This window comes from Sphingopyxis sp. Root1497 (assembly GCF_001427085.1).
Lineage (GTDB): Bacteria > Pseudomonadota > Alphaproteobacteria > Sphingomonadales > Sphingomonadaceae > Sphingopyxis.
In genome coordinates this window covers 547551-600747 of sequence record NZ_LMGF01000004.1, presented here as the reverse complement: position 1 = coordinate 600747, position 53197 = coordinate 547551, and the positions used below count along the sequence as shown (strand labels likewise).

The 53197-nt window shown below is 65.5% G+C and carries 60 protein-coding genes (1 of these 60 running past the window's edge); 34 read left to right on the top strand and 26 right to left on the bottom strand.

The window, feature by feature from the left end:
* The 4 genes from ASD67_RS14375 to ASD67_RS23115 all read right to left on the bottom strand — a co-directional run.
* Nucleotides 1-260, bottom strand: the 5' end (the start) of a protein-coding gene (locus ASD67_RS14375) for a DUF2975 domain-containing protein (RefSeq protein ID WP_082545059.1). It extends 268 nt beyond the left edge of the window; 260 of the gene's 528 nt are visible here — the first part of the coding sequence; the start codon lies at nucleotides 258-260; its stop codon lies off the left edge, out of view.
* 89 nt (nucleotides 261-349) lie between these two features.
* On the bottom strand, nucleotides 350-670 hold the full coding sequence (locus ASD67_RS14370) for a DUF2218 domain-containing protein (protein WP_056348371.1): 321 nt from the start codon (nucleotides 668-670) through the stop codon (nucleotides 350-352).
* 12 nt (nucleotides 671-682) lie between these two features.
* Entirely contained in the window at nucleotides 683-1249 is a 567-nt protein-coding gene (locus ASD67_RS14365; protein ID WP_056348583.1) for a PadR family transcriptional regulator, read from the bottom strand.
* Between the two features lie 161 nt (nucleotides 1250-1410).
* Nucleotides 1411-1614, bottom strand: a complete 204-nt coding sequence (locus ASD67_RS23115; RefSeq protein WP_156377715.1) for a hypothetical protein — start codon at nucleotides 1612-1614, stop codon at nucleotides 1411-1413.
* Between the two features lie 443 nt (nucleotides 1615-2057).
* Here ASD67_RS23115 and rplJ point away from each other — a divergent pair, with 443 nt between their 5' ends.
* Nucleotides 2058-2573 (top strand): 50S ribosomal protein L10, encoded by a 516-nt coding sequence (rplJ, locus tag ASD67_RS14355; protein ID WP_056348365.1) that lies wholly within the window; start codon nucleotides 2058-2060, stop codon nucleotides 2571-2573.
* Nucleotides 2574-2631: 58 nt separating this feature from the next.
* Nucleotides 2632-3003, top strand: a complete 372-nt coding sequence (gene rplL, locus ASD67_RS14350; RefSeq protein ID WP_056348362.1) for a 50S ribosomal protein L7/L12 — start codon at nucleotides 2632-2634, stop codon at nucleotides 3001-3003.
* A 102-nt stretch (nucleotides 3004-3105) separates the two neighbouring features.
* Here the strand turns inward: rplL and ASD67_RS14345 are convergent, their stop codons facing one another.
* Together ASD67_RS14345 and ASD67_RS14340 are read right to left on the bottom strand one after the other, a co-directional pair.
* On the bottom strand, nucleotides 3106-4044 hold the full coding sequence (locus ASD67_RS14345) for a hypothetical protein (RefSeq protein WP_056348359.1): 939 nt from the start codon (nucleotides 4042-4044) through the stop codon (nucleotides 3106-3108).
* A gap of 233 nt (nucleotides 4045-4277) precedes the next feature.
* Nucleotides 4278-5801, bottom strand: a complete 1524-nt coding sequence (locus ASD67_RS14340; RefSeq protein WP_056348356.1) for a hypothetical protein — start codon at nucleotides 5799-5801, stop codon at nucleotides 4278-4280.
* A 135-nt stretch (nucleotides 5802-5936) separates the two neighbouring features.
* Here ASD67_RS14340 and ASD67_RS14335 point away from each other — a divergent pair, with 135 nt between their 5' ends.
* Together ASD67_RS14335 and ASD67_RS14330 are read left to right on the top strand one after the other, a co-directional pair.
* A complete protein-coding gene (locus ASD67_RS14335; protein ID WP_056348353.1) occupies nucleotides 5937-6965 on the top strand; it encodes a D-alanine--D-alanine ligase family protein in 1029 nt (342 codons plus the stop codon).
* Nucleotides 6962-7849, top strand: coding sequence for an NTP transferase domain-containing protein (locus tag ASD67_RS14330; RefSeq protein ID WP_082545058.1), 888 nt, complete (start codon nucleotides 6962-6964; stop codon nucleotides 7847-7849). Before ASD67_RS14335 ends, ASD67_RS14330 begins: the two co-directional genes overlap by 4 nt.
* Here ASD67_RS14330 and ASD67_RS14325 read toward each other — a convergent pair.
* Entirely contained in the window at nucleotides 7784-8113 is a 330-nt protein-coding gene (locus tag ASD67_RS14325; protein ID WP_056348351.1) for a beta/gamma crystallin-related protein, read from the bottom strand. The genes ASD67_RS14330 and ASD67_RS14325 overlap by 66 nt on opposite strands.
* 100 nt (nucleotides 8114-8213) lie before the next feature.
* Nucleotides 8214-9656: an 8'-apo-carotenoid 13,14-cleaving dioxygenase gene (locus ASD67_RS14320; protein ID WP_056348348.1), complete on the bottom strand. Its 1443-nt coding sequence runs from the start codon at nucleotides 9654-9656 to the stop codon at nucleotides 8214-8216.
* Nucleotides 9657-9741: 85 nt separating this feature from the next.
* On the opposite strand from ASD67_RS14320, the gene ASD67_RS14315 reads away from it, so the two are divergent.
* The 4 genes from ASD67_RS14315 to ASD67_RS14300 all read left to right on the top strand — a co-directional run bounded on the left by ASD67_RS14315 (nucleotide 9742) and on the right by ASD67_RS14300 (nucleotide 13337).
* Nucleotides 9742-10350 (top strand): TetR/AcrR family transcriptional regulator, encoded by a 609-nt coding sequence (locus tag ASD67_RS14315; RefSeq protein WP_056348344.1) that lies wholly within the window; start codon nucleotides 9742-9744, stop codon nucleotides 10348-10350.
* 92 nt (nucleotides 10351-10442) lie between these two features.
* Nucleotides 10443-12230 carry a sensor domain-containing diguanylate cyclase gene (locus tag ASD67_RS14310; protein ID WP_056348340.1) on the top strand — a complete coding sequence of 596 codons (1788 nt, stop codon included), beginning with the start codon at nucleotides 10443-10445 and terminating at the stop codon, nucleotides 12228-12230.
* 71 nt (nucleotides 12231-12301) lie between these two features.
* Nucleotides 12302-12544, top strand: coding sequence for a hypothetical protein (locus ASD67_RS14305; RefSeq protein ID WP_056348338.1), 243 nt, complete (start codon nucleotides 12302-12304; stop codon nucleotides 12542-12544).
* 124 nt (nucleotides 12545-12668) lie between these two features.
* Nucleotides 12669-13337, top strand: a complete 669-nt coding sequence (locus tag ASD67_RS14300) for a DUF4197 domain-containing protein (RefSeq protein WP_056348334.1) — start codon at nucleotides 12669-12671, stop codon at nucleotides 13335-13337.
* A gap of 158 nt (nucleotides 13338-13495) precedes the next feature.
* Here ASD67_RS14300 and ASD67_RS14295 read toward each other — a convergent pair whose 3' ends face one another.
* Nucleotides 13496-15853 carry a TonB-dependent receptor gene (locus ASD67_RS14295; protein WP_082545056.1) on the bottom strand — a complete coding sequence of 786 codons (2358 nt, stop codon included), beginning with the start codon at nucleotides 15851-15853 and terminating at the stop codon, nucleotides 13496-13498.
* Nucleotides 15854-15995: 142 nt separating this feature from the next.
* Between ASD67_RS14295 and ASD67_RS14290 the strand changes: the two genes are divergently transcribed.
* From ASD67_RS14290 to ASD67_RS14275, 4 genes are all read left to right on the top strand, one after another.
* Nucleotides 15996-16676 carry a TetR/AcrR family transcriptional regulator gene (locus ASD67_RS14290; RefSeq protein WP_056348328.1) on the top strand — a complete coding sequence of 227 codons (681 nt, stop codon included), beginning with the start codon at nucleotides 15996-15998 and terminating at the stop codon, nucleotides 16674-16676.
* Nucleotides 16677-16900: 224 nt separating this feature from the next.
* Nucleotides 16901-21079, top strand: a complete 4179-nt coding sequence (gene rpoB / locus ASD67_RS14285; RefSeq protein ID WP_056348324.1) for a DNA-directed RNA polymerase subunit beta — start codon at nucleotides 16901-16903, stop codon at nucleotides 21077-21079.
* Nucleotides 21080-21134: 55 nt separating this feature from the next.
* On the top strand, nucleotides 21135-25421 hold the full coding sequence (gene rpoC / locus ASD67_RS14280; RefSeq protein ID WP_056348321.1) for a DNA-directed RNA polymerase subunit beta': 4287 nt from the start codon (nucleotides 21135-21137) through the stop codon (nucleotides 25419-25421).
* A gap of 136 nt (nucleotides 25422-25557) precedes the next feature.
* Nucleotides 25558-26271, top strand: a complete 714-nt coding sequence (locus ASD67_RS14275) for a hypothetical protein (protein WP_056348318.1) — start codon at nucleotides 25558-25560, stop codon at nucleotides 26269-26271.
* A gap of 97 nt (nucleotides 26272-26368) precedes the next feature.
* On the opposite strand, the gene ASD67_RS14270 is transcribed toward ASD67_RS14275, so the two are convergent.
* Complete coding sequence (locus ASD67_RS14270; RefSeq protein ID WP_056348315.1) at nucleotides 26369-26548, bottom strand: PspC domain-containing protein; 180 nt, start codon at nucleotides 26546-26548, stop codon at nucleotides 26369-26371.
* Nucleotides 26549-26608: 60 nt separating this feature from the next.
* On the bottom strand, nucleotides 26609-26740 hold the full coding sequence (locus ASD67_RS23875; RefSeq protein WP_262407985.1) for a hypothetical protein: 132 nt from the start codon (nucleotides 26738-26740) through the stop codon (nucleotides 26609-26611).
* A gap of 345 nt (nucleotides 26741-27085) precedes the next feature.
* Between ASD67_RS23875 and recF the strand changes: the two genes are divergently transcribed.
* The gene (recF, locus tag ASD67_RS14265) at nucleotides 27086-28195 is read left to right on the top strand and encodes a DNA replication/repair protein RecF (RefSeq protein ID WP_056348311.1); all 1110 of its coding nucleotides are present in this window, start codon (nucleotides 27086-27088) and stop codon (nucleotides 28193-28195) included.
* Between the two features lie 54 nt (nucleotides 28196-28249).
* On the top strand, nucleotides 28250-29011 hold the full coding sequence (locus ASD67_RS14260) for a hypothetical protein (RefSeq protein ID WP_056348308.1): 762 nt from the start codon (nucleotides 28250-28252) through the stop codon (nucleotides 29009-29011).
* A gap of 6 nt (nucleotides 29012-29017) precedes the next feature.
* Here ASD67_RS14260 and ASD67_RS14255 read toward each other — a convergent pair whose 3' ends face one another.
* Nucleotides 29018-29224, bottom strand: a complete 207-nt coding sequence (locus tag ASD67_RS14255; RefSeq protein WP_082545055.1) for a hypothetical protein — start codon at nucleotides 29222-29224, stop codon at nucleotides 29018-29020.
* 157 nt (nucleotides 29225-29381) lie between these two features.
* Nucleotides 29382-29837: a helix-turn-helix domain-containing protein gene (locus ASD67_RS23725; protein WP_235535684.1), complete on the bottom strand. Its 456-nt coding sequence runs from the start codon at nucleotides 29835-29837 to the stop codon at nucleotides 29382-29384.
* Between the two features lie 102 nt (nucleotides 29838-29939).
* Between ASD67_RS23725 and ASD67_RS14245 the strand changes: the two genes are divergently transcribed.
* Nucleotides 29940-30137 carry a hypothetical protein gene (locus ASD67_RS14245; protein WP_056348306.1) on the top strand — a complete coding sequence of 66 codons (198 nt, stop codon included), beginning with the start codon at nucleotides 29940-29942 and terminating at the stop codon, nucleotides 30135-30137.
* Nucleotides 30138-30185: 48 nt separating this feature from the next.
* On the opposite strand, the gene ASD67_RS14240 is transcribed toward ASD67_RS14245, so the two are convergent.
* Nucleotides 30186-30530, bottom strand: coding sequence for an arsenate reductase family protein (locus ASD67_RS14240; protein WP_056348303.1), 345 nt, complete (start codon nucleotides 30528-30530; stop codon nucleotides 30186-30188).
* A 177-nt stretch (nucleotides 30531-30707) separates the two neighbouring features.
* On the opposite strand from ASD67_RS14240, the gene ASD67_RS14235 reads away from it, so the two are divergent.
* Nucleotides 30708-31442 carry a murein L,D-transpeptidase catalytic domain family protein gene (locus ASD67_RS14235; protein WP_235535683.1) on the top strand — a complete coding sequence of 245 codons (735 nt, stop codon included), beginning with the start codon at nucleotides 30708-30710 and terminating at the stop codon, nucleotides 31440-31442.
* 134 nt (nucleotides 31443-31576) lie between these two features.
* Here the strand turns inward: ASD67_RS14235 and ASD67_RS14230 are convergent, their stop codons facing one another.
* The 4 genes from ASD67_RS14230 to ASD67_RS14215 form a co-directional block, all read right to left on the bottom strand.
* On the bottom strand, nucleotides 31577-32902 hold the full coding sequence (locus tag ASD67_RS14230) for a L,D-transpeptidase family protein (protein WP_056348299.1): 1326 nt from the start codon (nucleotides 32900-32902) through the stop codon (nucleotides 31577-31579).
* A gap of 98 nt (nucleotides 32903-33000) precedes the next feature.
* Nucleotides 33001-34362 (bottom strand): acetyl-CoA carboxylase biotin carboxylase subunit, encoded by a 1362-nt coding sequence (accC, locus tag ASD67_RS14225; protein ID WP_056348297.1) that lies wholly within the window; start codon nucleotides 34360-34362, stop codon nucleotides 33001-33003.
* An 8-nt stretch (nucleotides 34363-34370) separates the two neighbouring features.
* Nucleotides 34371-34850, bottom strand: coding sequence for an acetyl-CoA carboxylase biotin carboxyl carrier protein (gene accB / locus ASD67_RS14220; protein WP_056348293.1), 480 nt, complete (start codon nucleotides 34848-34850; stop codon nucleotides 34371-34373).
* Between the two features lie 76 nt (nucleotides 34851-34926).
* Nucleotides 34927-35367: a type II 3-dehydroquinate dehydratase gene (locus tag ASD67_RS14215; protein WP_056348291.1), complete on the bottom strand. Its 441-nt coding sequence runs from the start codon at nucleotides 35365-35367 to the stop codon at nucleotides 34927-34929.
* 81 nt (nucleotides 35368-35448) lie between these two features.
* Between ASD67_RS14215 and thiS the strand changes: the two genes are divergently transcribed.
* From thiS to ASD67_RS14200, 3 genes are read left to right on the top strand one after another with little or no spacing between them, the layout of a single operon-like run.
* Nucleotides 35449-35649: a sulfur carrier protein ThiS gene (gene thiS / locus ASD67_RS14210; RefSeq protein WP_056348288.1), complete on the top strand. Its 201-nt coding sequence runs from the start codon at nucleotides 35449-35451 to the stop codon at nucleotides 35647-35649.
* Entirely contained in the window at nucleotides 35642-36424 is a 783-nt protein-coding gene (locus ASD67_RS14205; RefSeq protein WP_056348286.1) for a thiazole synthase, read from the top strand. The genes thiS and ASD67_RS14205 overlap by 8 nt, the downstream gene beginning before the upstream one ends.
* Before the next feature lie 40 nt (nucleotides 36425-36464).
* The gene (locus tag ASD67_RS14200; RefSeq protein ID WP_056348282.1) at nucleotides 36465-37061 is read left to right on the top strand and encodes a nucleotidyltransferase family protein; all 597 of its coding nucleotides are present in this window, start codon (nucleotides 36465-36467) and stop codon (nucleotides 37059-37061) included.
* Here the strand turns inward: ASD67_RS14200 and ASD67_RS14195 are convergent.
* Nucleotides 37045-38433 (bottom strand): DUF1254 domain-containing protein, encoded by a 1389-nt coding sequence (locus ASD67_RS14195; protein ID WP_056348280.1) that lies wholly within the window; start codon nucleotides 38431-38433, stop codon nucleotides 37045-37047. The two genes, ASD67_RS14200 and ASD67_RS14195, sit on opposite strands and share 17 nt — an antisense overlap.
* 125 nt (nucleotides 38434-38558) lie before the next feature.
* On the opposite strand from ASD67_RS14195, the gene ASD67_RS14190 reads away from it, so the two are divergent.
* Nucleotides 38559-39275: a Crp/Fnr family transcriptional regulator gene (locus ASD67_RS14190; protein WP_056348277.1), complete on the top strand. Its 717-nt coding sequence runs from the start codon at nucleotides 38559-38561 to the stop codon at nucleotides 39273-39275.
* Nucleotides 39276-39411: 136 nt separating this feature from the next.
* Entirely contained in the window at nucleotides 39412-39594 is a 183-nt protein-coding gene (locus ASD67_RS14185; protein WP_056348273.1) for a CsbD family protein, read from the top strand.
* Between the two features lie 80 nt (nucleotides 39595-39674).
* On the opposite strand, the gene ASD67_RS14180 is transcribed toward ASD67_RS14185, so the two are convergent.
* The 4 genes from ASD67_RS14180 to ASD67_RS14165 all read right to left on the bottom strand — a co-directional run bounded on the left by ASD67_RS14180 (nucleotide 39675) and on the right by ASD67_RS14165 (nucleotide 42249).
* Nucleotides 39675-40418: a hypothetical protein gene (locus ASD67_RS14180; protein ID WP_056348269.1), complete on the bottom strand. Its 744-nt coding sequence runs from the start codon at nucleotides 40416-40418 to the stop codon at nucleotides 39675-39677.
* Between the two features lie 86 nt (nucleotides 40419-40504).
* On the bottom strand, nucleotides 40505-40945 hold the full coding sequence (locus ASD67_RS14175; protein WP_056348262.1) for a DUF1330 domain-containing protein: 441 nt from the start codon (nucleotides 40943-40945) through the stop codon (nucleotides 40505-40507).
* Nucleotides 40942-41493 carry a GNAT family N-acetyltransferase gene (locus ASD67_RS14170; RefSeq protein ID WP_056348259.1) on the bottom strand — a complete coding sequence of 184 codons (552 nt, stop codon included), beginning with the start codon at nucleotides 41491-41493 and terminating at the stop codon, nucleotides 40942-40944. Before ASD67_RS14170 ends, ASD67_RS14175 begins: the two co-directional genes overlap by 4 nt.
* Before the next feature lie 351 nt (nucleotides 41494-41844).
* Entirely contained in the window at nucleotides 41845-42249 is a 405-nt protein-coding gene (locus tag ASD67_RS14165; RefSeq protein WP_056348255.1) for a glycine zipper 2TM domain-containing protein, read from the bottom strand.
* A gap of 170 nt (nucleotides 42250-42419) precedes the next feature.
* Here ASD67_RS14165 and ASD67_RS14160 point away from each other — a divergent pair, with 170 nt between their 5' ends.
* A complete protein-coding gene (locus tag ASD67_RS14160; RefSeq protein ID WP_443028040.1) occupies nucleotides 42420-42650 on the top strand; it encodes a hypothetical protein in 231 nt (76 codons plus the stop codon).
* Between the two features lie 25 nt (nucleotides 42651-42675).
* The gene (gene rarD, locus ASD67_RS14155) at nucleotides 42676-43593 is read left to right on the top strand and encodes an EamA family transporter RarD (protein WP_056348252.1); all 918 of its coding nucleotides are present in this window, start codon (nucleotides 42676-42678) and stop codon (nucleotides 43591-43593) included.
* On the opposite strand, the gene pyrC is transcribed toward rarD, so the two are convergent.
* On the bottom strand, nucleotides 43590-44612 hold the full coding sequence (pyrC, locus tag ASD67_RS14150; RefSeq protein WP_056348249.1) for a dihydroorotase: 1023 nt from the start codon (nucleotides 44610-44612) through the stop codon (nucleotides 43590-43592). The two genes, rarD and pyrC, sit on opposite strands and share 4 nt — an antisense overlap.
* A 62-nt stretch (nucleotides 44613-44674) precedes the next feature.
* Between pyrC and ygfZ the strand changes: the two genes are divergently transcribed.
* The 6 genes from ygfZ (at nucleotide 44675) to ASD67_RS14120 (ending at nucleotide 48761) form a co-directional block, all read left to right on the top strand.
* Nucleotides 44675-45400 carry a CAF17-like 4Fe-4S cluster assembly/insertion protein YgfZ gene (gene ygfZ / locus ASD67_RS14145; RefSeq protein WP_056348246.1) on the top strand — a complete coding sequence of 242 codons (726 nt, stop codon included), beginning with the start codon at nucleotides 44675-44677 and terminating at the stop codon, nucleotides 45398-45400.
* Nucleotides 45401-45432: 32 nt separating this feature from the next.
* On the top strand, nucleotides 45433-46476 hold the full coding sequence (locus ASD67_RS14140; RefSeq protein ID WP_056348243.1) for a hypothetical protein: 1044 nt from the start codon (nucleotides 45433-45435) through the stop codon (nucleotides 46474-46476).
* 46 nt (nucleotides 46477-46522) lie between these two features.
* Complete coding sequence (locus ASD67_RS14135) at nucleotides 46523-47083, top strand: retropepsin-like aspartic protease family protein (protein ID WP_056348569.1); 561 nt, start codon at nucleotides 46523-46525, stop codon at nucleotides 47081-47083.
* 118 nt (nucleotides 47084-47201) lie between these two features.
* Nucleotides 47202-47522 (top strand): DMT family transporter, encoded by a 321-nt coding sequence (locus ASD67_RS14130; RefSeq protein WP_056348239.1) that lies wholly within the window; start codon nucleotides 47202-47204, stop codon nucleotides 47520-47522.
* 109 nt (nucleotides 47523-47631) lie between these two features.
* Nucleotides 47632-48045, top strand: coding sequence for an NADH-quinone oxidoreductase subunit A (gene ndhC, locus ASD67_RS14125; RefSeq protein ID WP_056348237.1), 414 nt, complete (start codon nucleotides 47632-47634; stop codon nucleotides 48043-48045).
* A gap of 47 nt (nucleotides 48046-48092) precedes the next feature.
* Entirely contained in the window at nucleotides 48093-48761 is a 669-nt protein-coding gene (locus ASD67_RS14120) for an MBL fold metallo-hydrolase (RefSeq protein WP_056348234.1), read from the top strand.
* A 31-nt stretch (nucleotides 48762-48792) separates the two neighbouring features.
* On the opposite strand, the gene ASD67_RS14115 is transcribed toward ASD67_RS14120, so the two are convergent.
* Nucleotides 48793-49233 carry an MAPEG family protein gene (locus tag ASD67_RS14115; RefSeq protein WP_056348230.1) on the bottom strand — a complete coding sequence of 147 codons (441 nt, stop codon included), beginning with the start codon at nucleotides 49231-49233 and terminating at the stop codon, nucleotides 48793-48795.
* 312 nt (nucleotides 49234-49545) lie between these two features.
* Between ASD67_RS14115 and rpmF the strand changes: the two genes are divergently transcribed.
* The 5 genes from rpmF (at nucleotide 49546) to ASD67_RS14090 (ending at nucleotide 52558) form a co-directional block, all read left to right on the top strand.
* Nucleotides 49546-49725, top strand: a complete 180-nt coding sequence (gene rpmF, locus ASD67_RS14110) for a 50S ribosomal protein L32 (protein ID WP_056348227.1) — start codon at nucleotides 49546-49548, stop codon at nucleotides 49723-49725.
* Nucleotides 49726-49747: 22 nt separating this feature from the next.
* Entirely contained in the window at nucleotides 49748-50782 is a 1035-nt protein-coding gene (gene plsX / locus ASD67_RS14105) for a phosphate acyltransferase PlsX (RefSeq protein WP_056348224.1), read from the top strand.
* Nucleotides 50779-51744, top strand: coding sequence for a beta-ketoacyl-ACP synthase III (locus ASD67_RS14100; RefSeq protein WP_056348221.1), 966 nt, complete (start codon nucleotides 50779-50781; stop codon nucleotides 51742-51744). The genes plsX and ASD67_RS14100 overlap by 4 nt, the downstream gene beginning before the upstream one ends.
* Before the next feature lie 146 nt (nucleotides 51745-51890).
* Nucleotides 51891-52184 (top strand): integration host factor subunit alpha, encoded by a 294-nt coding sequence (locus tag ASD67_RS14095; RefSeq protein ID WP_056348219.1) that lies wholly within the window; start codon nucleotides 51891-51893, stop codon nucleotides 52182-52184.
* Nucleotides 52185-52186: 2 nt separating this feature from the next.
* Nucleotides 52187-52558: a MerR family transcriptional regulator gene (locus ASD67_RS14090; protein ID WP_056348216.1), complete on the top strand. Its 372-nt coding sequence runs from the start codon at nucleotides 52187-52189 to the stop codon at nucleotides 52556-52558.
* Here ASD67_RS14090 and ASD67_RS14085 read toward each other — a convergent pair.
* Nucleotides 52555-53100 (bottom strand): SixA phosphatase family protein, encoded by a 546-nt coding sequence (locus ASD67_RS14085; RefSeq protein WP_056348213.1) that lies wholly within the window; start codon nucleotides 53098-53100, stop codon nucleotides 52555-52557. The two genes, ASD67_RS14090 and ASD67_RS14085, sit on opposite strands and share 4 nt — an antisense overlap.
* Between the last annotated feature and the right edge of the window lie 97 nt (nucleotides 53101-53197).

The following is a 53197-nucleotide window of genomic DNA, read 5'->3' as shown; positions in this document are numbered from 1 at the left end:
GCCTGCAACTGGCGCAGCACATAGACGGCGACCGCCAGGATCGCCGCCAGCACGGCCATCATCCAGAGCAGTTGCGACTGGATGATGCCGGGGTCGACAAAGACCTTGCTGTTCTTCAGCTCGACCATCACGTCGGGCCAGGCGGCGATCAGCGCGATGCCGACGACGAGCACGAGCACGGTGGCCGCCGCCACCAGCCCCAGCATGAGCCAGAGCAGGCCGCGGGTGACCCCGAGCAATGTGGAATGTTGAGCGGGCATATCGTTCTCCGATAGGTTGTTTATCGAAGAACAATATTGCGAGTCGTTCTTATCGTCAATCGATATTATCGAAAAACGATATTTCGGGTCTAGGCCGCCTGCCAGTCGAACGTCAGCGGCGCTTCGCGGAAGGCGAAGCGATCGAGGTGGCGCGCCACGGCACCCTTCAAACCCTCGAGCTGGCCGTCGATGCTGGCATCGATGCGGACCGCCAGCGCATCCGCGCCGGCATCGAAGGTCACCAGCCCGTCGCCCGGCCACTCGGCGCCGCGGGCGTCCTTGGGAAAGGTCACGGTGCCATGGTCGGCGGTGAATTCGACCGCGAGGTTGTGCTGCCAATGCTTGCACAGTTGCTGGAGATATTTGCCGGCATGCGCGGTGGGCACGCTGGCGGTTGCCGATATCGTCATATCCGTCGCTCCTTACAGCCGTTCGATCTTCTGCGCGGCTTCGTCGATCAGCGCGACGACTTCGTGCAGCTTTGCCTCGTCGATGTCGCGGTCGCCGAGCCGATTGAGCAGCACCTGGCGCAGATTGCCCATTGCGCGGCGGACCGATCCGCCATCGGTCCGCTGCCGCTCTTCGCCGACCTCGGCCAGCCGCGCGAGCAGCGCGTCGACGATATCCTTGTTCGCGTCGAGTTCGGCTGCGCCATCGGGGGTGATCGCGAACAATTTCTTGGCGCCTTCGCTTTGCTGCGCGGCGATCTGGCCCATGTCGTCGAGCAGGGTGAGGGTTGGGTAGATGACCCCGGGGCTGGGGGCATAGGCCCCGCCGGCCAGTTCCTCGATCCGGCGGATCAGGTCATAGCCATGGCGCGGTTCGTCGGCGATCAGCCGGAGCAGCACCAGCCGCAGTTCGCCGCTGTCGAACATCCGCCGCCGCGACCGGCGGCCATCGTCGCCGCCTCCATGTCCGTGGCGACCGCCGAAGCCGCGTCCATGGCCGAAGCCCCGTCCGTGTCCGCCGTTGTGCATCGCGTGGCGCATGCCGCAGCCGCGTCCTTCTATCTTTCCGTAAAACATCATATGGTCCTTAGAGCTATTTCCGATAGCTCTAAGATATATCTTATGAATGGCTACACAAGGGGCGTCCGCAAATTTTCCGGACATGATCCTGCGGCTTTTGTGAACCGATGCGCCGCGAGGCGTCAAAGGCCTTCTTCCCGGGCCAGTGCCAGCAGGCGTTGCCAGTGGCGCCGGTCCCGGCCGTTCAGGCCGCGATCGGCGGCGCGCCGTTCCAGTTCGGGGCGTGTGTTGTCCCCGTGTTTCAGCTTCATCTGTTGCAATGCGTCGAGGTCGTCGGCGAGCTTTTGTGCCGCACGTCGACCGCCGAACATATCCGAAAAACCCAATGATCCCTCCTGTCGACATGGAAGATGCACGGGGGGAGTGACATCAAGTTGTGACAACTTATCAGATTAAAGGAGGCTTGTCTTGGGGTTGGCTGCTCACTTGCCGTCCCGGGCGGGGAACGGCGCCGACCGGGCGGCGCATCGCACCTTGACTTCCCCGGCGTCGGCGCTATTGGCCACCGCACATTGTCGCTGCCCCGGCAGCGGCGATTCCGTCCGAGACAGTTGGTGAAGGGAATATGTCCTTCTTAATTTCCAGCCGAGACGGGGAACAGTCTTTATCGGTCGCCCGCCTGGTTTCAGGTGACGCGGCTTGACCGACCCCATCGGACATCGTTGCGCAAAGGACAGGCGAGCTTTGGCTTGCTGCCGCCTTTGCGTGTTTTAGCCGCCCGGCGGGCGCGTGCTTGCGCGCGGTACCGGGCACAGAGTGGAGTATAGGCATGGATCGTACGGAAAAGGCCGAAGCCGTATCCTCGCTGAACGCTACGCTGTCGTCAGCTGCCTCGGTTGTGGTCGTCCGCAACCTGGGTCTGACCGTCGCTCAGTCGACGGTGCTGCGCCAGCAGATGCGTGATGCCGGGGCCGACTTTCGCGTCACGAAGAACCGTCTTGCCAAAATCGCGCTCGACGGCACGTCCTACACCGGCATCGGCGAACTGCTGACCGGTCCCACGGCGCTCGCAACCTCCACCGATCCGGTGTCGGCTGCGAAGATCGCGGTGGAGTTTGCCAAGACCAACGACAAGCTTGAGATCGTTGGCGGCGGCATGGGTGACGTGGTGCTCGACGTCGATGGCGTCAAAGCGCTTGCTTCGCTTCCCTCGCTCGACGAGCTGCGCGCCAAGATCATCGGTCTGGTGCAGGCTCCGGCCACCAAGGTTGCGCAGATTGCCGCAGCCCCGGCGGGCCAGCTGGCGCGGGTTTTTGGCGCATATGCCGCCAAAGAAGCAGCGTGATTTCGAACTAACCCCTTGAACTACTGCCGGGACATCCCGGCTCTGATGGAGAATGAACATGGCTGATCTTGCAAAGATCGTTGAAGAACTGTCGACCCTGACCGTCCTCGAAGCGGCTGACCTGTCGAAGCTGCTCGAAGAAAAGTGGGGCGTTTCGGCTGCCGCTGCTGTTGCTGCCGCTCCGGCCGCTGCCGCTGCCGGCCCGGCTGCGGAAGAGCAGACCGAATTCGACGTCATCCTGACCGGTGACGGCGGCAACAAGATCAACGTCATCAAGGAAGTCCGCGCGATCACCGGCCTGGGTCTTGGCGAAGCCAAGGCGCTCGTCGAAGGCGCGCCGAAGCCGATCAAGGAAGGCGTGAACAAGGCGGAAGCCGAAGAGCTGAAGGCGAAGATTCTCGCTGCCGGCGGTACCGTCGAACTGAAGTAAGCTCTTGTCCGGGCCCCTTCGTCGGGGCGCGGGTTGGAATAGGAAAAGGGCGGTGCCGCGAGGCGCCGCCCTTTTCTGTTTCCGGATATCGCAGGCAGTTAACTAGCTGCCGGCGTATCCGGGACGAAGCCGGCCGGGAAAGAGCGGCGCCTGATCGGGGCGGCGCGTCGTCTGCTTGGCAAGCGCGGGCTCGGGACGGTTGGCGATTTCCCATGCACTGACCGGCTGGCGCGCGACCTGCGGCTGATCCATCAGCCCGTCATATTCCATCCGCTCCTTGCGGTCATGGAAGCGCGCGCGCTTCAGGCGCTTCTTGAGCGTCAGGAACGGGTTGTCGGCGGTCGGTCCGACCATTGCCAGCGCCTCGTGGCGTCCCATGCTGCCGCTCGGTGCGGCGGCGAAGGCCGGCGTCGAGCGCTGGGCTGGCGGGGGGGGCGCGATGACCTGTTCGTCGCGCAGCGCATAGGCGGGCCCCGCAGGGGTGGTCACGGGTCCACGAGCCACCGCCGGGGCGATGGGTGCGACGACCGGAACATCGGCATATTCGACCGTCGATTCGGCCCAAGCCTCGCGCGTCCGGCGACGGCGGCTGAAGGCCAGCGCGGCACCGCCGACGATCAGCAGCGCGGCAGCCCCACCGGCCAGCTCCCACGGGAAGCCGTCAGTGGCGGGGGCCGCATCGGCGACCGGCGTCGGAACCGGATCGACCACCGGCGCAACCGGGTTCAGGCTTTCCACGGGCAAGGTGCTGGCCGCGGCTTCGGCGGGAATGGCTGCACTTGAGACAGCCGCGACGGGCGCAACTGCAACCGGTTCGGGCGCGGCGGTGCGTGCCGTTGCTGTCGGACGCGCGGCGGCCTTGGGCGCGGCGCGCGGGGTCGCCTTGGCGACCGGAGCGGGAGCGGGTTCGATATCGACGGGAACGCGGATCACCGGCGCGGGCTGCGTCGGTGCGGCGACCGGGGCGCTCATTGCCGGCGCCGGAGCCGTCGTCGGCGCGACCGGCGGCACCATCACCGGCGGGGCGACGGGCTCGGCCACGGGGGCGGCGGTTTCCTGCGCGAAAGCGCTGGGGCTGGACAGAACCAGGAACGCGGCAATCGCGCACGTGGCGGGGCGGGAGAGGGGAATTTTCTTCGTCATAGTGAAGGGCCAACGAACGGCACGCAAAAAATGCTGCCGAATAGCGGCGATTTTCACGATGAACCGTGGCAGCCGGACGGCGCGGCGATGATTTCGACTCGTTTCGGCGCCTTGCGGCGTCGGAATCGCGGTCAGGCGTGTTGGGGCGGGCGCGACGAATCCATTGCCGCCGCCGCGGCGGAAATCGCTGCGCCGATCAGCCCCATGTCACGGTCGAACCGGGTGTCGAGCGCCGCATCGTCGAGTGTCGCCATCTCGACCATCATCGGCATCGACAGCGAAAGCCGCAGCGTCCCGGCGGCGCGGCCATCGGCCAGACTATGCGTGCGCACCGGCTGGCCCAGGCGGATTTCGCGACCCAACCATTGGCGCGATTGGCGCGCGATATGGCGATGGATTGCCCGCGCCTGATCGAAATCGCAGGTCCTCCAGCGTGCGGAGAGGTCGAGCGTGCGCAGGGTCGCGGCGGCGAGGCAGGGCGCGGTCCTGTCTTTGCCGTCGCTGTCCAGTACGTCGCGCAGTTCGAGCCGCGCGACCATCCGGCCGACATGATGGCCGAAGCGCGCGGCGATATGATCGACCTGCGGCGCGGGCAGCGCGGCAAAGCGTTCGATCTCGATCATCGCCGCCTGCAGGCGAAGGAGCAGGCCGAAATTGCCCGACGCCGGCAAACGATCGGCCCCCGGCCAGTCCGCCGGCCATTCGGCGCGCGTCGCGACGCGGCGATAACCGTCGGGAAGCGGCATGGCTCTGGCCCGCACCGCGTCGGGGATCAGGGCGAAGCCGCTGAACGGCGGCCCGCCGGCGAATTTCGATCCGGTCATCAACACGACGCAACCGAGCGCGAGGTAACGGCGGATCGTCGCAGGCGCGACGCGCAGCTGGCACGCGTCGACGACGATCGTCACCGCGTCGCCGAAGGCCGCGACGATCCGTTCGACATCGGCGAGGACCGGCAGGGTCAGTCCCGATTTCGACCCGTGGACGACATGGACGACCGGACGGCGGTCGTTTGCGATCGCTCGCTGCGCAGCGGCGGCGAGGTCGTCGGCGACGGTGCTCGACGCGCGCGGTCGTCCGGCGGCGTCGCGCACGGGAACATCGACCAGTTCGGTGCCGGCAAAGGCGGGATCGATCGCCGATTGCGCGACGACCCGCGCGCCGGTCGCGGTCTCGTCGGCGAAAAAGCGCCCCGCGGCGCTGTGGACGCAGCCGCTGCCGACTTCGTCGCGCCCGAGCAGGATCGCGGTGACCGGTCGCCCGTCATGGGCCGCGGCAAGTCCCGCATATTCGAGGTCGGTGCCCGACGCGGCGAACACCACCGCGGTGTCCGGCGTCCCAAAGGCTTCGACCAGCTTGAAGCGCAGGATCGCCAGGGCCTCGGCATAATCGCCCGCGGCGACGGGGCGGTCGAGCCCGTGATGCCAGCGATCGAGCAGAGTATGAAAGGCGTGGTCCGAGATGCTGCTGATCGTCGACGAGCCATAGGCGAGTGCGTCCGACGGCAGCACGCTGGCATGATATTGGTTGCGACCGTCGGCGTCGGGGCGGATCCGCGCATCGCCGCCGCTGGTGAGTGCGGTCGCCAGCCGTGCTGCGTAGCGTTTGGTGGGCGGAAGGCGGGGTTCGTCGGCGGGAATCGCGTTGAGCAACATCGGGAGCGCGGTCCTGGCAAGGGGAGGGCAAGACCGACGTCTACCGCCCCAACATGACAGAGATTTGGCGTTTTGGTTTCAGCGCCGTCACCGAAAGGTCATGCCGCTGCAACCTCCGTGTGGTCGAAACGCCTTATGCGAACCACCTCTCTTCAGCCCACGCGGCTATCCGACGCCATCCGCCAACAGCGGCTGCTCTTCATCGCCAAACATGCGCGCTGGACCGGCGCCTTGCACCCCGAAGACGGCAACCACGCGCTCTACCACCGCGAGATTCGCGAAATATTGGAAGGCCTCGGTGTCCCGCTTGTCATCGCTGACAGCTATGCGGCGCTGTTCGACAGACCCGATGCCGATTTCGTCTTTCCGCTGCTCAACCGGGGTGGCTTCTTCAATTCGGAAATGCTGCTGCCCCTGCTCTGCAACCGCATGGGCCTGCCCTATGTCGGCGCCTCGCCGATCGTGCGCGGACTCTCCGACGACAAGCATCTGACCAAGCTGGAGGCCGCCGCGCGCGGCGTGCCGACCGCGCCCTGGGCCCTGTTCCGCCGCGGCGCGCCGGTCGACGTGTCGCGCTGCCCGCCCGCCTCGCGCTGGGTGATCAAGCCGAACAACAGCTCGGCGTCATGGGGCATTCGCGACGCGCACGATCGCATCGAACTCGCGCAGGCGGTCGCCGAGATCCATGCGCTCGACCATGACGCGGTCGTCGAACCCTTCATCGTCGGCAGCGATGTCGAGGTGCCGGTGATCACGCAGGGCGGCGAACCCGCGATGCTGCCGATGATGATCTTCGAACAGGCCGATCCGACGCACCTGCGCACCTATCAGGAAAAGCGCGACCTGGTCGACCGCAGCGCCAAATATAGCCTCAAACTGTTCGACGAACCCGAAATCGGTGCGCGCATCGCGGCGATGACCGCGCAGATGGCCGAGATCTTCCGCCCGTTCGATTTCGGGCGTTTCGAGTTCCGCGTCGACTTCGCGACCGGCGAGGTGCGGCTGCTCGAGGTGAACCTCAACTGCAATCTCTGGTCCGAAAAAGTCTTTGGCCGCGCCGCCGTCGCTGCCGGATTTACCCAGGCCGACCTGATCGAGACGATCGTCGCCGAAAGCATGCTCCGCCAGTTGGCGCCGGCGGCGGCGCGGAGGGACGCGGCATGAGCGGACATGAAACGGGCCTCGGTTCTATCCTCATCCTCGCCGGTCGCCGTCCGGGTGCGGTCGATGCGCTCGCCGAGGCGCATGGCGTCGCCGACAAATGCCTGGTGCCCGTTGCAGGCCGTCCGATGGTCGCACATGTGCTCGTCAGCGCCGCTGCGACCGACGCGGCGCGCATCTTCGTGTCGAGCCATCACGAAGGACTGGCCGACGATCTTGGCGATATCGTCGTCGACAGCCTCGGCGATCGCCTGGTGTTCGTGCCCGCTTCCGACAATCTGGCGGATTCCGTACTCGCTGTTGCTGAACAGGCGGATTTCCCGCTGCTCGTTACGACCGCCGACAATTGCCTGCTGACCCCCGCGACGATCGCCGAAATCAGCGCCGAAGCGGCGCGCCTCGGTGCCGAGGCGGGGGTGGCGCTGGCGCGGCGTGAGGATGTGCTGGCGGCGCATCCTGAGGGCCAGCGGCGCTTTTACGAATTTTCGGACGTCGCGGTGTCGAACTGCAACGCCTATTGGATCGGCCATCGCAGAGCGCTGAAAGCCGCCGAGGCATTTCGCGGCGGCGGGCAGTTCGTCAAGAAACCGGTGCGTGTGATGCAGGCGTTCGGGCTGGTCAACCTGCTCCGCTTCCGCTTCGGGCTCGGGCCGATCCATCACATCTTCGGCCGCATCTCGCGGCATCTGAAGGTCGAGGTCGCGGCGCTGCTCGTCCGCGACGGCGCGACCGCGATCGACGTCGACAACGAACGGTCGCTGCGCGCGACCGAGGCGATCATGGAAAGGCGCCGGCCGCCGCAACGGCCGGACGCGGACTTATTACTTGGCCTTGATCACGCGGGCCGACTTGATCATCGCCTTGCCGATGCCGGTCTCGTTGGCTGACACGGTCAGGCAATTGCCCTTGAACTTGGGCTTGTCGCACAATTCCCAGGTTTCGCCGGGATAGACCGCGATGCTGCCGACGAGGAAGTCGTGCTGCAGCGACGGTTCGTCCTTTTCGAGGCGATAGGAATCGCCGTCGAACTTCTGGCCTTCGAACAGGGTCAACGTGCCTTCGATCGTCTTGGACTTATCCTGTGCCGCAAGCGGGCTTGCCAGCAGAGTGAGGCCGACAGCGACGGCTGCGAGGCGGGTGAAACGGGCCATGCGGAATCTCCTTTATGGTGACCCTCATGGCGGAAAAAAGGGACCGGCGTCAACTGGGTGACGCCGGTCTCGAAATTGTCCCGTTTCAGTGCTTTGGGCGTCAGTCGGCGACCCAATTGCCGTGGAACCCCGGCGGGACGCGGTGCGGCAGGTGGATCACCGCCTGCGGCGCGCCGGTGAAATCGTCGGCGTTGAGGATGACGAGGTCGGTGGTCTCGTCGTTCATGTCGACGACCAGCCCGATCAGCCAGCCATCGTCTTCGGCGCCATCTTCGCTGCGCGGAACAAAGACGAATTCGCCGGGGTGGCGATCAGGGCCGAAGTCATGCGCCGTCGTGGTGCCGGCATCGAGGTCGTGGCGGAACAGTCGCGTTTCAGCCAGTGCCCATTCGCTCGATTGCGCATCGGGAATGGCCACGCTGTAGGCGTAGCGATAGGGCCGGGTCGTCAGCCGCTCGTCGTAGCGTGGGAATTCCTGCGCATGATCGTGGATCACGGTGCGGGTCGTGGTACCGGCCGCGGGATCGATCGTCCAGCGTTCCATGCGCGATTTTTCGCTGTCGGGGCCGCGCTTCGAGCTTGCGAACATCGTTTCGTGGGCGACGACGTCGACGATCACCTTGCCGTCCGCCGTCTCGAAGGCGTTGGCGGGGTGGAAGACATAGCAAGGCTCGACCGGAACCCAGACGATGTCGTCGGCGCCGCCCGTCCTGGGGAGGAGGCCGACCCGCGCCTGGTGCGCGTCGTTCCACGCATAGGGGAAGCGGTAGCCCGCCAGCAGCATCTTCATCGAGAAGGTCACCGGCAGGTCGAGCACCAGCACATAATTTTCGGTGATCGCGCAATCGTGGATCGACGGACCGTCGCTCACCGGGATCGCCAGTTCGCGGACGACCTGCGCATCCTTGTCGAGCACGACGTGCCAGACCTTGTTCGGCTCGTCGCCGCGATAGGTGATCGCGTGCATTTCGTCGGTGAAGGGGTCGTGGTGCGGGTGTGCAGTAAAGGCGCCGGCGAGGCTGCCGTCGAACGGGTTGTGAGCGATCGTGTTCAATTCGTAACCCAGTTCGACCGGCTTTCCGCCCGCCTCGACGATCGCGAAGGTGCGGCCCGCGAGGCCGACGACGTTGGTGTTGGGGGCATCGTTGCGCCCTTCGCGCGGGCCGGGGGGCAGATCTTCGCCGAGGGCTTCGCAGGCCTCGCTGCCGCGCACCCAGCGATTGCGATACCAGTCGGCCTTGCCGTTCGCGATGCGGATACCATGGACCATGCCGGCGCCGGCGAACCAGTGATAGCTGGCGGGATCGGGGGCGATCGCGGGGTTGGGGCCGTTGCGCAGGTAGCGGCCGGTCAGGGCGGCGGGGATTTCGCCGTCGACGCGCAGTTCCTCGAGCGTGAATTCCTCGGTCATCGGTTGGTGGATGCCGGTCAGGAAGGGATGCGCGTCGGTGGGGCGGGGGAGGCGCTTGCGGTTGAAATCGGCGACCTTGCCGATGGTTTTGGTGACGGCACCGCGGATGATGGTTTCGACGTTGCTGGCCATGATGAAGCTCCGTACGGAAGTTGGCGAAGGTGCCGCGCAGCGTGGGGTTGCGTGGGCGACTCGATATGTTTACAGTGAAAACATGATGGCGAGCAAAGATAACAGTGTCAACATAAAAAGCGACGGCGCGAAAGCGGCGGGCACCTATCATCATGGCGACCTGCGCGCGGCGGTGATCGCGGCGGGGCTCAAGCGGCTGGAAGCCGGCGACGACGGCGAACTGGGGCTGCGCGCGTTGGCGCGCGACGTCGGGGTCAGCGCGACCGCGCTTTACCGCCATTTCCCCGACAAGGAGGCGCTGCTCGACGCGCTCGCGGGTGAGGGATTGCGGCGGCTCGGCGCGCTGCAGGCTCAGGCGTGGCTGAAGGCGGGCGGCGGGGTCGCGGGCTTCAAGGCGACCGGCGCCACCTATGTGCGGTTCGCGCACGACGAGCCGGCGCTGTTCCGCCTGAGCTTCACGCGCCAGATGCCCGACCGCAAGGATGGCGAGGACGATGGCGGCGAAGTGGCGTATAATTTGCTCCGTGCCGGGGTCGGCAAGGCGCTGCCGGGGGTCAAGGACCCCGATGTTGCCGCGCTGCACGCCTGGGCGCTGGTCCATGGCCTCGCGATGCTGATCCTCGATCGCCGCATCGACTGGGACGAGGCGATGGTCGAACAGGTCGTCGGGCTGACCTTCGGCGGGGTGGCCTGACCGCCGGCGCCGCGATCCGCATTTCGTCGCAAATCCAGGGCGGCGGCGCTTATGTTATCGATTTCTTTGCCAATTTCGATCAGTCTTGCGGCATGACGCGGTCGATGTCCCCCAAGGTCGAGACGCTGTTCTGGTCGCTTTTGACGGCGCTGGGCTATTTCCTGCTCGCCAGCCTGTCGCTTGCCGCGACCAAGGGCGCTGATAATATCGCCGCTGTGTGGCCGCCGTCGGGCTATCTGCTCGCGATGCTGTTGCTGGCGCCGGCCGGCGCGCGGATCGGCGCCCTTGTCGGCATGGCGGGCGCCAGCGTCAGCGCCAATATGCTTGGCGGCGCGCCGCTGTCGCTGTCGGCCGCCTTCACCTTGGCCAATGCCGTCGAGGGTAGCGTCGCGCTGTGGATGATCAATCGCCGCGAGCGCGGCCTATTGTCGTTCATGGTGCCGCGCTCGGTCGGCAATTTCTGTATCGCGGCGCTGACCGCCAGTTGCGCGAGCGCCGGTATCGCGACCTTGCTGACCGGTGGCGGTTTCGATTTTTTCCGGTCGTGGCTGACCACCGTCGGGCTGGGAATGCTGATCGTCACCCCGCCGATCGTCATGCTCGCGCGGCTTGCCGGAGCGGGCGCGCTCGGCAACAGCAATCGCGCCGGGACCGTCGAGGCGACCGCGATCCTGACCGCGGCGGCGGCGATCACCACCGTCTGTTTTTCGCAGGCCGAATTCCCGGTCACCTTCCTGCCGTGCGTCGCGGTGGTCGCGGCCTCCTATCGTCTCGGCCCCTTCGGCGCCGCGGCCAGCGTGCTGATCGTCACGATCATCGCGTCGTGGATGACGGGGCACGGGCTCGGCCCGATCGCCAATATGGACGCCGCGCCGACGACGATCGTCCTGTTCCTGCAATTCTACCTGCTGACGCTGTTGTTCACCGCGCTGCCGCTCGCGGCGCTGCTCGTCGTGCGGCAACGGCTGGCGAAACGGCTCGAGCAGAGCAACCGCTGGCTGCTCCAGGCCGAGGCGGCGGCGCTCGTCGGCCATTGGCGCGTCGACCTTGTCCGCTGGACGATCCAATGGTCCGATCAGGCCTATCGCATCCACGGGCTGGAACCCGACACCCCGATGACGGTTCAGGGCAGCCTCGACCGTTATATGCCCGGGGACGGCGACCGGATGCGCGCGACGCTGGAAAAGGCGGTCGCCGACGGCACATCCTTCGCATTCCATGGCCAGATCATCCGCCCCGACGACGAGGTGCGCGACATCGTGTCGCACGGCTCGATCGAAATGAGCCGTGGCGGCAAGCCGGTCGGCATCTTCGGCACGATCCAGGATGTGACCGAGACCGTGGAGAACGCCCGCATGCTCGAAGCGGCGCGAAGCGATGCCGAGGCCGCGGCGAACACCGATGCGCTGACCGGATTGCCGAACCGCCGCCACACGCTCGCCTTCCTCGAACGCGCGCTGGTCGGCGCGCGCGAAAATGGTGCGCCGCTGGCGGTCGCGATCTTCGACATCGACCATTTCAAGCGGATCAACGACATCCACGGCCATGGCGTCGGCGATGCGGTGATCCGCCGCGTCGCGCAGCGCGCCAAGGCGTCGCTGCGCGAAGAGGATATGGTCGGCCGTTATGGCGGCGAGGAATTCGTCTGTGTGCTGCAACGGTCGAGCGCGCAGGCCGCCGAATTGGTCGCCGAGCGGGTGCGGCAGGCGGTCGAGGCCTTGAACGGCCGCGCCGACGACGACGGTCCGCCGGCGACGGTCAGCATCGGTGTCGCGGTCTATGCCGGCGAGACCGGCGTCGAGGAACTGCTCCAGCGCGCCGATGACGCGCTCTACACCGCCAAGCGCGAAGGGCGGAACCGGCTGCGCATGGCGGCTTGACGGGGTGTGAGGTCGGCTTTGGGGTGGGGAGCGGAGGTTGCCCTGTTTTGACGTATCGCTAGAACACAGCAATGATCTACAATGTAATTGACCGCCGAACGCGGCCCTATCGCTGGCGCAAGGTAAACGCGATTATCGAAGCGACGTCGCACGATAATTTCTGCGCGGACGCCGATCATATTGAGCCCGTCAAAGACGACATGGTCTACGACGAATTGGAGAATGTCACACTTCAAGAGGCTATCGTCTCGGCAAACGATTGCCAATGCCCTGTTACGCTATACCTATACGACAAAGGCGCGGGAACAACCTGATCAACTTCCGCAATCGGTCGTTAGCGGGCGTCATCCGTCTCACCGACGCTCTATGGCGGCCAACGCTTTGCTGCTACAACCGGCCCGTCGATTGCGGCGGGGCAGGCCCTGGCAGGAGTGCGTCATGGAGTGGGACGAGACGGAAATGCAGCGCCGGGCGCTGCTCGCGGGGGCGGCCGGGATGTTGGCGCTTGCGGTGACGCCATTCGCGATGGCCAAAGCGCCGAACGGCGGCGTGAAGTCGCTGATCGGCAATGCATCCGACGGGGCGCTCGACAAACTGGCGCAGCCCGGGGCCTTTTACGCCGACAAGGCGGTGCGCATCCTGTTGCCGGGGGCGGGCGGAAAAATGGCGTCGAAGCTGTTCGGCATGGGCGACAAGCTGGGCCTGACGACCAATTTGACCCGAAGCCTGAACGACGCCGGCGGCAAGGCCGCGGGCGAGGCGAAGCCGGTTTTTCGTGCCGCGATCGACGGCCTGCGCTGGTCCGACGCACCCGCGCTGGTGACCAAGAAAGATGGCGCGACGCGCTATCTGCAGACCAGCGCCGGGGACGTGCTGTTCACCAAAGTGTCGCCGCTGGTCGGATCGGCGCTGCAGAATGTCGGCGCCTTTCGCCAACTCGACGATTTGTCGAAGGGCAATTCGCTGTTGGCGTCGGCGGGGCTGACGCATGACGGGCTGACCAAGTCGGTGACCGAGCAGGCGCTGAAAGGCATTTTCCAATATATGGCGGGCGAAGAGGCGGCGCTGCGGAAGAATCCGGCGAATTTGTTGAAGGGGATTTTTTGACGTCGGTCGGCGCGCGCGAGGGCCGCCACTCAAGCCTCGTCATTGCGAGGAGCGAAGCGACGCGGCAATCCAGAGCGGCGTAAACCGCTCTGGATTGCTTCGCTTCGCTCGCAATGACGAAGTTTATGGGAGCGGCGTTGCGACCGCGGCGGCCGTGCTCACTCGCCGCCGAACCGCGTCGTCAGCTGGACCCCGATCACCCGCGGTTCGCCGGCGTAGAGGCTGTTGAAGCCCAGGCTGTTGTCGAACTGCACCGCCGACACCGCATAGCGCTTGCCCGTCAGGTTGGTCGCGAAGATCGCGATCTGGCTGTTGATGCTCTCGATATCGATCGACGCGCGGGCGCCGAGCAGGCCGTAGGCGGGCTGGCGCAGGCTGTCGCGGTAGATCGCCGAACCCACCAGTTGCGTCGCGCTGCGCCAGGTCCAGTCGACGCTGAGCCGCAGTTCGCCGAAATCGAGCGGCGCCGCGTAGGTGGCGCCGAGGCGGTAGCTGTATTTGGGGAACTGGAAGGGTTCGTTCGAGCGGTCGCCGGTGACGTCGGTGAAGTCGAGATATTTGGCGTCGTTGACCCCGACGCTGCCCGACAGGGTCAGCCCGTCGAGCGGGATCGCGGTGACTTCGAGCTCGCCGCCGCGGATGCGCGCGCGCGCCGCGTTGGTGACCAGGCTGACGATCGCGCCGCCGGGCGAGGCCTGGACGATCGTGCGCTGGATGTCGCTGTAGTTCGCTTGGAAGATCGCGGCGTTGATGCGCAGCCGCCGGTCGAACAGATCGGCCTTTGTCCCGACTTCGTAATCGGTGACGGTTTCGGGGGCGAAGGCGGCGAAGCTGTCGGCGCTGCCGGTGCCGCGCAGATTCTGGCCGCCGCCCTTGAAGCTGCGCGCGGTGCGGGCATAGACCAAGAGCCCCGGCCGCAGTGTCCAGTCGACGCTGGCGAGATAGCTGTAATCCGAAAAGCCGTCCTTGAAGACCGCCTGGCAGGTGCCGCCGAGTTGCAGCGCCGGCGGGATGTTGCACACCGCGCCGCCGGACGAGCGGTTGAACGAGCGCAATTCCTTGCTTTCCTCGGTCCAGCGCAGCCCGCCGGTGAAGCGCAAGGCATCGGTCAGGTCATAGTTGAACTGGCCGAACACCGCCCAGCTACTGTTCTTGACGAAGCCGTCGGTAATGTTCGGATTGGTCGCGTTGATCGTGCCGAGCGCTGTGGCACGCGAGAAGTCGCGGCCGGTTTCCTCGTTGAAATAGGCGCCGACGATCCAGTCGAGGCTTTGGCCGATAGTGCCGCTGAACTGGAATTCCTGGCTGAGATTCTTGGCGTGGCTGGAAAGGCTCGCCTCGAGCAGCGGGAAGGGCGAAGCGTCGAGGTCGACGTCGAGCCAGCGTTTCAGCCAGCGCGCCGCCGAGATCGAGCGGAAGGACAAATCTGGCGTCAGCTCAACCGCCAGGTTCGAGCTGACGCCATAGGTGCGCGCATAAATGCCCTGCGCGCCCGTTGCATCATTGTCGTAAAATCCGCGCCGGTCGACGAGACCGGCGAAAAGCGTGCGGGCCTGCGCCAGCGCGGCGCCGATCGCGGGGCCGTTGGCGACCGGATCGGCGAGCAGCGCCGGGTTGAGGATGCCCTGGCTGATCGCGATGTCGATCAGCGCCGGGGCGGGGTTGGGAGTGCCCGCGGCGGGGCTGGGGAAAGGGCTGACGAAGGCGAGCTTGCTGACCGGTCCGTCGCCCTTGGTGCGGGTGTAATCGGCCGAGATCGCCCAGCTGACCGCATCGTTGGGGGTGAACAGCGTGTTGGCGCGAAAGGCGATCTGCTCGCGCCCGCCGATGCCTTGGTTCAGGCCGTTGACCCCGAGCGACCCGTTGTCGAGCCAGCGGCCGACGAGGCGCACACCCAGCTTGTCGGTGACGACGGGCAGGTTGAACACCGCGCCGATATCGTAGCGGTCGTGGGTCGCGCCGCTCGCCTGGACATAGCCGCCGACGCCCGACAGGTCGGGCTGGCGCGTCGTGATGTTGATCGCGCCGCCGGTGGTGTTCTTGCCAAACAACGTGCCCTGCGGCCCGCGCAGCACCTCGACGCGTTCGGTGTCGAACAGCGCGGTTTCGAGGTTCGACGAGCGGATGTAGTTCACCCCGTCGACATAGACGCCGATCGGCGATTCGATGGTCAGGATCGAATCCTGCTGCGACTGGCCGCGGATCGTCAGGAGGACACCGGTCGGGTCGGCGCTCGACGTCTGGACGAAGAAGTTCGGGGTTTGCTTGGCGATGTCGGCGATGCCCTCGACATTGGCGTCGGTCAGTTGCTGCGCACCAAAGGCGGTGATCGCGATCGGAATCGTCTGCGCGACCTCACTGGTGCGGCGCGCGGTGACGACGATATCCTCGATGCCGCCCTGCGTCGTCTCCGCGTCGGCAGGGGCGGGGGCGGGTGCTTCCTGTGCCGCGGCGCCGGTGGCGATCGCGATGCTGGCGCTGGTCAGCAGCAAAAACAGTCCGTGCGTCATTCTCATTTTTCTCTCCCTCCATCGCGCGCCACCGGCTGGAGCCGGTCTGTTCGTCCGCGAGACATTGAGGCCCACTTATCACACTAAGTGAGATAGATGCAACATTTTGCCTCATAGGGTGGGATATGCTAGCCAGCGCGTCTCAACGATGGAGGGAAAAATCGCGAGTCTCGGCCCAAATCTGCGCCCCGCGAGCGGCGATGCAGCGCGCGCGGCGGTGCTCGACGCTACTGCCGAGGTGGTGTCGCGCATCGGTTTTCACGACACGACGATCGATCATGTCGTGCGCGAATCGGGGGTGTCGCGAGCGACGCTCTATCGCTGGTTCGGCAACCGCGACGGATTGCTGCTCGCGTTGCTCCAGCATCTGGCGGGACCGTATCTGGAGCAGGGGGCGAAGATCGCGGTCGGGCTGGGGCCGATCGAGGACCGGCTGGAGCAGGTGATCGCGGGCGGGATCGAAAGCATTTGCAACACCCCGTGGATCCACAAGGTCGCGCAGGACGGGCTGCTCCACGACGATTTCTCGATCTTCCTCGCGGCGCACAAGTCGATCACCGGGGCGCTGGTGCGGTCGATGTTCGACGGCGCGATCGCCTCGGGCGGCTGGGCGCCGCCCGACGATCTCGACCGGCTGATCGAATGGCTGCTCCACCAGATGCTCGTGCTCGGTGCCGAGGATTATGACGATCCGCTGGAAATCCGGCGTCGCGTCGCCATCTATGTGATGCCGGTGCTGAACCTGCCGGCGCCGCCGGTCGGCGCTGGCGGCGATATCGCCGCGCGGCTGGAGCGGATCGAACGCAAGATCGACGGGCTCGATCGCTGAGGTTCCTGTCGTCGCCGCGTTGACAAAACAGGGCCCCGATCCTATATCGCCGTCACACCCCATCGTCCGAGATAGAGCCTGACTTTGCGCGGCAGGCTGTACGGATAGGTCGGCGGGGATTTCGACAGGCGTTTGAAAGCTGCGGTAAACCGGCGACGGTTGCCTGCGGCTTTTTTCGCGTCGATGCGCCCACGAGTTATTTTATCAAGGCGAGACAATCACTTATGGCGACCAAGGCGAAGTCGGTGGGCAAGGCCCTCGAAGCAACCGCAAGCAAGCGAATCCGTAAGCTGTTCGGCAACATCCACGAAGCGGTGGAAATGCCCAACCTCATCGAGGTGCAGCGCGAATCCTATGAGCAGTTCCTGCGCTCGGATCCGTCGACGGGTTATGTTTCGGGCCTCGAAAAGACGCTGCGCAGCGTTTTTCCGATCCGCGATTTCGCCGGCACCGCCGAGCTCGACTTCGTCCACTACGAACTCGAAGCGCCGAAATACGACGTCGACGAATGCCGCCAGCGCGGCATCACCTATGCGGCGCCGATGAAGGTCACGCTGCGCCTGATCGTCTTTGAAGTCGACAGCGAAACCGACACCCGTTCGGTCCTCGATATCAAGGAGCAGGACGTCTACATGGGCGACATGCCGCTCATGACCGAGAACGGCACCTTCTTCGTCAACGGCACCGAGCGCGTCATCGTGTCGCAGATGCACCGTTCGCCGGGTGTGCTGTTCGATCACGACCGCGGCAAGACCCACTCGTCGGGCAAGTTCCTGTTCGCCGCGCGCGTGATCCCGTATCGCGGGTCGTGGCTCGACTTCGAATTCGACGCCAAGGACATCGTCAACGTCCGTATCGACCGCAAGCGCAAGCTTCCGGTCACCAGCTTGCTCTATGCGCTGGGCATGACGGGCGAGGAAATCCTCAACGATTTCTATGACCGCCTCGTCTTCGAGCGCGCCGAAAATGGCTGGCGCGTGCCGTTCATGGTCGAAAACTGGCGCGGGTCGAAGCCCGCGTTCGACGTCGTCGACGCCAAGACCGGCGAAGTCGTCTTTGCCGCCGGCCACAAGATCAGCCCGCGCCTCGCCAACAAGGCGGCGAAGGACGGTCTCGACACGCTGCTGATCCCGACCGAGGAAATCTTCGGCCGTTACTCGGCTTATGACCTGATCAACGAAGCCACCGGCGAGATCTACATCGAAGCCGGCGACGAAGTGTCGGCCGAGAATCTCGAGAAGATCGACGGCGCGGGCATCGACAAGCTCGTCCTGCTCGACATCGACCACAACAACACCGGCCCCTGGATCCGCAACACGCTGAAGGTCGACAAGGCCGAGGACCGCGACCAGGCGCTTTCGGACATCTATCGCGTGATGCGCCCCGGCGAACCGCCGACGCGCGAAACCGCGGAAGCGCTGTTCGGCGGCCTGTTCTTCGACGCCGAGCGTTACGACCTGTCGGCCGTCGGCCGCGTCAAGCTCAACATGCGCCTCGGCCTCGACGCCGAGGACACGGTGACGACGCTGCGCAGCGAGGACATCCTCGCCGTGGTCAAGGAACTGGTGAACCTGAAGGACGGCAAGGGCGAAATCGACGATATCGACAACCTCGGTAACCGTCGTGTCCGTTCGGTCGGCGAACTGCTGGAAAACCAGTATCGCGTCGGCCTGCTCCGCATGGAACGCGCGGTGAAGGAGCGCATGTCGTCGGTCGACGTGTCGACCGTGATGCCGAACGACCTGATCAACGCGAAGCCCGCGGTTGCCGCGGTGCGTGAATTCTTCGGTTCGTCGCAGCTCTCGCAGTTCATGGACCAGACCAACCCGCTGTCCGAAGTGACGCACAAGCGTCGCGTTTCGGCGCTCGGGCCGGGCGGTCTGACGCGCGAGCGCGCGGGCTTCGAAGTCCGCGACGTTCACCCGACGCACTATGGCCGCATCTGCCCGATCGAAACGCCGGAAGGCCCGAACATTGGTCTGATCAACAGCCTCGCGACCTTCGCGCGCGTCAACAAATATGGCTTCATCGAAACCCCCTATCGCAAGATCATCGACGGCAAGGTCACGACCGACGTCGTCTATCTGTCGGCGATGGAAGAGCAGAAGCACACCGTCGCGCAGGCGAACGCCGATCTCCACGAGGACGGCAGCTTTGTCGAGGACCTGATCTCGGCACGCGAAGCGGGCGAATTCCTGATGGCGCCCAAGGCGCAGATCACGCTGATGGACGTGTCGCCGAAACAGCTCGTTTCGGTCGCGGCATCGCTCATTCCGTTCCTGGAAAACGATGACGCCAACCGCGCGCTGATGGGATCGAACATGCAGCGTCAGGCCGTGCCGCTGATCCGGGCCGAAGCGCCCGTCGTCGGCACCGGCATGGAAGAAACCGTTGCCCGCGATTCGGGCGCGGCCATCGCGGCCCGCCGCGGCGGCATCATCGACCAGGTCGACGCGACGCGTATCGTCATCCGTGCGACCGATATGGTCGAACCCGGCAAGTCGGGCGTCGACATCTATCGCCTGCAGAAGTTCCAGCGTTCGAACCAGAACACCTGCATCAACCAGCGTCCGCTGGTGAAGGTCGGTGAAGTGGTCAAGACCGGCGACATCATCGCCGACGGTCCGTCGACCGAACTGGGCGAACTGGCGCTGGGCAAGAATGTGCTCGTCGCGTTCATGCCGTGGAACGGCTATAACTATGAGGATAGTATCCTCATCAGCGAACGCATCGTGAAGGACGACGTCTTCACCTCGATCCACATCGAGGAATTCGAAGTTACCGCGCGCGACACGCGCCTTGGCCCTGAAGACATCACGCGCGACATCCCGAACGTCGGCGAGGAAGCGCTGCGCAACCTCGACGAAGCGGGTATCGTCTATATCGGTGCCGAAGTCGGCCCGGGCGACATTCTGGCCGGCAAGATCACCCCCAAGGGTGAATCGCCGATGACGCCGGAAGAAAAGCTGCTGCGCGCGATCTTCGGTGAAAAGGCCAGCGACGTGCGCGACACCTCGCTCCGCCTGCCGCCGGGCGTGTCGGGTACGGTCGTCGAAGTCCGCGTCTTCAACCGCCATGGCATCGACAAGGACGAGCGCGCGATCGCGATCGAGCGCGAGGAAATCGAGCGTCTGAAGCAGGACGCCGACGACGAGCGCGCGATCCTCAACCGTGCGACCTTCTCGAGCCTGAAGGACCTGCTGATCGGTCAGACGACCAGCGCGGTGCCGAAGGGCCTGAAGAAGGGCGATGTGGTCACCGAGGACATGCTGGTCGAACTCGACCGCGGCGATTGGTGGAAGCTGGCGGTCGTCGAAGACAATGCCCAGACCGCCCTCGAAGCGATCAAGGCGCAGTATGACGACGCGATCAAGCGGATCAGCGCGAAGTACGAAGATCGCGTCGAAAAGCTGCAGCGCGGCGACGAACTCGCCCCGGGCGTGCTCAAGATGGTCAAGGTCTTCGTCGCGGTGAAGCGCAAGCTGCAGTCGGGCGACAAGATGGCCGGCCGTCACGGCAACAAGGGCATCATCAGCCGCATCCTGCCGATCGAGGACATGCCGTTCCTGGAAGATGGCACGCACGTCGACTTCGTGCTCAACCCGCTGGGCGTGCCGTCGCGCATGAACGTCGGGCAGATCCTGGAGACGCACCTCGGCTGGGCATCGCGCGGCTTTGGTCGCCGGATCACCGCGGCGCTCGAAGATTGGCGCATGGCGAACCCCGACCCCGAGGCGGGCGCTCCGCCCGAGGCGGTGCGCGAAGCGCTTCTGCAGGCCTATGGCGATGAATATGCGGACGAAATCAAGGCGCGTAGCGCCGATGAGGTCGTCGAGCTTGCCGGAAATCTTTCGGTGGGTGTGCCCTTTGCAACCCCGGTGTTCGACGGCGCGCGCGAAGGCGATGTGTCCGAGATGCTGGAACGCGCCGGTCTCGACCGGTCGGGCCAGGTCGACCTGTACGACGGTCGCACCGGCGACCGCTTCGACCGCAAGGTGACGGTGGGATATATGTATATCCTGAAGCTCCATCACCTGGTCGACGACAAGATCCACGCGCGTTCGATCGGGCCGTACTCGCTTGTTACCCAACAGCCGCTGGGCGGTAAGGCGCAGTTCGGTGGCCAGCGCTTCGGGGAAATGGAAGTGTGGGCGCTCCAGGCTTATGGCGCCGCCTACACGCTCCAGGAAATGCTGACGGTGAAGTCCGATGACGTGATCGGCCGCACCAAGGTTTACGAAGCGATCGTCAAGGGCGACGACACCTTCGAGGCCGGCATTCCCGAAAGCTTCAACGTGCTCGTCAAGGAAATGCGCTCGCTGGGTCTCAACGTCGAACTGTCGTCCTATGCGGAGACCGATCCCGACGAAGGCCCCGACGCCCTTCCCGAAGCCGCCGAATAAGATCTTTTCCTCGCCCCTCCCGCACCAAGCGGGAGGGGAAGAGTGGAGCTAGAATATGAACCAGCTTACCAACTTCATGAACCCGGTCGCGAAGCCGGAAACCTTCGACATGATCAAGATCGGCATTGCGAGCCCCGAGCGGATCCGTTCGTGGTCGTTCGGCGAGATCAAGAAGCCCGAAACCATCAACTACCGCACGTTCAAGCCCGAGCGTGACGGCCTGTTCTGCGCGCGCATCTTTGGCCCGATCAAGGATTATGAGTGCCTGTGCGGCAAGTACAAGCGCATGAAATACAAGGGCATCGTCTGCGAAAAATGCGGTGTCGAAGTCACGGTGACCAAGGTCCGCCGCGAGCGCATGGGCCATATCGAGCTCGCCGCGCCGGTCGCGCACATCTGGTTCCTGAAGTCGCTGCCGTCGCGCATCGGCCTGCTGCTCGACATGCAGCTCAAGCAGCTCGAGCGCGTCCTGTACTTCGAAGCCTATATCGTCCTCGAACCCGGCCTGACGCCGCTGGAAAAGTTCCAGCTGCTGACCGAGGACGAACTGCTCGACGCGCAGGATGAATATGGCGAAGACGCGTTCAGCGCCGGCATCGGCGCCGAGGCGATCCGCGTCCTGCTCGAGAATCTCGATCTCGAACAGGAACGCGCCGACCTGATGGAAGATCTGGCGACGACCAAGTCGGAGCTGAAGCCCAAGAAGATCATCAAGCGCCTGAAGGTCGTCGAAAGCTTCATCGATTCGGGCAACCGCCCCGAATGGATGATTCTCGAAGTCGTTCCCGTGATCCCGCCCGAACTGCGCCCGCTGGTGCCGCTCGACGGTGGTCGCTTCGCGACGTCGGATCTCAACGATCTGTATCGCCGCGTCATCAACCGCAACAACCGCCTGAAGCGCCTGATGGAGCTGCGCGCGCCGGACATCATCGTCCGCAACGAAAAGCGCATGCTGCAGGAAGCCGTCGATGCGCTGTTCGACAACGGCCGCCGCGGTCGCACGATCACCGGCGCCAACAAGCGTCCGCTGAAGTCTCTGTCCGACATGCTCAAGGGCAAGCAGGGCCGCTTCCGTCAGAACCTGCTCGGCAAGCGCGTCGACTATTCGGGCCGCTCGGTCATCGTGACCGGTCCCGAACTCAAGCTGCACCAGTGCGGCCTGCCCAAGAAGATGGCGCTCGAGCTGTTCAAGCCGTTCATCTACGCGCGCCTCGACGCCAAGGGTCTCTCGATGACCCTGAAGCAGGCAAAGAAGTGGGTCGAAAAGGAACGCAAGGAAGTCTGGGACATTCTCGACGAAGTCATTCGCGAGCACCCGGTCCTGCTGAACCGCGCCCCGACGCTTCACCGCCTCGGCATTCAGGCGTTCGAGCCTGTGCTGATCGAGGGCAAGGCGATCCAGCTTCACCCGCTGGTCTGCGCCGCGTTCAACGCCGACTTCGACGGTGACCAGATGGCCGTCCACGTACCGCTCTCGCTGGAAGCCCAGCTGGAAGCGCGCGTGCTGATGATGTCGACCAACAACATCTTGAGCCCCGCGAACGGCAAGCCGATCATCGTTCCGTCGCAGGACATGGTGCTGGGTCTCTATTATCTGTCGATGGAACGCGCCGGCGAACCCGGCGAAGGCATGCTGCTCGCCGACATGGCCGAAGTGCATCAGGCGCTGTTCACCGGTGCCGTGACGCTCCACACCAAGGTCATCAGCCGCGTCCCGCAGACCGACGAGAAGGGCAATGAATATCTGCGCCGCTTCGAGACGACCCCGGGCCGCATGCTGATCGGCGAATGCCTGCCGAAGTCGCACACCGTGCCCTTCGACGTCGTCAACCGCCTTCTGACCAAGAAGGAAATCGGCGACGTGATCGATCAGGTCTATCGTCACACCGGCCAGAAAGAGACCGTGTTGTTCGCCGACGCCATCATGGCGCTGGGCTTCCGCAACGCGTTCAAGGCCGGCATCTCCTTCGGCAAGGATGACATGATCATCCCGGCGTCGAAGGAAGGCATGGTCGACGAAACCCGCGCGCTGGTGAAGGATTTCGAGCAGCAGTATCAGGACGGCCTGATCACGCAGCAGGAAAAGTACAACAAGGCGATCGACGCCTGGTCGCAGTGCGGCGACAAGGTCGCGAACGCGATGATGGACGAAATCCGCGCCGAACCGAAGGATCCGAAAACGGGTCGTCTGGCCCCGATCAACTCCATCTATATGATGGCGCACTCGGGTGCTCGTGGTTCACAGGCGCAGATGAAGCAGCTGGCCGGCATGCGCGGCCTGATGGCCAAGCCGTCGGGTGAGATCATCGAAACCCCGATCATCTCGAACTTCAAGGAAGGCCTGACCGTCCTTGAATATTTCAACTCGACCCACGGCGCCCGCAAGGGCCTCGCGGATACGGCGCTCAAGACGGCGAACTCGGGTTATTTGACCCGCCGTCTGGTCGACGTGTCGCAGGATTGCGTTGTCATCGAGGAAGATTGCGGCACCGAACGCGGCATGGAAATGCGCGCGATCATCCAGGGCGGTTCGACGATCGCCTCGCTGGGCGAGCGCATCCTGGGCCGTACCACGTTGGAAGATGTGCTCGACAAGGACGGCAATGTGCTGGCGCCCGTCGGCACCCTGCTCGACGAGCCGACGACGCAGCGGATCGAAGACGCCGAAGTCCAGTCCGTGAAGATCCGTTCGCCGCTGGTCTGCGAAGCGACGCTGGGTGTTTGCGGCAAATGCTATGGTCGTGATCTCGCGCGCGGGACCCCGGTGAACATCGGTGAAGCGGTCGGCGTCATCGCCGCCCAGTCGATCGGTGAACCCGGCACCCAGCTGACCATGCGTACCTTCCACATCGGTGGCGCGGCGCAGGTCAACGAGCAGTCGAACGCCGAATCGATCTCGGACGGCACGATCGAATATCGCGACATGCCGACGATCGTCGACCAGCGTGGCCGCCGCCTGGCGCTGGCGCGTTCGGGCGAGGTCGCGGTGATCGACAGCGAAGGCCGCGAGCGCGCGTCGCACAAGCTGCCTTATGGCGCGCACATCCTGCTCAAGGATGGTGACAAGGTGAAGAAGGGCGAGCGGATTGCCGAATGGGATCCGTTCACCATGCCGCTGATCACCGAAAAGCAGGGCGTCGTGAAGTATCAGGATCTGGAAGATACCAAGACCCTGATCGAACAGGTCGACGAAGCGACGGGCATCGCCCAGCGCGTCGTGATCGAATATCGCTCGGCGGGTCGTTCGAAGAAAGAAGACCTCCAGCCGCGCCTGACTCTGCTCGACGACCAGTCGGGCGAAGCCGCGCGCTATCTGCTCGCGGTCGGCACGATGCTGTCGGTCGAGGACGGCCAGGAAGTGCAGGCGGGCGACGTGCTGGCGCGTGTCAGCCGCGAGGCGTCGAAGACGCGCGACATCACCGGCGGTCTGCCGCGGGTGGCCGAGCTGTTCGAAGCGCGCATTCCGAAGGACAACAGCGTCATCGCGAAGATCAGCGGTCGCATTGAATTCGTCAAGGATTACAAGGCGAAGCGCAAGATCGCGATCGTTCCGGAAGAAGGCGATCCGATCGAGTATCTGATCCCCAAGTCGAAGGTCCTCGAAGTGCAGGAAGGCGACCAGGTCAAGCGCGGCGATGCGCTGATCAGCGGTTCGCCGAACCCGCACGACATCCTCGACGTCATGGGTGTCGAGGCACTGGCCGAATATCTCGTCGCCGAAATCCAGGAAGTCTATCGACTGCAGGGCGTGAAGATCAACGACAAGCACATCGAGGTGATCGTTCGCCAGATGCTGCAGAAGGTCGAGATCACCGAAGGCGGCGACACCACGCTGCTGCCGGGCGAGCAGCTCGATTATCTGGAGATGATGGAATATAACGCCAAGCTGCCGAAGAACGGCCGCAAGGCCGAAGGTCGCCCGGTCCTGCTGGGCATCACCAAGGCGTCGCTGCAGACCCGCAGCTTCGTTTCGGCGGCATCGTTCCAGGAAACGACCCGCGTGCTGACCGAAGCGTCGGTGCAGGGCAAGGTCGACTCGCTGATCGGGCTCAAGGAAAATGTCATCGTCGGCCGCCTCATCCCGGCGGGTACCGGTGCTGCCATGAACCGCGTCCGCGTGACGGCCTCGTCGAAGGATGCCGCGCTGCGCGCCGCGATGCGCGCCGCAAGCCAGGTCGACCTGATCGCACCGGCGACCGCCGCCGCAGAGCATGCCGCCGAACTGGCGCAGGGCCCTGAAGCGGCGATCGGCGACGATCCGCTGGGCAAGGTGCAGGGCGAGGACTTCACCACCGACGATGTGATGGTCGAAGAACGCCCCGAAGGCGGCGACGAGGCATAAGCCCCTCGCCGTACGGCTTGCGACAAGAAACAAGGACTCGCCGGGAAACCGGCGGGTCCTTTTTCGTTCATGGCCGGGCAGGCCATTGCCTGATACGCCGTCCACGGAACGCACATCTGCGGCGAAGGAGGGTATCATGAGCATCGGCAGGATCGGACTGGCGGCGGTTCTCGCGCTGGCGGCGGGCGGCGGTGGCGTCGCCGCGCAGGACAACAGCAATATCCAGGGCGAGGTGGTGGTCACCGCGCAGCGCGCCTCGGCGGGCTATCTTGCCGATGTGCAGCCGGTGGTGGGCCTGCGCCGCACCGCCGACAGCGCGATCCAGCGGGTGCAATTCACCTCGGACTCGCGCGAGGAGGATGTCCGCAAGCGTGAGATCCACGCGATGCTGGAGGCCGCGATCCGCCGCGCCGAGAGTGCCGGCGTCGAACTGGTTACCGGCGATTTCGAACTGACCAAGGTCGCGCTGACAAACTACAAAGGCCTGGTCTTCCAGCGCGGCGGACGGCCCGACACCAGCGAGATCGGGCTGTTCGTCAAGGCGGGACTCGCGGGTTCGGTCGGCAGCGCGCAGGAGCGGATCGACACTTTTGTCAAAGGCGTGCCCGCGAACGGTCGTGCGCTGATCGAGAAGCGTGGCGGCATCACGCTGACGATCAAGAATCCCGACCAGTATCGGACCGAGATCGTCAGGCTGGTCGCCGCCGAGGGGCTGAAGACCGCGGCGGCCTTCGGTCCCGACTATGGCGTCGAGGTCACCGGGCTCAACGAGCAGCTTGCCTGGGCGCAGGCCAGCCCGACCGAGGTGTTCCTGTACCTGCCGTATAATTTCTCGATCCGACCCAAATGAAAAGGCCCGCCGGGGGATAGACCGGCGAGCCTTTGATCTGTGGGAATGTGCGGGCCGGTGCGACTGCGCCTGAAAGGCGGCCGGCCCGGTGCTGGCTCTACGGCGCGAGGATCGCGACGGTGACGTACAGCAGCAGCGGCAGGCCGAAGCCCAGCAAAGTCAGCGCGACAAAGGCGACGCGCGTCCACAAGACGTCGAAGCCGAAGCGGTCGGCCATGCCGGCGCAGACGCCGAAGACCATCCCATCGCGACGATTCTTGCGAAAACCCTGTGTCATTTCTTTCCTTTCCATCCCGGCCATCGGGCCGGCGTTTTTCGGTGGCGACGGGTCAGTTGGTCAAGCGACCAACTGACCGACATGTGCACCCGTCTGACCGACGGCGACCATGAAGAGCATCGCGGAGCAATAGACCGAAGCGAAAGCGGCGACGGCGTAGCTGCGAAGCGAGTCTGCGTTGAAATGGGCCATGATTTTGTCCTTCCTTTTTTCATCCCGCCGGACCTTCCGGCAGATGCCAAGGGTAATGCAGGAGCCGTGCCAATTTCATTCATTGGCGGTTAACCGCGGTTTTTCGGATTTTGATCGATTGTTTCAACGGGAAAAATCCTGTCTAACGGGATTAATTCCCAATGAACGGAAAATTCTAACATGGATTAGTGGGGCCATCCCCCTCCCGCTCGCGGGAGGGGTTAGGGGAGGGCGTGTTTCTTACGCAGTGTTCAAAGGACAGGCCCTCCCCCGACCCCTCCCGCAAGCGGGAAGGGGAAACAGGGCGTTCCTTCGCCGCGCCAAATCCCCTAGGACGACGGCTCAATGACGCTCGCCCGCCTCTCGCTCACCGATTTTCGCAATCATGCCGCGGCGGAAATGGCGGCCGGGCCGGGCCTCGTCGCGCTCCACGGCGACAATGGTGCGGGCAAGACCAATATCCTGGAGGCCATCTCGTTGCTCGCGCCGGGACGCGGGCTGCGGCGCGCGGCGCTGTCCGACATGGTGCGCGACGGCGCCAGCGGGGGCTTCGCGGTCTTCGCCGAGGTGCAGGCGGGCGACGATCTGGCGCCGGTCGCGCTGGGTACCGGGATCGAGCCCGTGCATCCCGGTCGGCGGATCGTGCGGGTCAACGGCGCGGCGGCGGCGGCGACGGCGCTCGGCGACTGGCTCGCGGTGCTGTGGCTGACCCCGGCGATGGACCGGCTGTTCGTCGAGACTGCGGGCAACCGGCGGCGCTTCCTCGACCGGCTCGTGCTCGCGCTCGACCCGCGGCACGCGCAGCATGGCAATCGCTATGAAGCGGCGCTGCGGGCGCGCGGCAAATTGCTCGCCGACTTCGCGGGCGCCGACCTGCAATGGCTGGCGAGCCTCGAGGCGCAACTCGCCGACCATGGCGCGGCGATGGACGCGGCGCGGCAGAGGACACTCGCGGGGTTGTCGGTCGAACTGGCGCAGCAGCCCGACGCGCCCTTTGCGCGCCCGCTGCTGACGCTGGTCGACAGCGAGGGGGCACAGCGCGGGGCGCCATGGACGGCGGACGCGCTGAGGGCGTTGTTCGCCGGGCGGCGGCGTATCGACGCGGCAGCGGGCCGCGCGACCGCCGGACCGCATCGCGACGACCTGATGGCGGTCCACGCCGCGACGGGGCGCAGCGCGGCGCGCTGCTCGACCGGCGAGCAGAAGGCGATGCTGCTCTCGCTCGTCCTCGCGCACAGCGATTGCGTCGCGCGCGCGCGCGGCCAGCGCCCGGTGCTGCTGCTCGACGAGGTCGCCGCGCACCTCGACCCGATGCGCCGTGCGGCGCTCTACGAGCGGCTGGCGGGGCAGGGTGGACAGGCGTGGCTGACCGGCACCGAGGCGGCGCTGTTCGCGGATATGCCGGGGCCGGTGACGCGCTTCCGCATCGCGGGCGGACGGATTGGGGCGGGATAAGTAACGCGATATCAAGGCTTGCCGTATAGCTGTGCCGTCAGAGGGGGCATGGCCATGGACAGTCGCGACAATCTGACGGGCGGGGGTTTCGGACGGCGGCGCAGCGCGTTGATGGGCGCGTCTGCCGGGGAGCCGGTGACCGAGCGGGCACCACCCTATGCCTTCGAGGCCGATGAACCGGCCAACCGCATTTCGGCGTTGCGCCTTGCTGCCATCATAATGGGCGGACTGCTGGCGCTGCTGTGCATCGAGGCGCTGTTTTCGGGGACTTCGTTGATCACGCCGATCAACGGGACCTTCCTCAACGCGATGCGGCTGGTCGGCTTTGTCCTCGGCATACCCTTTGCGCTGTTCGTCATCACGCGGCCGCACGAGCCGATGGGGATCGCCAAGAAGATATTGATCGTGCTGTTCCTCCCGTTCCTCACGGGCTTTGTCGGCGGGGAAGCGGCCTGGCGGATCAGCGACTGGACCGAGTTCGGCTTTTCCTCCGCCGCCTGGGAGCCCGCCAGCTATCCGATCAAATATGCGAGCCATGGCCGCAAGGGACGGCGCGATTCGTTCGAGATCGACCCGTATCAGGCCGGCGAGAGCACCGATATCGCGGTGCCGTCGGCGCAGTTCGACGCGATCTGGCCGAACCACAGCGATTATTGCATCACGGTGATGCAGCGCAAATCGGCATCGGGCGCGATCGAGATCGTCAACGACGGCGTGTTCACGCTGCGCGAACCCGCGCCCGCGGTGCTGACGCCGTGCGGCGGGGGCGGTGGGGCTGCGTCCGGCGACACGTCGTCGCCGTGGGACAAGAAATAGGCGCTATCAGCCCTTCGGCTTGACCGTCACCCAGACGCTGACCGGGGCGACGAATTTGCCCGGCGCGGGCTTGCCGACGTCGATGCGCTCGGCGGTGACCAGTTCGCCGGTTTCGAGCGTGAAGCTGGCCCAAGGCTTGGGCATGCGGCCAAAGCTCATCTTCTGGATCGGCTGGCCGGTGGCGGTGTTCATGATTGTTGCGGTGATACCCATGGCGCGCGGGTAGCGGCAGGGTCGCGATTCTGTCCAGCGGGAAGCGTCTTTTGGTCGGCTTTCGACCAATTTCAGCAGCTCAGCCGACTATTTTCTGTCCCCCCGGTCCTGACCCTCCGCCATCGAACGCTAATCGCGACGGGTCAGATGGGGCAAATTATGACGGATCGGTCGGCGGAAAGCGCAACGTGGCAGCGATCTGTTCTTCGGCCGTGGTTGCCTCCGCAATGAGCAGGCGTAGTGCCTTTGCGGTGTCTTCCAGAAGTCCGGCACCAAGAGGCCGCTCGCCATTGATAAAACGGCGGATGGCCCGCTCGTCGATGCCAAGGCGCCGCGAGAAAGCCGTGGTGCCACCAAATAGTTGGACGCAATAAGCGAAGTGCTCGCGTCGCTCGTCCATTGAAAATGGCGCGGCCATTGTTTTCCCTTTTCCTTCGCTGTCGGCAGTCGCTTCCGGGGCCGACGCATGAACGATAATGGGGTTCAGTGTCAAAGCCATTGACCCATCCTGGTCGCAAGGGTTGTCCGCCGCGAGCGATTTCCTCGCCTCGCTTTCCGGCCCGACATCTGCCGCCGCATCGTTTCGTCCAAAACCTGTCGGTTCGGATTCCATCCCTTGTCGGTCGTTTGATGGCGATTGGAACGGGGCGGCATAAACCGACCGATTGCGGACGTCGCGATAAGCATTACAATTGGGGTTAGAGGAGTGTCGCTTATGATCTGGGTCGAGCGTCTTGAAAGCATCTACAAAATGCTTCTTGGGGCGTCGCTTGCGTTCTTTCTCTGTTATTACGTCTGGGAGGTCGAAGCCGCAGGTGTTGCAGGCATGCTCGCCAGTTGGATTTGGGTGGCCTGTTACTTTTGGTCGCGCCATTCGCGCAAAAAGATTTCCGCGACCGATCGTTTATTGTGACCTAGAAAGCCGACAGTCAGCTCACCACCCCAAAGCGGTCGAACGCGATCAGAGAATCTCGTAGACCTTGTCCTGCGGGCGGCAGAGCCGCGCGCCCTTATCGGTCTCGACGAAGGGGCGTTCGACATAGGCGGAGTTCGCCGCCATCGCGGCGATGATCGCGTCTTCGCTCCAGTCGGCCATGCCGCGCTCGGCGGCGTCGGTGCCGCGCAGGCGGAGGGCGTCGCGGGCGCTGATGTTCGCGGCTTCGAACAGCTGGCGCAGCTTGTCGGCTTCATAGGGCGTCTTGAGATATTCGACGACCGTGAGGTCGACGCCGGGCGTCTCTTGCAGAATCGCGAGCGTCTTGCGCGAGGTGCCGCAGGCGGGGTTGTGCCAGATGTTTGCTTTCATGGCATCGGCTCTATCGCGGCAGGGGTTGCCGTGTAAACCCGCCGTTCATGGCGATTATGCCACAACTGGCGGCATGACGAACGCAATGCCGCTTGCCTTTGCAAGCCAAGCTGCGGCTAATACCCGGACGAGGGATCGCCAGAGGCGACAGACGGGGTTGGGTTGCACGTGACAAAAATGATCGATCGCCGATCGATGCTGGCCGCGGTGGCGGGCGCAGGCGCTTTCGCCGCGACGACGTTGCGCGCGCAGACGATGCCGGGCTGGATTCAGCAACCGGTGGCGGCGCAGCCACCGGTCGACTATCTCGCCGTGGCGAAACGCCAACTGGAGATGCAGGGCCGCAATATCCCGCAGACCGACCGTGTCGGAATCGTCGATTTCGGCCTGCCGTCGTCGCGCGCGCGCTTCGCGCTGGTCGATATGGTCGCGGGCAAGGTCGACATGTTTCCGGTCACCCATGGCCGCGGCTCCGACCCGCAACACGACGGCTGGCTCAAGAGCTTTTCGAACCGCGTCGGGTCGCTCGCGACCTCGCGTGGGGCATACCGGACCAGCGATTATTATTGGGGCAGCAACGGGTCGTCGATGCGCCTCGCGGGACTCGAGCCCGACAACAACAATGCCGATCAGCGCGCGATCGTCGTCCATGGCGCCTGGTATGCCGAGCCGTCGCTGATCGCGACGCAGGGCAAGCTGGGACGGAGCGAGGGCTGTTTCGTGTTCGGTGAGGAATTGTTGCCGATGATCCTCTACAAGCTGGGTCCGGGGCGGTTGCTGTTCGCCGACAAGCTGAGCCTGCCGCCGCCGGCGCCGGTGCCGTTCGAACTGCCGGGACCGCCCGCGCCGGGCACAGAGAATATGGTGCGCGCGAGCGCCCAGCAGGGCGTTTTTCCGAAGACGGCGGATTGACGCCGATCATCCTCCCTGTCGCGCAGCGATGGGGAGGGGGNNNCGGCCTCGCGCCAGCCTTTGACGGCGCCGGCCCCTCCGTCAGCGCTTCGCGCTGCCACCTCCCCACACCTTCGGCGCAGGGAGGATCGAAATCAATTCCCGCCGCTGACCTTCGTCGGTGCAGACGCCACCGTCGGGACCACCGTCGGCGCGATCATGATCGCGGCGGGGCGGCCGGGCTGGGCGAAGCTCGCCACCACCGGCGCGTCGCGGCCATAGATGTCGGCGAGTTTCTTCACGCCGCCCTTGTCGCCCGGGATCACCGTCCAATAGGCGACATAGACCGGGAAGGGCTGGTCGAAGCCGAAGCGTGTCGTTTCGCCGCTGGCGATGGCGGCGCCGAATTCCTCGGGGCTCTTGCCCGCGAACATCACCGTCATCAGCCCCGAGAAATGCAGCGCACGCTCGGTGCGGATGCAGCCATGGCTGAAGGCGCGGGTCGCCGAGGCGAAGGCGCCCTTCGACGGCGTGTCGTGCAGATAGATGGCGTGCGGGTTGAGCATTTCGAGCTTCATCACGCCGAGCGCATTGCCCGGCCCGGCCTTTTGCACGACCGACAGCGTCTTGCCGCTGCCCGTCCAGGTATAGCCCTGCGCGCGCGCCGAGGCGGGATTGTTGGCGATCGTCGCGCCGATGCCTTCGTTGATGATGCTGCGCGGCAGCGTCCAGGTCGGGTTGACGATGATCCCGGTCGCCATCGGGTTGAGCTGGGGCGTCGCGGTGCTGGCCTTGCCGACAACGGCCTTGTGCGTCGCGATGACCGTGCCGTCATGGATAACGCGGGTCAGATATTCGGGGACGTTGCTGACGATGTAGCGCTGGCCGAGGTCGCGCGGCATCCAGCGCCAGCGCTCCATATTGACGCGGATCGCATTGGCGTCGGCGGGCTTGGCCGTCGCGAGCGACGCCTTGAGCGCCGCGAAATCGGGATGGACGGGGTCGAGACCGGCAAGCGTCTCGGGGATCGACCCGGCGAGCAACGCCGAGGTCAGCATCGACACCAGCGGCATATGGTCGGCGTCGTCGTCGACCATGAACCACTGCTTGCGCGCGGCATTGGGGGTGCGGCCGTCGCGCAGGTGGGTGGCAAGCAGCAGGAAGCTGTCGGTCGCGGTGCGGTCGAGCCGCGCCTGGTCGTCGCTGACGATCGCGGCGGCAAGGCCTGCGGGGTTGTAGTCCTTGGCGAACAGCCCCTCGGCCCCGATGCCCTCGATGCTGCGCAGCAGGGCTTCGGCATTGGCCTTCGACCAGCTCGGCAGATTGGCTTCGGCGGCGCTTTCGACCTTCGGCGCGTCGTCGGTGACCTTGTCCGGCTGGACGACGACCGAATCTTCCTTGACCCCTTGCGCAGAGGCCGGGGTGGCAAGAAGTGTCAGCGAGACAAAAAACGGGGCGGCGAGGGGGGAGATTTTGACCATGGTCAAGGCCCATAGCCAAAAAGCGAACCCAGTGAAAGTGAGCTGGGCCACAGCTCGGCGCGATTAGCCCCTCGCCGAAGGGAAGGGGTGTCGGGCGGTCAGGCCGACGCCTCTTCGTCCTGCTTCGCCAGCCATTCCTCCAGCCACTTGATCGTATAGTCGCCGTGGATCACGTCGGGGGCCGAAAGCAGCGCCTGGTGCAGCGGGATGTTGGTCTTGACCCCGCTGACAACCATTTCCTCGAGCGCGCGGCGCATGCGCATCATGCAGCTTTCGCGGGTGCGGCCATAAACGATCAGCTTGCCGATCATGCTGTCGTAATAGGGCGGGATCGAATAGCCGGCGTAAAGCCCGCTATCGACGCGCACATGCATGCCACCGGCGGGGTGGTACTGGGTGACCTTGCCCGGCGAGGGCATGAAGCTACGCGGATCCTCGGCGTTTATGCGGCATTCCATGGCATGGCCGCGGAACTCGAGGTCCTCCTGCCGCACCGACAGGCCGCGGCCGTCGGCGATGCGGATCTGTTCGCGGACGAGGTCGAAGCCGGTGATCATCTCGGTCACCGGATGCTCGACCTGGATGCGGGTGTTCATCTCGATGAAGAAGAACTCGCCATTTTCCCAAAGGAATTCGATCGTGCCGGCGCCGCGATAATGCATCTTGGCCATCGCGTCGGCGCACACCTTGCCCATGCGCGCGCGTTCCTCGGCCGAGATGACAGGCGAGGGCGCCTCTTCGAGCACCTTCTGGTGGCGGCGCTGCAGCGAGCAGTCGCGTTCGCCGAGGTGGATGGCATTCCCGTTGCCGTCGCCGAACACCTGGAATTCGATGTGGCGCGGGTTGCCGAGATATTTTTCCATATAGACGGTCGGGTCGCCGAACGCCGCCGCGGCTTCGGACGAGGCCTGTCCCATCAGGCTTTCGAGGCTGTCCTCGTCGGGCACGACTTTCATGCCGCGCCCGCCGCCGCCCGAGGCGGCCTTGATGAGGACGGGATAACCGATCGCAGCCGCCAGCTTCCGCGTTTCCTCGCCGGGGGTTACCGCGCCGGGCGAGCCGGGGACGACGGGCAGGCCCAAGGCGACGGCGGTGCGCTTGGCTTCGACCTTGTCGCCCATCGTGCGGATATGTTCGGGCTTCGGCCCGACGAAGACCATGTTGTGGGCTTCGATGATCTCAGCGAAGCGGGCGTTTTCCGACAGGAAGCCGTAACCCGGATGGATCGCGTCGGCGCCCGTAACCTCGGCGGCCGAGATGATCGCGGGGATGTTGAGATAGCTGTCCTTCGCGGCCGGCGGGCCGATGCACACGGCCTGATCGGCAAGGCGGACGTGCATCGCGTCGGCATCGGCGGTCGAATGGACCGCGACGGTCTTGATGCCCATCTCGTGGCACGCGCGGTGGATGCGCAGCGCGATTTCGCCGCGGTTGGCGATCAGCAGCTTTTCGATCGTCATGCGATTGCTCAGCCGATGGTGAACAGCGGCTGGTCGAACTCGACCGGCTGGCTGTTCTCGACATGCACGGCCTTCAGCGTGCCCGACGCGGGCGCGACGATCGGGTTCATGACCTTCATCGCCTCGATGATCAAAATGGTATCGCCGGCCTTTACTGCTGAGCCGATGGCCGCGAAGTTCGGCGCGCTCGGTTCGGGGGCGAGATAGACGGTGCCGACCATCGGCGACTTCACCGCGTCGGCGAAGCTGTCGACGGCGGGTGCGGCCGGCGCGGCGATGGCCGCGGGGGCCGAAGCGGCGGCGGGCGCGGCGACCGGCGCGGGCGCATAGGCGACCGGCGCGGCGGCGGTCAGCGTGCGCGCGACGCGGATCTTGCGTTCGCCGTCCTCGACCTCGATTTCGGACAGACCGGTATCGTCGAGCAGTTCCGCGAGCGCGCGGACGAAGGCCGGATCGATGTTGATGCCATTGTCTTTATGGTCACCCATGATGATTTTCCTGCTTGTTGCGGCGCCTTTCATGACGTGAAGACGCGCGGACCCCTGTTTTCGATGCCGCCTCTTGTCAGAGAGACGCGGCGGCGTCCAGCGCCAGCGTATAGCTCGCCGCGCCGTGCCCGGCAAAATGCAGCGCCGCCGCCATGCCTACATAGCTGATATGGCGAAAGGATTCGCGTTTCATCGGGTCCGACAAATGAACCTCGATCACCGGCACCTTGATCGACTTGATCGCGTCGTGGATCGCGATCGAGGTGTGGGTATAGCCGCCCGCGTTGAGCAGCACCGCCTTGGCGCCCGCGACATAAGCCTCATGCAGCCAGTCGATCAGCGTGCCCTCGTGGTTCGTCTGGCGGCATTCGAGGCGGAGGCCGAGGCCGTCGGCCTGCGCCTCCAGCCGCGCATGGATGTCGTTCAGCGTATCATGGCCATAGATTTCGGGCTCGCGCGTGCCGAGCAGGTTGAGATTGGGGCCGCTGAGGACATAGACGGTGGGCTTGTCGGTCAATGCACGGTCTTTCGGTTGCGGCGAAATGCGCTCCCCCTATATGGGCTGCTCGGCAAAAGGCAAAGCGAGGCGGAAACTCCCTTGATTTCGATCATTCTCAACGGCGATCCGCGGCAGGTGCGCGAGGGCAGCATCGCCGATCTCGTCGCGTCGCTGGGGCTCGACGTGAAGAAGGTCGCGGTCGAGCGCAACCGCGAGATCGTCCCGCGCTCGACGCTTGCCGACGTCGCGCTCGCCGAGGGCGACGCGCTGGAAATCGTTCATTTCGTGGGAGGTGGTTGAGTTGTCAGCAGATCAATGGAGTGTCGCCGGACGGACTTTCACCTCGCGCCTGATTGTCGGGACCGGCAAATATAAGGATTTCGAGCAGAATGCGGCGGCGGTCGCGGCGTCGGGGGCGGAGATCGTCACCGTCGCGGTGCGCCGCGTCAATGTATCGGACCCGAGCGCGCCGATGCTGACCGACTATATCGATCCCAAGAAGATCACCTACCTGCCCAACACCGCGGGCTGTTTCAACGCCGACGACGCGATCCGTACCCTGCGTTTGGCGCGCGAGGCGGGCGGCTGGGACCTGGTGAAGCTGGAAGTGCTGGGTGAGGCGAAGACGCTCTATCCCAATATGCGCGAGACGCTCGAGGCGACCGAGGTGCTGGCCAAGGAAGGCTTTTTGCCGATGGTCTATTGCGTCGACGATCCGATCGCCGCGAAGCAGCTCGAGGATGCCGGCGCGGTCGCGATCATGCCGCTCGGCGCGCCGATCGGGTCGGGGCTGGGCATCCAGAACCGCGTCACGATCCGCCTGATCGTCGAGGGGGCGTCGGTGCCGGTGCTCGTCGACGCCGGGGTCGGCACCGCGAGCGATGCCGCCGTGGCGATGGAACTCGGCTGCGACGGCGTGCTGATGAACACCGCGATCGCCGAGGCGAAGGACCCGATCCTTATGGCGCGCGCGATGAAGCTGGCGGTCGAAGCGGGGCGCGATGCCTATCTGGCGGGGCGCATGGGGCTGCGCAAATATGCCGATCCGTCGAGTCCGCTGGCGGGGTTGATCTGACGGGGCTGTCGTCGGCCGGGCGCGCCGCTATGGTTGCGGCATGTCCGATCCCCTTCCACTGATCCGGCGCCTGTGGGGTCTCGCCGAACGGCATCCGACGATCAGCAGCCTGCTGGATCGCTGGCACGCGATCGATCTGCCCGACGCCCGATTGTCGGGAAGCCTGATCGCACAAGCGCACTGGAACGAAGTGTTCGGGTTCGGCCCCCATCACGGGATCGACGATCTCGACATCGTCTATTTCGATGCCGGCGACCTGTCGCACGAAAGCGAGCTGGCCGCCGAACGCCGGATCGCCGCGCAGTTCGCCGATCTGCCGGTTCGCGTCGACGTGAAGAACCAGGCCCGGGTCCACCTCTGGTATCAGGCCAAGTTCGGCTATGCGATCGAGCCCTATCGCTCGATCGCGGGGGCCATCGCCACTTTTCCGACCACGTCTTCGGCGGTCGGACTGCGCGGCGGCGATGGCCGCGACATCATCGCGCCCTTCGGCCTTGCCGACCTGCTCCATCCGCGCGTTCGTGCCAATGCCGTGCAGATCACCGAGGCCTATTTCGAGCAGAAGGCGGCGCGGTGGCGCCGCTTCTGGCCCGACCTCGAAATCCTCCCCTGGGCCGAAGCTAGGGCACCCGCCTGACCGGCGGCGGCGCCCAGCTTCCGTCGGTCGCGCGGCGCTGCGGCAGATAGAGGCGCAGGTTCATCGTGAAGGCGCCCGTCGGGGCGGGCAGCCAGTTGGCTTCCTTGTCGGTGCCGGGCGAGGCGTTCTGGATATAGAGGTCGAGTGAACCGTCGGCGTTGAAGGCCAGCTTGTCGCGGTCGCCGATCGCGAAACGATCGATCGGGTTGGCGACGAAGAACTGGTCCTCGCCATACATGGTCAGCGACCAGAAGGCGTCGGCGGGCGGGATCTGGTCCTTTTCGAAATGCAGCACATAGTTGGACGCGCCGGAGAGCGGCTTGCCGTCGCCGCCGAGCACCGCCATCGGATAGACGGCTTCCTCGGGCGGCAACGCGCCGAGCCCCGCGAAGCCGATGAAGGCGCGCGCGAGATAATCATTGCCATAGACACCGACAGTGCTGCCGATCGCGCCCCAGCTGCCGCGGACGGGCAGCGCCTTGCGGCGGGTGAGGATGCGCTGCCAGGCATCGGCGGCGGCGCGGGTCAGGCCGCGCTGGACGGCGGGATCGGCCTTCGACAGGTCGAAGCCTTCGCCGGGAACGATGCCGAGGCGCTCCATGCGGAGCAGCACCGCATAGTCGCTGGCGTGCGGCGGGTTGCGCTTCATCAGTTCGGCGAAGGTGGCGAAGAAGGCCTGCGGGGCGAGCGCCGCGACCTGCTGCACTGGGGGCGTTTTCATATCGATCGACGCGTCGGCGTCCGGAATGACGGCGACGGTTTCGGGCTTGCCCCAGCGCGACAGCGGGGTGGCCTTGAGACCGGCCTGCAGGCCATGGACATGCTCGTAATCGGCCGCGCCATTGGTCTGGATGCGGCCGATGATCCAGCCCATCTCGGTCGGACTGCGGACCAGGCGCATGCCCTTGGGCAGTACCCCCTGCCAATGCGGGCCAACGATCGCCGCGGTGCCGCCGTCATTGCCCGTCGTGCGCGTGCCGAGCGTCGCGAAGACGTCGGTCCACATGTCCATCAGCGGGATGACATGATAGCGGCCTTGCGTGTTGGGCAGCGTCAGGACGAGCGGCTCTTTCCCGACGTCGAACCACATCGACGAATAGAGCGTGTCAGCGTTGGGGCGCACGACATCCTTGAAGCTGGCGTCGGGATAGGTCTTCATGTTCGCGAAATGGTTGACCGGCGCGCGGAGACGGCCGGGCGATCCGGCGTTGGTCGACACGCGGCGCGTCGTTTCCATCAGCACGAGCGGATAGGCATAGGTATAGGCCTCGATGCCAATCGCATAAGCCTCGTCCTCGGTGACCGGTTGCGCGGCCGCGGGGCCGGACAGGAAGGCGGCGAGCATCGCCAACAGGGCAAGCAGTTTCTTCATCACAGGCATCTCCCGAACCGATATTTCCCGCGCCCTTAGCGTCGCGCCCGCACCGCGTCTGTCAACGCGCCGACAATCTCTTGGGAATTTGAGTGCGCGCGCCTAAGCTTTGCGGGGAGGGGCCGATGGCAGCAAAGCCGCATTCATGGTCGCAAGCCGAGCGCATCGCTGTGCTGCGGCGTTGTCCGCTGTTCGCGCCATGGCCCGAAGCGCGGCTCGCCGAGCTCGCGGCGATCGCGCGCGCCGAATATTATCCGCGCGGCACCGAAATCTATGCGCACGACCCCGAAAAGCGCGAAGCCTTCGTCATCGCGTCGGGCGAGGTCGAGATCAGCCGCGGTTCTGCGGCGGGCAAGAAATTCGTCCTCGGCATCAACGGTCCGCCGGAGATTTTGGCGATCGTCCGGCTGCTCGCGGCACCACCGATCCATTACAACTATCGCGCCTATGCGGACAGCGTGCTGCTGCACCTGCCCATCGACCCGCTGGCGGCGATCCTCGACGCCGAACCGATTTTGTGGCGCGATGTCGCGCTGCTGATGTGCGCGCGGCATGGCGACAGCCTGCGCCTGCTCGACGCGCAGAACCTCGGCTCGCTCGACCAGCGGATGGCGGCGACGCTCGCCGACCTCGCGCGCATTCATGGGCTGGCGGGTGCGAATGGGATCGAGCTGGGCCTGCGGCTGCCGCAGGAACAACTCGGCGCGATGCTCGGAGTGACGCGGCAGAGCGTCAACAAGCTGCTGCGCGGGTTCGAGACGGCGGGACTGATCGTCGTCGATTACAACCGCATCACGATTTGCGACCCCGCCGCGCTCGATGCGATCGCCGCGCGTCCCTGAAGACGGCCGTCTTAACCCATGTTAAAAATGACTTTGCGATGAACGGTTTAACCCGTTTTACGGAACGTCGGCGGGGGCTGAGGGTTGATGCTGCAAGAGGCCGATCGCCTCCCACCCCAGTCAAAGGAGACTCCCCATGGGCGAACTGACAGACAAAGCAAAAGGCATCGCCAACGAGGCCGCCGGCAACGTCAAGCAGGCCGTCGGCAAGGCGACCGACAACGAGCGACTGCGCGCCGAAGGCGTAGCGCAGGAGCGCAAGGGCGAGGCCCAGAACCTCAAGGGTTCGGTCAAGGGCGCGCTCGGCGACAAGGTCTGACGCAAAACCTGGTTGCGTCACGCAAGGAAAAGGCCCCGGAGCGATCCGGGGCCTTTTTCATTGTCCGCGCCGGATTTGGCTCAGCGGCCGCCCGACGCCACCAGATCGACGTCGGTCATCCCGCCGTCCGTGCGTGCCATCACGACATAGGCGAGCTCGCCCTTGGTGCCGCCGAGCATATGTTCGCTGCCGTTGACGCGGTGGTCGCTGGTGTAGCCGGCGTTGACCGCCATCGTGTGATAATAGTCGAGCACCGCCTGCAGCGACGCCGCGGTCTGGAAATTGACGACGCGGATGTTGCACTTGCCTCCCGCGATGCCCGCGGCTTCGCGCAGCGTCGCGCGCGGATAGACTTTGAATGCGGCCGGCAGGCGGTCGGCCCACTGGTTGTTATAGGTCAGCTTGGCGTCGCAGCCGCCCTTGGCCTGGTCGCGTGCCATCGCGCCGATGGTCACTGGCCGCTTCGTATCGCAACCGTCGCAGGCTTCCATTGGCAGCGCCTTGGGCGCGGCGAGCAGCTTGCCCGCCTTCAGCGCCGCGGCGGCTTCGGCGACCGTCGCGGCCTTGGCGCCGGCAACCGCGGGCACGCCGCCGTCGACCGGCTTGTTGCCCGGCGTCACCGCATTCTGGTTCGCCTGACCCGTCAGCTTGGGGTCGACCATGATCTTGTCTTCGAGCGAGCCTTTGATCGCCGGATCGGCGTTGGTCAGCCCGTCGTCGAGCGGCGACAGTTCGGCCTTGGCATCGGGATTGTCCCGGCACCCGGCGAGCGGGGCCGCTGCCATCAGCAGGCCGGCGACCAGCCATTTTCCGCGCAAGATCATCGCTAACACTCCCTTAATATCCGTCAGGGAATGCCCGATGTTGGTTAAGAAGGCGCGAATAAAGAGTGTTAACGGGTAACGCTTTGTTAGCCGAAAACTGTCTCGCCCTGAGACGGATTCGCGGTGCAGCGGATCAGACGCGAGGTTTCGACCGCCGCCTGTCGGTGTTTCACCGCCTCGCGATACACCGGGTCGGTGACCATTTCGAGGAAGGCGCCGCTGTTCGGATATTCGGCGACGAAGATCGCATCCCAGCGCTCGCCGTCGGGGCCGATCAGCATCGTCTCCATCGCGGCGCGCCAGACGATGCGGCCCCCGACGCGCTGGAACACCGGCCCGCTGTCGGCGCCATAGTTGCGATAGGCCTCGGCGCCGGTGAGTGGCTGCCCCGCCAGCGGATGGCCCTCGACATAGGTCGCGACATCCTTGAAGCGGACGAGGTTGAGCATATGGATGACGGTGTCGCGCGGCAGCGCCTTGAACGCCTCGAACTGTGGGCGTTCGGGGTCGATATGGCGGTCGCTCATGTGCCTAGCGCCTTGCGGTTCGCGCGCCAGTTGTCGGCGCTCTGTTTCCACGCGTCGACCGGTGCGTCCTGGAAGGGTGCGGGCAGGCGCGTCGGACCGCTGTTGACCGCGCCGAGCCGTTTGGCGAGCGCCTGCGACCGGACATTGGCGGGGTCGATGCAATGCATCAGTTCGTCCCACTTCAGAAACTCGACCGCGAAATCGCACGCCGCGACGGCGGCCTCGAAGGCAAAGCCGGTGCCGGCGAATTTGGCGCGGACGCCATAGGCGATCTCGGGCGCCGGCCATTCGGCGGGCTCCCACGGCCCGATCCGCCCGACCCATTCGCCGCTCGCGCGCTCGATCACCGAAAACATCGAAAAGCCGCGGATGTGCCAGGCGCCCGCGAGGGTGCACCACAGGCGCCAGGCCTGCGCCGGCGGACAGGCGCCGCCGATGAACTGCATCGTCTCGGCATCGGCGCACATTTCGGCGAAGGCGTCGAAATCCTCGGCGGCGGGCGGGCGCAGGATCAGCCGCTCGGTGACGAGCAATGGGCCGTTGAGCATGATGGTCCTCCCCTTGAAATCAGACGGTGCTTCTGCGGCATGGCGGCGGGGAGGGCAAGGGAAAGGGAGGATTGGGAGGTCGCGAGGGCCTATGCGGGTGTCGGCTTTGGGGTGGAGAGAGGACGTTTTTTAAACCGTCGCCCCCGCGAAGGCGGGGGCCGCTAACGGCCTATTTCCGAATCGCTGCGTAAACCGACAGCGGCCCCCGCTTTCGCGGGGGCGACGTCTTGTTTCGGTCGAAACCCGCCATCCCCAAAAGTCGAGGGCGCCGGTCTTTCGACCGACGCCCTCTCCATCACGTATGCAGGCGGAGGGGTCTCGGACCCGCACCCGTAACGGTTAGTCTATCGCTTAGCGGCAGCGATATTTGTCGCGGTCGATCTCGCGTCCGAGCAGCGCGCCACCGGCGGCGCCGAGCACGGTGCCGAGCAGCTTGTCGCCGTTGCCGGCGATTTCATGGCCGGCGAGACCGCCGACGGCGCCGCCGATCAGCAGGCCGGTCGTGCCATTGTCCTTCTTGCAGCGATAACGACCGTCATTGTCGCGCCAGATGCGGGTGTTCGAATTGACGCGCTGGTCGCGCGCATAATAGCGGCCCCGCTTCTTTTTCTTGTAGAAGCCGGTGTCCTGATCGGCCTTGTACAGGCCGTGGCCCTGCGCCGGTGCGGCGGTCGAGATGCCCGCATAGGCGGGCGCGGCGGCGGCAACGCTGGCCGCGGCGAAGGCGCCGAGCAGGCCCTTGGTGAAATTGCGCATGGTAAGTCCTTTCCTGGTTTGGCGTCCCGGTCCCGCGAGGAGCCGGTCGCTACGAAAAGGAGAACGGCCCGAAGCCGATCTGCGTTGCATTAACTCAAAGCAACAAGACGAACCGAGTGCTGGGAGCGACGAACCGAAAGGGCCTTGCGGGGCGCCGTGCGGCATGCGACATGGGTTTCATGCTCAATATCGGTTCGCTCATCATCGGCGTCATCGCCCTCATTCTCGCGGTTTTCGCCTTCATTCCGTTCCTCGGCTGGGCGAATTGGGTGATCATTCCCTTCGCCGTCGTCGGCCTCGCGCTCGGCGCGATGTCGGACCGGACGAGCGGGCGGAACCTGAACATCGTCGTGATCGTCATCGGCGTCATCCGCCTGATGCTCGGCGGCGGCATCATCTGATCGACCAGCCGGAACGCGTGAGACCATGAACCAGCCTGCGGCCCCCGCGGGGCGCGAGCAGGGCGGCTTGCCCTATGCGCTCGGCGCCTATGCGATCTGGGGCTTCGTCCCGCTGTTCTTCAAGCTGCTGACCAGCGTGCCGCCGGTCGAGGTGCTGGCGCAGCGGATCGTCTGGTCGCTGCCCTTGTGCTTTGTCATCATGGCGTTCCGCCGCCAGATCGGCGACTATCTGGCGGGGCTGAAGGACTGGCGCACGCTGCGCATGCTGCTCGCCAGTTCGCTGCTGATCGCGGTGAACTGGCTCGTCTATATCTTCGCGGTGTTCACCGACCATGTGCTGGCGGCGAGCCTCGGCTATTATCTCAACCCGCTGGTCAACGTCGTACTGGGGATGGTCTTCCTTGGCGAACGATTGAGCCGGTTGCAGGCGCTCGCGGTGACGATCGCGGGGATCGGCGTCGCGATCCTGCTCGCGGGCGCGCTCGACACCCTGTGGATCAGCCTGACGCTGGCGCTGAGCTTTGGCACCTACGGCCTTATCCGCAAGACCGCACCGGTCGGATCGCTGCCGGGGCTCGCGATCGAGACGACCCTGCTGCTGCCGATCTCGCTGGCCGCCGCGGCCTATTATGTCTGGATCGGCGACGGGGGCGGCTTCGGCACGGATTTCCACATCAGCTGGTTGCTCGCGGCGGGCGGCGTGGTGACCGCGGTGCCGCTGCTGCTCTTTGCGACCGCGGCGCGGAAGATGAGCTATGCGGCGCTCGGCTTCGTCCAGTATCTCGCGCCCAGCCTGACGTTCCTGCTCAGCCTCTTCGTCTTCGACGAACCGCTCAAGCCCGCGCAACTCGCCTGCTTCGTGTTGATCTGGACGAGCATCGCGGTGTTCAGCTTCGACATGTGGCGCAAGATGCGCGCCGAGCGGATGATGCCCGCCGCCTAGACGATCCGCCAGCCGAGCGTTTCGTTTGCATGGAACGGCACCACCTCGCCGCAGCGGTCGGGGACGACCGTCGCGCCGCGTTCGAGCGTGATCGTGCCGCCGTTGAGCGGCAGGCCATAGAAATTCGGGCCATGTTCGCTGGCGAAACCCTCGAACCTGTCGAGTGCGCCTTCCTCGTCGAACGCCGTGATATAGGATTCGAGCGCGAAGGGCGCGTTGAAGATGCCCGCGCAGCCGCAGGCCGCTTCCTTCGTATGCACGGCGTGCGGCGCGCTGTCGGTGCCGAGGAAGAATTTGGGCGAGCCCGACACGGCGGCGGCGCGGACCGCGAGGCGGTGCGCTTCGCGCTTGGCGACGGGCAGGCAATAAGCGTGCGGACGGATGCCGCCGACGAGCATCGCGTTGCGGTTGATGTGCAGATGCTGCGGGGTGATCGTCGCCGCGACATTGGCGGGCGCGGCCTGCACGAAATCGACGGCTTCGGACGTCGTGATATGTTCGAACACGATCTTGAGATGAGGCAGGTCGCGGACGAGACCTTTGAGCGTGCGCTCGATGAACACCGCCTCGCGGTCGAAGATGTCGACATCATGGTCGGTGACCTCGCCGTGGATCAGCAGCGGCATGCCGATTTCGGCCATGCGTTCGAGCACCGGCATGATCTTCGCAATGTCGGTCACCCCGTGCGCGCTGCCGGTGGTCGCATTGGCGGGATAGAGCTTCGCGGCGGTGAAGACGCCTGTCGCATGGCCGCGCGCCATCTGGTCGGGGTCGCTCGCATCGGTCAGATAGGCGACGATCAGCGGGGTGAAATCGAGACCCGCCGGAACCGCGGCGCGGATGCGGTCGCGATAGGCGGCGCCTTCCTCGGCGGTGGTCACCGGCGGCGACAGGTTGGGCATGATGATCGCGCGCGCGAATTGCTCCGCGGTATATTTCGCCACATGATCCAGCATCGCGCCGTCGCGCAGGTGGACGTGCCAGTCGTCGGGGCGGCGGATGGTCAGGCGATCGGTCATGCGAAAGGCTCCGGCGGCATTTGGGCGCTTGGTTTATGCGCGAGTGTCCCTAGATTAAGCCCATGGCCAATACCACCCTTCACGACCGCGCCCTGATCCGTCTTTCGGGGGAGGATGTGCGGGGCTTTTTGCAGGGCCTCGTTACCAACGACACGGCGGGAAACCTGCCGGTGTGGGCGGCGCTGCTCACCGCGCAGGGCAAGGCCTTGTTCGATTTCCTGATCTGGGGCGACGAGGACGATGTCCTGATCGACTGCGAACGCGACGCGGCGCCCGATCTGGCGAAACGCCTGACGCTGTACCGCCTGCGCCGGGCGATCACCATCGCCCCGGAACCGGGGTTGTCCGTGCATTGGGCGCCCATGGGCGATCTCGGCGTCGTCGATCCGCGCCTGTCCGACCTCGGCCAGCGCTGGCTCGCCCCCGCCGATGACGGTGAGGGCGCCGACGCCGCATGGCGCGCGCACCGGCTGGCGCTCGGGGTCACCGAGGGCCGCGCCGAACTCGGCGACGGCACGACGCTCTGGCTCGAATGCAATGCCGCCGAACTCAACGGCGTCAGCTTCACCAAGGGCTGTTATGTCGGGCAGGAAAATACCGCGCGGATGAACTGGCGGCAAAAGGTCAACCGGCGGCTGGTCGTGGTCCCGATCGCTGCCGCCGACGAAAAGCGGCAGGTCATCGCCTATCCCGACCTGGGCCTGTCGGTCGAGCATCGGCGGGTCGAGAGCATCGATCCCGCCGGTGCGCCGGGGTGGATGCGCGAGGGCCTGACCGCCGGTTCATGACCGGTGCAGCCGGAGGGGCGCAGGAGAGGGTGATGCGAAATCTTTTGTCGGCAGCGATGATCCTGGGCGCCGCGGTGCTCGCGTCCCCCACCACCGCGGCGGAGCCCGAATGTACCCCCGCGACCGCGCGCGCCGCGACGCTCGACGACATCATCGCCGAACGCGTCCATGGTCAGTGCGTGACGGTCGACGGCATCGCGTGGCGGCGTAGCCTCTATCCCGATGTCGCGGCCATCTATGCCGAGCGGCGGGGGGGGCCGGTGAAGCGCATCGCGCTCAGCACGCGCCGGCCCGATCCGAAGGCGCCGATCGAAGTCTCTCCCGACATGACGGTTGGCGAATTCGCGCTCCAGTCCGAACAATGGACGGGATTCGAGGCGGTGCCGCGCCGCGTCACCGTCACCGGCAAGGCGGGGCGTTGCCGCGGCGGCGCAATGCGCGGCGGCGAGCCCGACCAGCTCATCGGCTATCGTTCGTTTTCGGGCTGCAGTTCGTCGGGCGGCGGGATGTCGCTGGTCGGGGTGGCGACCGAAGTCGCGGCCTTTCCCGTCACCCGCCTGACCCCCGCCGACGCGACGCCCGATCTGATCGGCCTGTCGCCGCTCGCACCCGAATCGGTGTGGACCCCGCGCTTCGCGGCGGCCGCCGACGCGGTGTTCGCCGCGCTCGCCTCGGGCAAGCCCGAGCGCTGGAAACCGCTGTTCGGCGGGCCATGGCTGGCCAGCGCCGACCATCAGCGCATCGCAGCGCTGCTGAACGACAAAAAGGCGCCGTTCCGCGCCGTCCTGCGATCAGAACGGCCGAGCCGCGCGATTTTCGGCTGGCATTTCTATGGCCCGCCCTCGGCGGCCGACCGCCTTGCCAGCGAGACGCAGGAGAACGCCGAGGCGCTGGTCTGCTGGTCGGATCGCGCCGACGCGGCGCGGTTGTGGCCGATCGCGGCCTTCGATGCCGACAATGCACCGGGGCGGCCTTATGCCTGCGTGCGGATCACCTATTCGATGGGCAATGGGAAACCGAGCTGGCGCGCCTATGTCGAGGAACCCGGGTCGGGGCTTCCCGAGCCGAAGCGCTGATCGCCGCTTAACCTTTCGCCAACCATCATCTGCGACCATGCGCGCCATGTTGGGGCGTTTTCTTGGATTGGCCGCGGTGATTGCGGCGATTTCGGTCGGCGTGGCGGGCGTCGCCGGCCGGTCGGCGACCTCCGCCGATGCCGCGGCTTCAGCCGATCGCGGCGGCGATGACAGTCCGAACTGGACGACGCAAAAGGGCAAGCGCGGCTGGTCTTCGACCTCTTCGGCGGCTTCGGCGCCGGGGGGCGAGGTCAGGCTCGGCCGCGCCGAGGATTCGCATTTCTACGCCGATGCCAATATCGATGGCACCAACATCCGCATGATGGTCGACAGCGGTGCCTCGGTCGTCGCGCTGACGCGCCGCGATGCCGAAGCGATCGGGATCAACGTCGACGACCTGCCGATCGCGGGGACGGCGCACACCGCCGGCGGCGAGGTGCCGATGCGCCGCCTGATCCTCGACAGCGTCGATGTCGACGGCGTCGAGGTGCGCCGCGTCGAGGCGGCGGTGATCGACGCAGACATGGGCATCTCGCTGCTCGGCCAAAGCTATTTGTCGAAGCTCGACGCGGTCAATGTCGAAGGCGACACGATGACCCTGCGCTGATCGGGCGCCGGTTGATTCCTTCGCGTGCAGTGACTAAAGGGCAGCGCGAGGCCACGTCCTCGACCGCCAATGGCGGGCACAGTCCGGGACGGCCCGGCAGTTCCTTTGGGAGACTGTCATGGCCTGGATTTACCTCATCATCGCTGGCGCGCTCGAAATCGTCTGGGCGTTTTCAATGAAGCAGTCGGCGGGCTTTACGAAGCTCGTCCCGTCGATCGTCACGATCGTGACGATGATCGCGAGCTTCGCGCTGCTTTCGCTGTCGATGAAATCGCTCCCGCTCGGCACAGCCTATACGATCTGGACCGGCATCGGCGCGGTCGGGGCCTTTGCGGTCGGCATACTCGTCCTCGGCGAGCAGGTGAGTGCGATGCGCATGGTCGCCGCGGTGCTGATCGTCAGCGGCCTTGTGCTGATGAAGATTTCGTCGCCGGCCTGATCGGGTGCGCGCCGGGCGCGATCCCGGCCCCGTCGAGTGAGGCCACGTCCTCCGCTGCCTTCCGCAGTTTCAGGTCCGGGACGGCCCGGCGCGAACATGCAGGAACATCATGCCCTCACGTCCCGCCGCTGGCGCGCCGCTTTCGGTCGGCCTCGATCTTGCCGAATATCTGCCCATCCTGATCTTTCTGGGTGTGGCGCTCACCCTCTCGCTGCTCTTCGTCTTCCTGCCGATGGCGGTGTCGCGTCTGACCGGGACGAATGAGCCCGATGCCGGGAAGCTCAGCGAATATGAGTGCGGTTTTCCGGCGTTCGAGTCGCCTCGGAAACCGTTCGACGTGCGCTTCTATCTCGTCGCCATCCTCTTCATCATTTTCGATCTGGAAGCGGCCTTTCTGTGGCCGTGGGCGGCCGTCGTGCTCGACCTCGGCTGGGAGGCGTGGATCGCGATGATGGTCTTCCTGTCGATCCTGACGATCGGCTTCGTTTATGAATGGAAAAAGGGCGCGCTCGACTGGGACTGAGGGCCGCGGACTTGCCAAATCGGCGCACTTTGCCCACATCGCACAGCATGAACGCTCCCAATCCGCCGCTGCGCGCCGCCATCGTCCCCGTCACCGCCTTTCAGCAGAATTGCACCCTGCTGTGGTGTACCGAGACCAACAAGGGCGCCTTTGTCGATCCCGGCGGCGATCTCGACAAGTTGCGCGAGGCGGTGCGCCAGACCGGGGTCGAGGTCGAGAAGATCCTCGTCACCCACGGCCATATGGACCATTGCGGGCAGGCGGGGGTGCTGGCGAAAGAACTCGGCGTGCCGATCGAAGGGCCGCACGAGGACGACCGTTTCTGGATCGAGGGACTCGCCACCGCCGGCGAGCGTTTCGGGATGGAGGGCGAAGTGTTCGAACCCGACCGCTGGCTGGTCGATGGCGACACGGTGACCGTCGGCAACCTGACGATCGACGTGATCCATTGTCCGGGGCACACGCCCGGGCACGTCGTTTTCTACCACGGCCCCTCGAAGCTCGCGATCGTCGGCGACGTCTTGTTCCAGGGTTCGATCGGCCGCACCGATTTCCCGCGCGGCAATCACCAGCAATTGCTCGATTCGATCACCCAGAAACTGTGGCCGCTCGGCGGCGACACGACCTTCCTGCCCGGACATGGTGCGCATAGCAATTTCGCCGCCGAGCGGCGGACGAACCCCTATGTCAGCGACATGGCGATGGGCACCGCCTGACCGCTCCCGCCCGCGGGCGGGAGGGCAGGGGTCATTCCGCCGGTACGGTGGTCGTGTCGCCCAGCACCACCGCCTTGGTTTCGACCGGAGTCGCATAGACGGTGAAGACGGCGAAACCCGCGAGCCCGACCTGGGTCAGCATCGTGATGATCGTGCCCGCCATGCGGCCCCACATCATGCCGTCCATGCCGATCGCGTGCAGGATGCGCCCGATCAGATAGAGCGAGCCGACGGCCCACAGCCAGGTCGAGGGGCCGGTGGCCAACTCGATCAGCGCGAGCAGGACCAGCACGAAGGCGGTGTTTTCGACAAAATTGCTGTGCGCGCGCATCCGACGGATGACGCGTTCGTTGCCGCCGTCACCGATCGACACCTTTTCCTGCCCGCGCACGCGCCCGACGCGCATCATGAGCCAGATATTAAGAATCGCCGCCCCCGCGGCGATCGTCAGGCTGATCGGCAAGATTATCATATCGCTTCCCCCTATATCGTTGGCCGGGTGCTTGCCCGGCGGTGCGCGAGATGTGGCATTCCCGCCGCCTTGGGGCAAGCGCCGTCGACGTGGGCGCTCGGGGCTTGCCTTTGCGGGCAAAAACGCTATAGCCCCGCCCGATCCGGCACCCGACACCTTCTGGCGTTGAGGCACCCTTCGGCGGAAGATTTTCTTGTCATTTCAGGCAGGATAGCGCTTCGGCACGGCGGGCGGGCCAGTCATTCCCGGCGACGGGGGCGACAAATCCGGGTACGCCGATTCGTATAAACGTTTAAATATGCAGGATATATCATGGCCGTTCCCAAGCGAAAAACCTCGCCCTCGAAGCGCGGTATGCGTCGCAGCCACGACAGCCTGAAGGTCGAAGCCTATCAGGAATGCCCGAATTGCGGTGAGCTCAAGCGCCCGCACAACCTCTGCAATGCCTGTGGCCATTATAATGGCCGCGAAGTGGTGTCGGTCGGCGCCTAAGCATTAGCCGGAGAGCGCTATCATGGGTCTGACACCGCGAATCGCGATCGATGCGATGGGCGGTGACGTCGGCGTGCGCGTCATGTGCGCCGGCGCCGCGATGGCGCGCCACCAGCACGACGGCCTGCGCTTCCTGCTCGTCGGCGACGAGGTGCGGATCAAGGCCGCGCTCGACAATCACCCGAACCTGCGCGCGGCGTCGGATATCATCCACACCGATGGCGTGGTGTCGGGCGAGGACAAGCCGAGCCAGGCGCTGCGCAAGGCCAAGACGACCTCGATGGGGTTGGCGATCGACGCGGTGAAACGCGGCGATGCCGGCGGCGCGCTGTCGGCGGGCAATACCGGCGCGCTGATGGCGATGGCGAAGCTCGCGCTTCGCACGATGCCCGGGATCGACCGGCCGGCGCTCGCGGCGCTGTTGCCGACGCTGGGCGCCAATGACGTCGTCATGCTCGACCTCGGCGCCAACACCGAATGCGACGCCACCAACCTCACCCAGTTCGCGGTGATGGGGGCGGCCTATGCGCGTACCGCGATGGGGCTCGAACGCCCGCGCGTCGCGTTGCTCAACATCGGCACCGAGGAACTCAAGGGCACCGACCAGATTCGCGACGCGGCGGCGCTGCTGCGCGCGGCGAAGGGGCTGCCGATGGAGTTCGTCGGTTTCATCGAAGGCGACAAATTGTCGCGCGGCGACGTCGATGTCATCGTTCATGACGGTTTTTCGGGCAATATCGCGCTCAAGACGATCGAGGGGACGGCGCGTTTCGTCACCGACCTGTTGCGCCGCGCCTTCACCTCGTCGACGCGCTCGAAGATCGGTTTTCTGATCTCGCGCCCGGCGACCGAATTGCTCAAGCATCATCTCGACCCGAACAACCATAATGGCGCCGTGTTCCTCGGCCTCAACGGCGTCGTGCTCAAGAGCCACGGCAGCGCCGATGCCAAGGGCGTCGCCAACGCCGTGCATCTGTGCGCCGAACTCGTCGAAAAGGACATTACGCGTCAGGTGACCGAAGATCTCGCCAATTTCAGCGGCCGCTCGACGGCATGACTCTTCGCGCGATTCTGGCCGGGACCGGCTCGGCGCTGCCGCGCACCCGCGTATCGAACGCCGAACTGGCGGAGCGGGTCGATACCAGCGATGAATGGATCGTCGAGCGCACCGGCATCCGCTTTCGTCATATTGCCGAACCCGACGAGACGACCGCGACGCTGGGGGCGCTGGCGGCGCAGGAAGCGTTGAAGGCCGCCGGCCTCGAGCCCGCCGACATCGGCCTGATCATCGTCGCGACCGCGACCCCCGACAACACCTTTCCGGCCAGCGCGACCAAGGTCCAGGCGATCCTCGGTGCGCCCGACTGCATTGCCTTCGACGTCGCGGCGGTCTGTTCGGGCTTCCTTTATGCCGTGTCGGTCGCCGACTCGATGCTGCGCACCGGCGCCGCCAAGCATGCGCTGGTGATCGGCAGCGAAACCTTCAGCCGTATCCTCGACTGGGAAGATCGCACCACCTGCGTCCTCTTCGGCGACGGGGCGGGCGCGGTAGTGCTGTCGGCGAAGGATGTCGACGACGACCGCGGCATCCTCGCGACGCGGCTCCATGCCGAGGGCAAATATTGCGACATGCTCTATGTCGATGGCGGCCCCTCGACCACCGGCACCGTCGGCCATGTGCGTATGCAGGGCCGCGAAGTGTTCCGCCACGCGGTGACCAACCTCGCGTCGGTGCTCGGCGAAGTGATGGCCGATGTCGGCCTGTCGGCGGACCAGATCGACTGGGTCGTGCCACACCAGGCGAACAAGCGGATCATCGACGCCACCGCCAAAAAGCTGGGCCTGCCGCCCGAACGCGTCGTCCTGACCGTCGACCAGCACGCCAATACATCGGCGGCGTCGGTGCCGCTGGCGCTCGACCTCGCGGTCCGCGACGGACGCATCAAGCGCGGCGATCTGGTGGTGCTCGAGGCGATGGGCGGCGGCTTTACCTGGGGCGCCGCGGTCCTGCGCGTCTGATCCTGCGTCCGACGCATTAACTTCTCGCTCCATCCGTTTCAGTTTGGCGGATTAATTCGCTTTTGTTACATAGGCGTCCGGGACTCGTGACGGTGGGGGACCGGCGGGACCCGTTTAGGCATTGCTTCGTCACGGGAGGGACAATCATGACGGCAGGGACTCTTACTCGCGCAGACATTGCGGCACGGATCAATCATCTGGTCGGACTGTCGCGCAACGAGGCGGCGACGATCGTCGAATCGATCCTCGACCACATGTCCGACGCGCTGGCCGAGGGCCAGAATGTGAAGATTTCGGGCTTCGGCACCTTCGTCCTGCGCGACAAGGCGCAGCGCATCGGCCGCAATCCCAAGACCGGTGTCGAAGTGCCGATCCTCCCGCGTCGGGTCATGACCTTTCGCGCCAGCCAGTCGATGCGTGGCCGCGTCGCGGGCGGGTAATCATGGCGCAGGATGACGGCAAGGCCGCCGGCGCCATGCTCGCGATCGGCGAGCTGGCGGAGCGGATCGGCGTGCCCACGCATGTGCTGCGTTATTGGGAAACGCGTTTCCCCGAATTGAGGCCGCTGCAGCGTTCGGGCCGCCGCCGTTATTACCGCGCCGAGGATGTCGCGCTCGCGGGCAAAATCCACGATTTGCTGCATGTGAAGGGCTATACGGTCGAAGGCGCGCGCAAGGCGTTGTCGGACAGCGGCGACGTCGCACCTGCCAAGCCATCGCCGACGCCCGCCGCGGCCGGGAAGGCCGGCGTTCCGGTGGCCGACCTGATCGCGCTGCGCCAGCGGTTGGCGACCGCGATCGGGGTCTTGATCTAATCGATTGCCGGACCCAGCGTGGGGTCGAGGTCGCGCGGGCGGATGAACTGGACGAAGCGCGCCTGACGGACGTCGAGGTCGCGCCAGTCGGCGATATCGATTTCCAGCCGCGCCATCGCCGAGGTCGGCAATTTTTCTTCGACCTTCGCGCGCAGCGCGTCGTCGGCGCTTTCGGGCACCAGTTCGAGGATCAGATCTTCCAGCCCCGGATTATGCCCCGCGATCAGCAGATGTTCGGCATCGCGCCCGGTGTCGCGGATGGTGTCGATCAGCGTCGCGGCCGAGGCGAGATAGATACGGCGGTCCCAATGCGGCTCGATCGCGTCAAGGCCCGCAGCCGGCTGGAACAGGTCGAGCGTCTCGGTGACGCGGACCGCGGGCGAGGCGATGATGCGGTCGATCGGCAGGGCCTGGCGCTTCAGCCACTGACCGATCAGTTCGGCGCCGCGCCGCCCCCGCGCGTTGATCGGGCGGTCGAAATCGCGCTCGACCTGTACGTCCCAACCCGATTTGGCATGGCGCAGGATCGTCAACGTCTTCAAAATTTCTCCCCGCGCGCCCCGCGCTTCTTCCCCGTGTTCGCTGGCCTTGTGCCGCAATCTTATGACGGTGAAAAGGCGGGAAAGGCGGTTTTTCTTC

Coding starts and splice junctions, on each gene's coding strand:
- ASD67_RS14370 (WP_056348371.1), bottom strand. CDS start 670: ATGACGATATCGGCAACCGCCAGCGTGCCCACCGCGCATGCCGGCAAA.
- ASD67_RS14365 (WP_056348583.1), bottom strand. CDS start 1,249: ATGCGCCACGCGATGCACAACGGCGGACACGGACGGGGCTTCGGCCAT.
- rplJ (WP_056348365.1), top strand. CDS start 2,058: ATGGATCGTACGGAAAAGGCCGAAGCCGTATCCTCGCTGAACGCTACG.
- rplL (WP_056348362.1), top strand. CDS start 2,632: ATGGCTGATCTTGCAAAGATCGTTGAAGAACTGTCGACCCTGACCGTC.
- ASD67_RS14340 (WP_056348356.1), bottom strand. CDS start 5,801: ATGTTGCTCAACGCGATTCCCGCCGACGAACCCCGCCTTCCGCCCACC.
- ASD67_RS14335 (WP_056348353.1), top strand. CDS start 5,937: ATGCGAACCACCTCTCTTCAGCCCACGCGGCTATCCGACGCCATCCGC.
- ASD67_RS14330 (WP_082545058.1), top strand. CDS start 6,962: ATGAGCGGACATGAAACGGGCCTCGGTTCTATCCTCATCCTCGCCGGT.
- ASD67_RS14325 (WP_056348351.1), bottom strand. CDS start 8,113: ATGGCCCGTTTCACCCGCCTCGCAGCCGTCGCTGTCGGCCTCACTCTG.
- ASD67_RS14320 (WP_056348348.1), bottom strand. CDS start 9,656: ATGGCCAGCAACGTCGAAACCATCATCCGCGGTGCCGTCACCAAAACC.
- ASD67_RS14315 (WP_056348344.1), top strand. CDS start 9,742: ATGGCGAGCAAAGATAACAGTGTCAACATAAAAAGCGACGGCGCGAAA.
- ASD67_RS14310 (WP_056348340.1), top strand. CDS start 10,443: ATGACGCGGTCGATGTCCCCCAAGGTCGAGACGCTGTTCTGGTCGCTT.
- ASD67_RS14305 (WP_056348338.1), top strand. CDS start 12,302: ATGATCTACAATGTAATTGACCGCCGAACGCGGCCCTATCGCTGGCGC.
- ASD67_RS14300 (WP_056348334.1), top strand. CDS start 12,669: ATGGAGTGGGACGAGACGGAAATGCAGCGCCGGGCGCTGCTCGCGGGG.
- ASD67_RS14295 (WP_082545056.1), bottom strand. CDS start 15,853: ATGAGAATGACGCACGGACTGTTTTTGCTGCTGACCAGCGCCAGCATC.
- ASD67_RS14290 (WP_056348328.1), top strand. CDS start 15,996: ATGGAGGGAAAAATCGCGAGTCTCGGCCCAAATCTGCGCCCCGCGAGC.
- rpoB (WP_056348324.1), top strand. CDS start 16,901: ATGGCGACCAAGGCGAAGTCGGTGGGCAAGGCCCTCGAAGCAACCGCA.
- rpoC (WP_056348321.1), top strand. CDS start 21,135: ATGAACCAGCTTACCAACTTCATGAACCCGGTCGCGAAGCCGGAAACC.
- ASD67_RS14275 (WP_056348318.1), top strand. CDS start 25,558: ATGAGCATCGGCAGGATCGGACTGGCGGCGGTTCTCGCGCTGGCGGCG.
- ASD67_RS14270 (WP_056348315.1), bottom strand. CDS start 26,548: ATGACACAGGGTTTTCGCAAGAATCGTCGCGATGGGATGGTCTTCGGC.
- ASD67_RS23875 (WP_262407985.1), bottom strand. CDS start 26,740: ATGGCCCATTTCAACGCAGACTCGCTTCGCAGCTACGCCGTCGCCGCT.
- recF (WP_056348311.1), top strand. CDS start 27,086: ATGACGCTCGCCCGCCTCTCGCTCACCGATTTTCGCAATCATGCCGCG.
- ASD67_RS14260 (WP_056348308.1), top strand. CDS start 28,250: ATGGACAGTCGCGACAATCTGACGGGCGGGGGTTTCGGACGGCGGCGC.
- ASD67_RS14255 (WP_082545055.1), bottom strand. CDS start 29,224: ATGGGTATCACCGCAACAATCATGAACACCGCCACCGGCCAGCCGATC.
- ASD67_RS23725 (WP_235535684.1), bottom strand. CDS start 29,837: ATGGAATCCGAACCGACAGGTTTTGGACGAAACGATGCGGCGGCAGAT.
- ASD67_RS14245 (WP_056348306.1), top strand. CDS start 29,940: ATGATCTGGGTCGAGCGTCTTGAAAGCATCTACAAAATGCTTCTTGGG.
- ASD67_RS14240 (WP_056348303.1), bottom strand. CDS start 30,530: ATGAAAGCAAACATCTGGCACAACCCCGCCTGCGGCACCTCGCGCAAG.
- ASD67_RS14235 (WP_235535683.1), top strand. CDS start 30,708: ATGATCGATCGCCGATCGATGCTGGCCGCGGTGGCGGGCGCAGGCGCT.
- ASD67_RS14230 (WP_056348299.1), bottom strand. CDS start 32,902: ATGGTCAAAATCTCCCCCCTCGCCGCCCCGTTTTTTGTCTCGCTGACA.
- accC (WP_056348297.1), bottom strand. CDS start 34,362: ATGACGATCGAAAAGCTGCTGATCGCCAACCGCGGCGAAATCGCGCTG.
- accB (WP_056348293.1), bottom strand. CDS start 34,850: ATGGGTGACCATAAAGACAATGGCATCAACATCGATCCGGCCTTCGTC.
- ASD67_RS14200 (WP_056348282.1), top strand. CDS start 36,465: ATGTCCGATCCCCTTCCACTGATCCGGCGCCTGTGGGGTCTCGCCGAA.
- ASD67_RS14195 (WP_056348280.1), bottom strand. CDS start 38,433: ATGAAGAAACTGCTTGCCCTGTTGGCGATGCTCGCCGCCTTCCTGTCC.
- ASD67_RS14190 (WP_056348277.1), top strand. CDS start 38,559: ATGGCAGCAAAGCCGCATTCATGGTCGCAAGCCGAGCGCATCGCTGTG.
- ASD67_RS14185 (WP_056348273.1), top strand. CDS start 39,412: ATGGGCGAACTGACAGACAAAGCAAAAGGCATCGCCAACGAGGCCGCC.
- ASD67_RS14180 (WP_056348269.1), bottom strand. CDS start 40,418: ATGATCTTGCGCGGAAAATGGCTGGTCGCCGGCCTGCTGATGGCAGCG.
- ASD67_RS14175 (WP_056348262.1), bottom strand. CDS start 40,945: ATGAGCGACCGCCATATCGACCCCGAACGCCCACAGTTCGAGGCGTTC.
- ASD67_RS14170 (WP_056348259.1), bottom strand. CDS start 41,493: ATGCTCAACGGCCCATTGCTCGTCACCGAGCGGCTGATCCTGCGCCCG.
- ASD67_RS14165 (WP_056348255.1), bottom strand. CDS start 42,249: ATGCGCAATTTCACCAAGGGCCTGCTCGGCGCCTTCGCCGCGGCCAGC.
- ASD67_RS14160 (WP_443028040.1), top strand. CDS start 42,420: ATGGGTTTCATGCTCAATATCGGTTCGCTCATCATCGGCGTCATCGCC.
- rarD (WP_056348252.1), top strand. CDS start 42,676: ATGAACCAGCCTGCGGCCCCCGCGGGGCGCGAGCAGGGCGGCTTGCCC.
- pyrC (WP_056348249.1), bottom strand. CDS start 44,612: ATGACCGATCGCCTGACCATCCGCCGCCCCGACGACTGGCACGTCCAC.
- ygfZ (WP_056348246.1), top strand. CDS start 44,675: ATGGCCAATACCACCCTTCACGACCGCGCCCTGATCCGTCTTTCGGGG.
- ASD67_RS14140 (WP_056348243.1), top strand. CDS start 45,433: ATGCGAAATCTTTTGTCGGCAGCGATGATCCTGGGCGCCGCGGTGCTC.
- ASD67_RS14135 (WP_056348569.1), top strand. CDS start 46,523: ATGTTGGGGCGTTTTCTTGGATTGGCCGCGGTGATTGCGGCGATTTCG.
- ASD67_RS14130 (WP_056348239.1), top strand. CDS start 47,202: ATGGCCTGGATTTACCTCATCATCGCTGGCGCGCTCGAAATCGTCTGG.
- ndhC (WP_056348237.1), top strand. CDS start 47,632: ATGCCCTCACGTCCCGCCGCTGGCGCGCCGCTTTCGGTCGGCCTCGAT.
- ASD67_RS14120 (WP_056348234.1), top strand. CDS start 48,093: ATGAACGCTCCCAATCCGCCGCTGCGCGCCGCCATCGTCCCCGTCACC.
- ASD67_RS14115 (WP_056348230.1), bottom strand. CDS start 49,233: ATGATAATCTTGCCGATCAGCCTGACGATCGCCGCGGGGGCGGCGATT.
- rpmF (WP_056348227.1), top strand. CDS start 49,546: ATGGCCGTTCCCAAGCGAAAAACCTCGCCCTCGAAGCGCGGTATGCGT.
- plsX (WP_056348224.1), top strand. CDS start 49,748: ATGGGTCTGACACCGCGAATCGCGATCGATGCGATGGGCGGTGACGTC.
- ASD67_RS14100 (WP_056348221.1), top strand. CDS start 50,779: ATGACTCTTCGCGCGATTCTGGCCGGGACCGGCTCGGCGCTGCCGCGC.
- ASD67_RS14095 (WP_056348219.1), top strand. CDS start 51,891: ATGACGGCAGGGACTCTTACTCGCGCAGACATTGCGGCACGGATCAAT.
- ASD67_RS14090 (WP_056348216.1), top strand. CDS start 52,187: ATGGCGCAGGATGACGGCAAGGCCGCCGGCGCCATGCTCGCGATCGGC.